General features: G+C 61.5%; 55 protein-coding genes (1 of these 55 running past the window's edge). 19 read left to right on the top strand and 36 right to left on the bottom strand.

The features are described 5' to 3' along the window. Window positions 1-91 precede the first annotated feature (91 nt). From ACODTY_RS03055 to trmFO, 3 genes are all read left to right on the top strand, one after another. On the top strand, window positions 92-232 hold the full coding sequence (locus tag ACODTY_RS03055; RefSeq protein ID WP_082549671.1) for a DUF1127 domain-containing protein: 141 nt from the start codon (window positions 92-94) through the stop codon (window positions 230-232). Window positions 233-279: 47 nt separating this feature from the next. Further along, the gene (locus ACODTY_RS03050; RefSeq protein ID WP_082549667.1) at window positions 280-420 is read left to right on the top strand and encodes a DUF1127 domain-containing protein; all 141 of its coding nucleotides are present in this window, start codon (window positions 280-282) and stop codon (window positions 418-420) included. A gap of 200 nt (window positions 421-620) precedes the next feature. Beyond that, complete coding sequence (gene trmFO, locus ACODTY_RS03045; protein WP_488992811.1) at window positions 621-2030, top strand: methylenetetrahydrofolate--tRNA-(uracil(54)-C(5))-methyltransferase (FADH(2)-oxidizing) TrmFO; 1410 nt, start codon at window positions 621-623, stop codon at window positions 2028-2030. 12 nt (window positions 2031-2042) lie between these two features. Here the strand turns inward: trmFO and ACODTY_RS03040 are convergent, their stop codons facing one another. The 4 genes from ACODTY_RS03040 to yajC are packed head-to-tail and all read right to left on the bottom strand — an operon-like array spanning window position 2043 to window position 6272. Beyond that, the gene (locus ACODTY_RS03040; protein ID WP_488992810.1) at window positions 2043-2885 is read right to left on the bottom strand and encodes a phytoene/squalene synthase family protein; all 843 of its coding nucleotides are present in this window, start codon (window positions 2883-2885) and stop codon (window positions 2043-2045) included. A 6-nt stretch (window positions 2886-2891) separates the two neighbouring features. Further along, entirely contained in the window at window positions 2892-3281 is a 390-nt protein-coding gene (locus tag ACODTY_RS03035; RefSeq protein ID WP_488992809.1) for an Mth938-like domain-containing protein, read from the bottom strand. Between the two features lie 42 nt (window positions 3282-3323). Then, complete coding sequence (gene secDF / locus ACODTY_RS03030) at window positions 3324-5888, bottom strand: protein translocase subunit SecDF (protein WP_488992808.1); 2565 nt, start codon at window positions 5886-5888, stop codon at window positions 3324-3326. Between the two features lie 48 nt (window positions 5889-5936). Then, entirely contained in the window at window positions 5937-6272 is a 336-nt protein-coding gene (yajC, locus tag ACODTY_RS03025; protein WP_488992807.1) for a preprotein translocase subunit YajC, read from the bottom strand. A 333-nt stretch (window positions 6273-6605) separates the two neighbouring features. On the opposite strand from yajC, the gene ACODTY_RS03020 reads away from it, so the two are divergent. Next, on the top strand, window positions 6606-7478 hold the full coding sequence (locus ACODTY_RS03020; RefSeq protein WP_488992806.1) for an ATP-binding protein: 873 nt from the start codon (window positions 6606-6608) through the stop codon (window positions 7476-7478). Between the two features lie 205 nt (window positions 7479-7683). On the opposite strand, the gene ACODTY_RS03015 is transcribed toward ACODTY_RS03020, so the two are convergent. From ACODTY_RS03015 to serS, 4 genes are all read right to left on the bottom strand, one after another. Beyond that, window positions 7684-8991, bottom strand: coding sequence for a peptidoglycan DD-metalloendopeptidase family protein (locus tag ACODTY_RS03015; protein WP_488992805.1), 1308 nt, complete (start codon window positions 8989-8991; stop codon window positions 7684-7686). 109 nt (window positions 8992-9100) lie between these two features. Then, on the bottom strand, window positions 9101-9748 hold the full coding sequence (locus ACODTY_RS03010) for a protein-L-isoaspartate(D-aspartate) O-methyltransferase (RefSeq protein WP_488992804.1): 648 nt from the start codon (window positions 9746-9748) through the stop codon (window positions 9101-9103). Then, window positions 9745-10503, bottom strand: a complete 759-nt coding sequence (gene surE, locus ACODTY_RS03005; RefSeq protein WP_488992803.1) for a 5'/3'-nucleotidase SurE — start codon at window positions 10501-10503, stop codon at window positions 9745-9747. Before surE ends, ACODTY_RS03010 begins: the two co-directional genes overlap by 4 nt. Window positions 10504-10514: 11 nt before the next feature. Further along, window positions 10515-11819 (bottom strand): serine--tRNA ligase, encoded by a 1305-nt coding sequence (serS, locus tag ACODTY_RS03000; RefSeq protein ID WP_488992802.1) that lies wholly within the window; start codon window positions 11817-11819, stop codon window positions 10515-10517. A gap of 192 nt (window positions 11820-12011) precedes the next feature. On the opposite strand from serS, the gene maiA reads away from it, so the two are divergent. Then, a complete protein-coding gene (gene maiA / locus ACODTY_RS02995) occupies window positions 12012-12662 on the top strand; it encodes a maleylacetoacetate isomerase (protein WP_488992801.1) in 651 nt (216 codons plus the stop codon). Window positions 12663-12669: 7 nt separating this feature from the next. Here maiA and ACODTY_RS02990 read toward each other — a convergent pair whose 3' ends face one another. The 3 genes from ACODTY_RS02990 to ACODTY_RS02980 form a co-directional block, all read right to left on the bottom strand. After that, a complete protein-coding gene (locus ACODTY_RS02990) occupies window positions 12670-13155 on the bottom strand; it encodes a MaoC family dehydratase (protein WP_488992800.1) in 486 nt (161 codons plus the stop codon). Between the two features lie 90 nt (window positions 13156-13245). Further along, entirely contained in the window at window positions 13246-13677 is a 432-nt protein-coding gene (locus tag ACODTY_RS02985) for a phasin family protein (RefSeq protein WP_488992799.1), read from the bottom strand. 68 nt (window positions 13678-13745) lie between these two features. Continuing rightward, entirely contained in the window at window positions 13746-15044 is a 1299-nt protein-coding gene (locus ACODTY_RS02980) for a DUF445 domain-containing protein (RefSeq protein WP_488992798.1), read from the bottom strand. A gap of 138 nt (window positions 15045-15182) precedes the next feature. Here ACODTY_RS02980 and speB point away from each other — a divergent pair, with 138 nt between their 5' ends. From speB to ACODTY_RS02965, 3 genes are read left to right on the top strand one after another with little or no spacing between them, the layout of a single operon-like run. After that, window positions 15183-16172, top strand: coding sequence for an agmatinase (gene speB, locus ACODTY_RS02975; RefSeq protein ID WP_488992797.1), 990 nt, complete (start codon window positions 15183-15185; stop codon window positions 16170-16172). Window positions 16173-16205: 33 nt separating this feature from the next. Further along, window positions 16206-17138: an N-acetyl-gamma-glutamyl-phosphate reductase gene (gene argC / locus ACODTY_RS02970; protein WP_488992796.1), complete on the top strand. Its 933-nt coding sequence runs from the start codon at window positions 16206-16208 to the stop codon at window positions 17136-17138. Then, entirely contained in the window at window positions 17135-17977 is an 843-nt protein-coding gene (locus ACODTY_RS02965; protein ID WP_488992795.1) for an aminoglycoside phosphotransferase family protein, read from the top strand. The genes argC and ACODTY_RS02965 overlap by 4 nt, the downstream gene beginning before the upstream one ends. On the opposite strand, the gene ACODTY_RS02960 is transcribed toward ACODTY_RS02965, so the two are convergent. After that, complete coding sequence (locus ACODTY_RS02960; protein ID WP_488992794.1) at window positions 17974-19062, bottom strand: COX15/CtaA family protein; 1089 nt, start codon at window positions 19060-19062, stop codon at window positions 17974-17976. The two genes, ACODTY_RS02965 and ACODTY_RS02960, sit on opposite strands and share 4 nt — an antisense overlap. A gap of 150 nt (window positions 19063-19212) precedes the next feature. Here ACODTY_RS02960 and ACODTY_RS02955 point away from each other — a divergent pair, with 150 nt between their 5' ends. Both ACODTY_RS02955 and ACODTY_RS02950 read left to right on the top strand, forming a co-directional pair. Continuing rightward, complete coding sequence (locus tag ACODTY_RS02955) at window positions 19213-19428, top strand: DUF2842 domain-containing protein (RefSeq protein ID WP_488992793.1); 216 nt, start codon at window positions 19213-19215, stop codon at window positions 19426-19428. A gap of 127 nt (window positions 19429-19555) precedes the next feature. Beyond that, window positions 19556-20791 (top strand): GNAT family N-acetyltransferase, encoded by a 1236-nt coding sequence (locus ACODTY_RS02950; protein ID WP_488992792.1) that lies wholly within the window; start codon window positions 19556-19558, stop codon window positions 20789-20791. On the opposite strand, the gene ACODTY_RS02945 is transcribed toward ACODTY_RS02950, so the two are convergent. Then, a complete protein-coding gene (locus tag ACODTY_RS02945) occupies window positions 20788-21096 on the bottom strand; it encodes a Dabb family protein (protein WP_488992925.1) in 309 nt (102 codons plus the stop codon). The two genes, ACODTY_RS02950 and ACODTY_RS02945, sit on opposite strands and share 4 nt — an antisense overlap. Before the next feature lie 449 nt (window positions 21097-21545). Between ACODTY_RS02945 and ACODTY_RS02940 the strand changes: the two genes are divergently transcribed. Then, complete coding sequence (locus ACODTY_RS02940) at window positions 21546-22142, top strand: 5-formyltetrahydrofolate cyclo-ligase (RefSeq protein WP_488992791.1); 597 nt, start codon at window positions 21546-21548, stop codon at window positions 22140-22142. Between the two features lie 9 nt (window positions 22143-22151). On the opposite strand, the gene ACODTY_RS02935 is transcribed toward ACODTY_RS02940, so the two are convergent. Further along, window positions 22152-22625, bottom strand: coding sequence for an Lrp/AsnC family transcriptional regulator (locus tag ACODTY_RS02935; RefSeq protein WP_488992790.1), 474 nt, complete (start codon window positions 22623-22625; stop codon window positions 22152-22154). 153 nt (window positions 22626-22778) lie between these two features. On the opposite strand from ACODTY_RS02935, the gene ald reads away from it, so the two are divergent. Both ald and ACODTY_RS02925 read left to right on the top strand, forming a co-directional pair. Continuing rightward, window positions 22779-23894: an alanine dehydrogenase gene (gene ald, locus ACODTY_RS02930; protein ID WP_488992789.1), complete on the top strand. Its 1116-nt coding sequence runs from the start codon at window positions 22779-22781 to the stop codon at window positions 23892-23894. A gap of 201 nt (window positions 23895-24095) precedes the next feature. Continuing rightward, window positions 24096-25436, top strand: coding sequence for an outer membrane protein (locus ACODTY_RS02925; protein ID WP_488992788.1), 1341 nt, complete (start codon window positions 24096-24098; stop codon window positions 25434-25436). A 161-nt stretch (window positions 25437-25597) separates the two neighbouring features. Here the strand turns inward: ACODTY_RS02925 and ntrX are convergent, their stop codons facing one another. The 5 genes from ntrX to dusB all read right to left on the bottom strand — a co-directional run bounded on the left by ntrX (window position 25598) and on the right by dusB (window position 33008). Next, window positions 25598-26959: a nitrogen assimilation response regulator NtrX gene (gene ntrX / locus ACODTY_RS02920; RefSeq protein WP_056242534.1), complete on the bottom strand. Its 1362-nt coding sequence runs from the start codon at window positions 26957-26959 to the stop codon at window positions 25598-25600. Next, the gene (locus ACODTY_RS02915) at window positions 26949-29273 is read right to left on the bottom strand and encodes a sensor histidine kinase NtrY-like (RefSeq protein WP_488992787.1); all 2325 of its coding nucleotides are present in this window, start codon (window positions 29271-29273) and stop codon (window positions 26949-26951) included. Before ACODTY_RS02915 ends, ntrX begins: the two co-directional genes overlap by 11 nt. A 122-nt stretch (window positions 29274-29395) precedes the next feature. After that, a complete protein-coding gene (gene ntrC, locus ACODTY_RS02910; RefSeq protein ID WP_488992786.1) occupies window positions 29396-30850 on the bottom strand; it encodes a nitrogen regulation protein NR(I) in 1455 nt (484 codons plus the stop codon). Next, complete coding sequence (locus tag ACODTY_RS02905; protein WP_488992785.1) at window positions 30847-31989, bottom strand: two-component system sensor histidine kinase NtrB; 1143 nt, start codon at window positions 31987-31989, stop codon at window positions 30847-30849. Before ACODTY_RS02905 ends, ntrC begins: the two co-directional genes overlap by 4 nt. Beyond that, window positions 31986-33008: a tRNA dihydrouridine synthase DusB gene (gene dusB / locus ACODTY_RS02900; RefSeq protein WP_488992784.1), complete on the bottom strand. Its 1023-nt coding sequence runs from the start codon at window positions 33006-33008 to the stop codon at window positions 31986-31988. Before dusB ends, ACODTY_RS02905 begins: the two co-directional genes overlap by 4 nt. Before the next feature lie 138 nt (window positions 33009-33146). Between dusB and ACODTY_RS02895 the strand changes: the two genes are divergently transcribed. Continuing rightward, complete coding sequence (locus ACODTY_RS02895) at window positions 33147-34376, top strand: bifunctional 2-C-methyl-D-erythritol 4-phosphate cytidylyltransferase/2-C-methyl-D-erythritol 2,4-cyclodiphosphate synthase (RefSeq protein WP_488992783.1); 1230 nt, start codon at window positions 33147-33149, stop codon at window positions 34374-34376. Next, window positions 34373-34891, top strand: coding sequence for a CinA family protein (locus ACODTY_RS02890; protein WP_488992782.1), 519 nt, complete (start codon window positions 34373-34375; stop codon window positions 34889-34891). The genes ACODTY_RS02895 and ACODTY_RS02890 overlap by 4 nt, the downstream gene beginning before the upstream one ends. A gap of 6 nt (window positions 34892-34897) precedes the next feature. Here the strand turns inward: ACODTY_RS02890 and ACODTY_RS02885 are convergent, their stop codons facing one another. The 12 genes from ACODTY_RS02885 to ACODTY_RS02830 all read right to left on the bottom strand — a co-directional run bounded on the left by ACODTY_RS02885 (window position 34898) and on the right by ACODTY_RS02830 (window position 47345). Then, window positions 34898-35377, bottom strand: a complete 480-nt coding sequence (locus tag ACODTY_RS02885; protein WP_056242545.1) for a type II toxin-antitoxin system RatA family toxin — start codon at window positions 35375-35377, stop codon at window positions 34898-34900. A 12-nt stretch (window positions 35378-35389) separates the two neighbouring features. Then, complete coding sequence (gene lipA / locus ACODTY_RS02880; protein ID WP_488992781.1) at window positions 35390-36355, bottom strand: lipoyl synthase; 966 nt, start codon at window positions 36353-36355, stop codon at window positions 35390-35392. A gap of 95 nt (window positions 36356-36450) precedes the next feature. Then, entirely contained in the window at window positions 36451-37896 is a 1446-nt protein-coding gene (lpdA, locus tag ACODTY_RS02875) for a dihydrolipoyl dehydrogenase (RefSeq protein ID WP_488992780.1), read from the bottom strand. An 83-nt stretch (window positions 37897-37979) separates the two neighbouring features. Further along, window positions 37980-39335, bottom strand: coding sequence for a pyruvate dehydrogenase complex dihydrolipoamide acetyltransferase (locus tag ACODTY_RS02870; RefSeq protein WP_488992779.1), 1356 nt, complete (start codon window positions 39333-39335; stop codon window positions 37980-37982). An 18-nt stretch (window positions 39336-39353) separates the two neighbouring features. Then, entirely contained in the window at window positions 39354-40733 is a 1380-nt protein-coding gene (locus ACODTY_RS02865; protein ID WP_488992778.1) for a pyruvate dehydrogenase complex E1 component subunit beta, read from the bottom strand. 12 nt (window positions 40734-40745) lie between these two features. Further along, complete coding sequence (pdhA, locus tag ACODTY_RS02860) at window positions 40746-41786, bottom strand: pyruvate dehydrogenase (acetyl-transferring) E1 component subunit alpha (RefSeq protein WP_488992777.1); 1041 nt, start codon at window positions 41784-41786, stop codon at window positions 40746-40748. 170 nt (window positions 41787-41956) lie between these two features. Beyond that, the gene (locus ACODTY_RS02855; RefSeq protein WP_056238972.1) at window positions 41957-42280 is read right to left on the bottom strand and encodes an FtsB family cell division protein; all 324 of its coding nucleotides are present in this window, start codon (window positions 42278-42280) and stop codon (window positions 41957-41959) included. Between the two features lie 132 nt (window positions 42281-42412). After that, entirely contained in the window at window positions 42413-43687 is a 1275-nt protein-coding gene (eno, locus tag ACODTY_RS02850; protein WP_488992776.1) for a phosphopyruvate hydratase, read from the bottom strand. Between the two features lie 453 nt (window positions 43688-44140). Next, window positions 44141-44344 (bottom strand): dodecin family protein, encoded by a 204-nt coding sequence (locus tag ACODTY_RS02845; protein WP_488992775.1) that lies wholly within the window; start codon window positions 44342-44344, stop codon window positions 44141-44143. Window positions 44345-44417: 73 nt separating this feature from the next. After that, complete coding sequence (gene kdsA, locus ACODTY_RS02840; protein ID WP_488992774.1) at window positions 44418-45251, bottom strand: 3-deoxy-8-phosphooctulonate synthase; 834 nt, start codon at window positions 45249-45251, stop codon at window positions 44418-44420. Further along, on the bottom strand, window positions 45248-46120 hold the full coding sequence (locus tag ACODTY_RS02835) for a VOC family protein (protein ID WP_488992773.1): 873 nt from the start codon (window positions 46118-46120) through the stop codon (window positions 45248-45250). The genes kdsA and ACODTY_RS02835 overlap by 4 nt, the downstream gene beginning before the upstream one ends. 1045 nt (window positions 46121-47165) lie before the next feature. Further along, complete coding sequence (locus tag ACODTY_RS02830) at window positions 47166-47345, bottom strand: hypothetical protein (RefSeq protein ID WP_056238961.1); 180 nt, start codon at window positions 47343-47345, stop codon at window positions 47166-47168. 325 nt (window positions 47346-47670) lie between these two features. On the opposite strand from ACODTY_RS02830, the gene ACODTY_RS02825 reads away from it, so the two are divergent. Next, window positions 47671-48042, top strand: a complete 372-nt coding sequence (locus ACODTY_RS02825) for a hypothetical protein (RefSeq protein WP_488992924.1) — start codon at window positions 47671-47673, stop codon at window positions 48040-48042. A gap of 51 nt (window positions 48043-48093) precedes the next feature. On the opposite strand, the gene ACODTY_RS02820 is transcribed toward ACODTY_RS02825, so the two are convergent. The 3 genes from ACODTY_RS02820 to ACODTY_RS02810 form a co-directional block, all read right to left on the bottom strand. Further along, window positions 48094-49665 carry a GMC family oxidoreductase gene (locus ACODTY_RS02820; RefSeq protein ID WP_488992772.1) on the bottom strand — a complete coding sequence of 524 codons (1572 nt, stop codon included), beginning with the start codon at window positions 49663-49665 and terminating at the stop codon, window positions 48094-48096. Window positions 49666-49710: 45 nt separating this feature from the next. Then, a complete protein-coding gene (locus ACODTY_RS02815) occupies window positions 49711-50241 on the bottom strand; it encodes a gluconate 2-dehydrogenase subunit 3 family protein (RefSeq protein ID WP_488992771.1) in 531 nt (176 codons plus the stop codon). 75 nt (window positions 50242-50316) lie between these two features. Further along, window positions 50317-50712, bottom strand: a complete 396-nt coding sequence (locus tag ACODTY_RS02810) for a VOC family protein (RefSeq protein ID WP_488992770.1) — start codon at window positions 50710-50712, stop codon at window positions 50317-50319. A 241-nt stretch (window positions 50713-50953) separates the two neighbouring features. Here ACODTY_RS02810 and ACODTY_RS02805 point away from each other — a divergent pair, with 241 nt between their 5' ends. Then, window positions 50954-51259, top strand: coding sequence for a ribbon-helix-helix domain-containing protein (locus ACODTY_RS02805; protein WP_488992769.1), 306 nt, complete (start codon window positions 50954-50956; stop codon window positions 51257-51259). 27 nt (window positions 51260-51286) lie between these two features. Here the strand turns inward: ACODTY_RS02805 and cckA are convergent, their stop codons facing one another. Next, window positions 51287-53893, bottom strand: coding sequence for a cell cycle histidine kinase CckA (gene cckA, locus ACODTY_RS02800; RefSeq protein WP_488992768.1), 2607 nt, complete (start codon window positions 53891-53893; stop codon window positions 51287-51289). A gap of 233 nt (window positions 53894-54126) precedes the next feature. Here cckA and ACODTY_RS02795 point away from each other — a divergent pair, with 233 nt between their 5' ends. Beyond that, window positions 54127-54831, top strand: coding sequence for a hypothetical protein (locus tag ACODTY_RS02795; RefSeq protein ID WP_488992767.1), 705 nt, complete (start codon window positions 54127-54129; stop codon window positions 54829-54831). A 61-nt stretch (window positions 54832-54892) separates the two neighbouring features. On the opposite strand, the gene dksA is transcribed toward ACODTY_RS02795, so the two are convergent. Further along, the gene (gene dksA / locus ACODTY_RS02790; protein ID WP_056238940.1) at window positions 54893-55309 is read right to left on the bottom strand and encodes an RNA polymerase-binding protein DksA; all 417 of its coding nucleotides are present in this window, start codon (window positions 55307-55309) and stop codon (window positions 54893-54895) included. A gap of 239 nt (window positions 55310-55548) precedes the next feature. Between dksA and ACODTY_RS02785 the strand changes: the two genes are divergently transcribed. Then, window positions 55549-55716, top strand: partial view of a SixA phosphatase family protein gene (locus ACODTY_RS02785; RefSeq protein WP_488992766.1) — the start only. Its footprint extends 336 nt past the window's final position; the window shows 168 of its 504 coding nt (coding positions 1-168); the start codon lies at window positions 55549-55551; the stop codon falls past the right edge of the window.

The raw sequence follows: 55716 nt of genomic DNA, 5'->3' as shown, positions 1-55716 counted from the left end.
GCGTCTCTTTTAAATCGATATGGGTCGGCCTATTTATGCCTCGTACAGAACGACGGAAATGATCCGCAACAAAGACGAAACGAGCAATACCATGAACCTGATCCGCAACTACCGCAACTGGCGCCGCTACCGGGAAACCGTTTCCGAGCTGAACCGCCTGACCAACCGTGAACTGAACGACCTCGGCATCAGCCGCAGCGACATCCACTTCGTCGCGCGCAAGTCGGTCTGATCTAATCGGGCCTCATCCGGCCCGAACGAATTTCTGGAAGTATGACAATGAACCTGATCCGCAACTACCGTAACTGGCGCGCTTACCGCGACACGGTCAATGAACTGGGTCGCTTGTCGAACCGCCAGCTTGCAGATCTCGGCATCGTGCGTGACGAGATCAAGACCATCGCCCGCAAGGCGCTCTAACCAAGGAATTTTGCCGGGATCGACCTCCTCCCCGACCTGGCAAATAAGGTCAGCCGCTCCTCCTCCCAAGGCTGACCCCCAAAACGACACCCGCCGGATCCTCCCCCGGCGGGTGTTGTCGTTTCAGGCGTCAGTTCCCGGAAATGCGGGACAGGCCGTGTTGATTGCATTCGGCAAGGCAAAGGACTATTGCGACGCGCATGAGCATGAAGCCCGTTCACATCATCGGCGGCGGTTTGGCCGGATCGGAAGCAGCCTGGCAGGTCGCGCAGGCGGGCGTGCCGGTGGTGCTGCACGAGATGCGGCCCGTTCGCGGCACCGACGCCCACAAGACCGAGGGCCTTGCGGAGCTTGTCTGTTCCAACTCATTCCGCTCCGACGATGCCGAGACCAACGCGGTTGGCCTGCTTCACGCCGAAATGCGGCTGGCGGGCTCGCTGATCATTTCCTCCGGCGACGCGCACCAGGTGCCGGCAGGCGGTGCGCTGGCCGTGGACCGCGATGGCTTCTCGCAAGCCGTGACGGCGAAGCTCGAGGCGCATCCACTGGTGACGATCGTGCGCGAGGAAGTCGCTGGCCTGCCACCTGAAGAATGGGATCAGGCCATTGTCGCCACCGGCCCATTGACCGCGCCGGACCTGGCGAAGTCCATTGCCGAGGCAACGGGCGCGGATGCGCTGGCGTTTTTCGATGCGATCGCGCCGATCATCCATTTCGACACGGTTGATATGGACGTGGCATGGTTCCAGTCCCGCTACGACAAGGTCGGACCGGGCGGCACTGGCAAGGACTATATCAATTGCCCGATGGACAAGGCGCAGTATGACGCCTTCGTGCAGGCCTTGCTCGACGGCGGCAAGACCGAGTTCAAGCAGTGGGAAGGCACGCCCTATTTCGACGGCTGCCTGCCGATCGAGGTGATGTCGGAACGCGGCCCGGAAACGCTGCGTCACGGCCCGATGAAGCCGATGGGCCTGACCAACGCCCACAACCCGACGGTGAAGGCTTATGCCGTCGTGCAGTTGCGGCAGGACAATGCGCTGGGCACGCTCTACAACATGGTCGGTTTCCAGACCAAGCTGAAGCATGCCGAGCAGGTTCGCATCTTCCGCACCATTCCCGGACTTGAGAACGCCGAATTCGCGCGACTGGGCGGGCTGCACCGCAACACCTACATCAATTCGCCGACGCTGCTTGACGGCTCGCTTCAATTGAAGAGCCGCAAGGGCTTGCGCTTTGCCGGCCAGATCACCGGCTGCGAGGGCTATGTCGAAAGCGCGGCTGTCGGCCTGCTGGCAGGGCGCTTCGCGGCAGCGGAGCGGCTGGGACAGCCGATCTCGGTTCCGCCGGTAACGACCGCGTTCGGCGCACTGCTCAACCACATCACCGGCGGCCACATCGTCTCGGAAGACGAACCGGGCAAGCGCTCGTTCCAGCCGATGAACGTCAATTTCGGCCTGTTTCCACCGATGGAAGCGCCGAAGGTCGACGGCAAGCGGCTACGCGGCAAGGAAAAGACCGTTGCCAAGAAGCGCGCCATGACTGCGCGCGCATTAGCCGACTGCCGCCAGTGGCTCGGCCTTGCGGCAACTGCCGAAGCGGCAGAGTAGCTTTCTTACCGTCTACCAGCCATGCATCGCCCGACGCCAAAGCAGCCAATGGCGGCGAGCAAGAGAAAGCTTGATGCCGCCCGTCATCAGCGCGCGCTGATTGCCCGACATCCTTGAAAGAAACGCTCCCGTCAGCGCAAGCGGCAGGAAAGCGGGGCGCAGCGAGGCAGGCAGGTTAGCGGCGCCACTCTCGAACGCCGCCAGATGCTCGCGCGCCAGCGCGATCATGGCGTCGATGGCATGAAGCGCGCCCTGCCCGCCATCGCCGGAAAGAAGCTCCTGCGGCGAGGAACCAACCGCAGCCAGGATTTCGGCTGGAACATAGCACTGGCCCCGCGCGCGATGGATCGGCAGCAGCAGGAGAAGGCCAACTATCGCCTGTGCGCAGCCTGCCCTGCCCGCCAGCTCCGCAAAGCGCGGCGCTTCCGCCGGATCGAGAACCATGGCGGCAAGCTGGATCAGAGCCGAGGCGGTCTCGCCGCAATAGCCTTCCAGATCCGTGCGCGACGGCATCGGATCGTTGTAGAGATCGAAGATGCGCGCTTCCAGATAGTTGTCGAAGGCGGACAGCGGCAGGGAATATTGGCTGATCGCCGGCTTCAGCGCATCGGCTATCGGCTGGCCCGTCTCGGTCTCGCCACCCGGCGCGCCAAGCGTGTCGCGCCACCACTGCAAGCGGACCTCACCCGGCAGGGCTTCGCGTATGCGGTCGCGCACCGTAGCGATTTCGGCATTGAAGGCATAAAGGGCAAACAGCGCGTCCCGCTTATCCTGCGGCGCATAGAGGACGGAGAGGTGACGGTCATGATCGGCGCGGCGCACCGTATCCATGATGAACTGTGAGGTCCCGCCCATAACAGGTCAGTCTACCGCAATGAGCGCGGCAGCCACGGCGCGATCCTCGGCGAGCAGAACGTTATAGGTTCGCACGGCGGCGCCGGTGGACATAGGATCGGACGAAATGCCCGCCTGCTTCAGCGATGCCCGCAACTGCGCGGGCAAAGGACGCAAATCAGCACCCATGCCGACGAGCAGTATCTCGATATTCCCCGCCTCGGCAAAGAGCTTGCCGAAATCCTCGCTGGTCAGTGCCTGCCGGTCAGCGGGCTCCCAGCCATAGATTCCCGACGGCAGGCAAAGGATCGAGCCACGGTGGGACATATCGGCGAAGCGGAAGCCCCCATTGCCGTACGCCTCAATCGGCGCACGGCCCGGGAAGTGTGCTTCGCGAATGACAATGCCCCGTGCCATTTCGATCGACGCTCAATGCGACCCCGGTCCGGACAAAGCCGGTCAGGCCTTCGACGCCGGAGCAGGAGCAGAGAGCTTGTTCTTCTTTGACCCTGTCTCCTCGCCGAACGTCTCAGGCCGAAGCTTGAATAGGATCAGCATCGGTCCGGCGATAAACACCGACGAGTAAGTGCCGACAAAAACGCCGATGATGATGGCGAAGACGAAGGACGAGATGACCTCGCCGCCGTAGAAATACAGCGCAAACAGGGCCAGCAAGACCGTCAAGCCAGTCAAGATCGTGCGCGACATCGTATGGTTCAACGCGATGTTGATGATGTCTTCGATCGGCATTTTCTTGTACTTGCGCAGCATTTCTCGGATGCGGTCGTAGATGACGACGGTATCGTTGATCGAATAACCGATAACGGTAAGGATCGCGGCAACGCTGGACAGATTGAATTCAAGCCCCAGCGCCACATAGACGCCGACGATCATGATGACGTCGTGCGCCGTGGAAACAATCGCGCCGACGCCGAATTGCCACTCGAAGCGGAACCAGACGTAGATCAGCAGCGCGACCATGGACAACACGACACCGATCAACCCCGTGGTTGCAAGCTCGCTGGATACAGTTGGGCCGACGATTTCGACGCGCCGGAAGTCGTAGTCGTTTTGAAACTCCGACCTGACCTTGTCGACGGTCGATTGCTCGGCGTTGTCACCCGCTTCCTGCGCCCCGACACGGACCATGAGGTCGCCCTCATTGCCGAATTCCTGGACCTGAACGTCACCGACATTGAGCTCCTCCAATCGGGAGCGCACGTCAGCGGCATCGGCAACGCGGGACTTGGCCTGCATTTCGATCATGGAGCCGCCACGGAAGTCGACGCCATAGTTGAAGTCGGTGACAAACATCATGCCGATGACGGCGAGCGACAGAAGCCCCGACACCGCGAAGCCGATGTTGCGGTAGCGCATGAACGGGAAGGACGGTTCCAGCGGCAGATAGTGGACCAGACCCTTGGGGAACTCGGTTGGCTTGTTGCGCCTGACCCAGAAGGCGACCAGCCAACGCGTCAACGTAAAGGCCGTGAAGACGGTGGTGATGATGCCGATGCCGAGCGTGACGGCAAAGCCCTTGACCGGACCGGTTCCCATATAGAACAGGATGACCGCGACGATGAAGGTCGTCATGTTGGCGTCAACGACTGTCGCCAAGGCCTGTTTGAAGCCTTGATCGAAGGACTGGACGATCGAGCGCCCTTGCGCTCGCTCCTCACGTACGCGTTCGAAAATGATGACGTTCGAATCGACCGCCATGCCCATTGTCAGCACGATGCCGGCAATGCCGGGCAGCGTCAGCGTCGCCCCGAGCATGGTCAAAACAGCCACGATAAGCCCGACGTTCGCCGCCAGAGCAATATTGGCGATCAAGCCGAGCTTGCCGTAGACGAGCAGCATGCAGCCGACCACGAGGACGGCGCCGATGGCCGAAGCCAACTTGCCGGCGCTGATGGAGTCAGCACCGAGGCTCGGGCCGACGGTACGCTCTTCGACGATGGTCAAGTTCGCCGGCAATGCACCTGCGCGCAGCAGGACGGCAAGGTCATTGGCGCTCTGCGGCGTGAAGCTGCCGGAAATCTGGCCCGAACCGCCAAGGATCGGCTCGTTGATACGCGGCGCCGATATGACCTGGTTGTCGAGAATGATGGCAAACAGCTTGCCGGTGTTCTGCTGGGTGGCCTGGCCGAAGCGTGCCGCACCCTTGGAATCGAAGCGGAACGAAACGACAGGCTCGTTGGTGCGGGAATCGAAGGTTGCCTGTGCATCGACGAGGTTTTCACCCGAGACGATCACGCGGTTTTCGATCAGATAGGGAACCGGCGGATCATCCTTGGAATACATCACCGTGGAGCCTGCCGGCGGACGACCTTCAATCGCCTCCTGGACCGGCACCGACTGGTCGACCATCTGGAAGGTCAGCTTGGCGGTCTGGCCGAGAATATCCTTGAGGCGCTGCGGATCCTGCAAGCCCGGCACCTGGACCAGAATGCGGTCATCGCCCTGGCGCTGGACGATCGGCTCGGTCGTGCCGAGCTCGTTGACGCGGCGGCCGACGACTTCGATCGACTGGCTGAGCGCCGTTGACGAACGGTAACGCACGCCCTCGTCCGTGATGGTGAAGCGGAGCAGGCCGGGTTCCGGCTCGTCCATGGCCATTTCGGTGACGCTGCCGCTGCCGAACATGCTGGACGACACGGGCTGCGTCAGTGTTTTCAGCGCTTCCTTGGCCGCATCGACCTGGCCTGTGTCGCGGATGCGGACCTGAACCACCCTGCCGCTGCCGGTCAGGCCGGTATAGCCGACCTTTGCGTCACGCAATTGATTCCGGATCTCGTCGCGCGCACTTTCAAGCTGGGCCTTGATAAGATCATTGGTGTCGATCTTGAGCAGGATGTGCGACCCGCCCTGAAGATCGAGGCCAAGCGTCATCTGCTTCTTCGGCAGCCAGTTGGGCATGGCTGACAACAGGCTCTGCGGATACATGTTGGGCAAAGAGAATAAAACGCCCAGCAGGACGACGGCCCAGATCGAAATCGTCTTCCAGCGCGAAAAATACAGCATATGTCGAGAACCTGTTGGCGAGCAGGCGGCATTCCGCCTGCAATACGGTTATTTCTTGGCGTTCTGGTTCGCCACCGGTTCGCCCTTGACACGCACCTCGGAAATGGTCGCGCGCAGTGCGGTGACTTTCATTCCACCGAGATCGACTTCCAGTTCGTTGTCGTCGATGACCTTGGTGACCTTGCCGACGAAGCCACCGCCGGTGACGACGGTATCGCCGCGGCGGATCGCGGTCAGCATCTCGGCGCGCTTCTTCATCTGCGTGCGCTGCGGGCGGATGATGAGGAAGTACATTACCACGAAAATCAGAACGAACGGCAGTATGCTGATAAACATGTCGGGAGAAGCGCCCACGCCTTGGGCGTATGCCGGGGTAACGAACATCAAAAGCTCCTGAGCCGCGAGGAAAGCCGTTATCCGGCCTGAAATTTGGCCGGAATATAGTCGGTAAAGCGGCCATTGCAACCGCACCCGATGCCGAATCCGGCGCTTTTCCAGTCCGTTGACGCATGTTAGAGCGTTTCAGGGCCAGCTGGAAACATTCTGCCGGTGAGGGTTTGGGACAAGGTCGAGGACTTCGGCGAAGAGCGCACTGGTGGTGCGGTCGAGACGAAGGCCGATGGATTTGGCCCAAACCGGCCCGGCAGAATGTTTCCAGCTGGCCCTGAAACGCTCTAAACGCTCGTGCGCCAGCAAAGCGAAAGATCAAGCAACGAAATGACCGACCCTATCGACGCCCTGAACACCAAACTCGATCTGTTGATCGCAGCGATCAACCAACTGGCGCCGGTGCGCCCCCCCAAGACCGACCTCGCCGCAGCCGACTGTTTCGTGTGGCAGGCAAATCCCGGCTTCCTCGAGCCCGTCCACAGCGTCAACCGGGTGGAGATCGACCTGATCCGCGGCGTTGACCGGGTGCGCGACATACTTGTGGAGAACACCGAACGCTTCGCCTCCGGTTTCCCGGCCAACAACGTGTTGCTGTGGGGCGCGCGCGGCATGGGCAAGTCCTCGCTGGTCAAGGCATCGCACGCCGCGATCAACGCATCCGGCAAGTTCGAGCGCCCGTTGAAGCTGATCGAAATCCACCGAGAGGACATCGACACGCTGCCGATGCTGCTGTCGATCCTCAAGGCTTCGGCCTATCGCTTCATCCTGTTTTGCGACGACCTGTCGTTCGACCACGACGACACCTCCTACAAATCGCTGAAGGCAGCGCTTGAAGGCGGCGTCGAAGGCCGGCCCCACAATGTCATCTTCTATGCGACGTCGAACCGCCGGCATCTTCTGCCGCGCGACATGATCGACAACGAGCGCTCCACCGCCATCAACCCGTCGGAAGCGGTGGAGGAAAAGGTCTCGCTGTCGGACCGTTTCGGCCTGTGGCTCGGCTTCCACAAGTGCTCGCAGGACGACTATCTCGACATGGTCAATGGCTATGCCTGCCACTACGGGCTGGATGTCGAGCCGGAAACGCTGCGCGCCGAGGCGCTCGAATGGGCGACAACGCGCGGCAGCCGTTCGGGCCGCGTGGCGTGGCAATTCACGCAGGACCTTGCAGGACGGCTGGGCAAATCGCTCAACGGCTAAAGCGTATCGCGATCTTTCAGATTCGCTTCACGCGCTTTAGCTCTTGGATTTCACGCATGTCCTTATCCCAAAACCGGTTCCCACTTTTAGGAGACATGCGCTGAAGCTGAAATGCCCGCCCCGTCACAGCCATTCATGGCCGGATGGAGCGGGCAAGCGACGGGGCAGACTGGAGGTCAGGCTGCCCGCAATCGTTTGTCGTGGCTTATTCGAGATAGGTCGAGGGATCGACCGGCGCGGAGTTCTTGCGGATCTCGAAGTGCAGCTTCGGCGATGTCGCGTTGCCGCTCATGCCCGAAAGCGCGATGTCGTCGCCGCGCTTGACCTTCTGGCCGCGGGTGACCGACAACTCGCTGGCGTTGCCGTAGACCGTGACGAGCCCGTTGTCGTGGCGCACCAGCACTGTGTTGCCGAATTCCTTCAAGCCGTTGCCGGCATAGATGACGACGCCGTTCTCGGCAGCCTTGATCGGCGTGCCCTTCGGCACGGAGATGTCGATGCCGTCGCCGCCCTGGCCGCCGCCGAAGCCTGAAATCACCCTGCCCCGGACCGGCCAGCGCATCTTGCCGATGCCGGTCGAATCAGGCGCTGCGGCGCCGTCGTCCTGCGCCTGCTGGATGACCTTGTCGGCCTTCTTGGGCGGCGTGTAGGTGGCAAGCGTCTGGGTTGCCGGCGCTGCAGGCGGGGTCGAAGCGGTCTTGACCGGATCGAGCGCAACCGGCTTTGCCGCGGCGACAGTGGTTGTTGCGGCGGGAGCGCCTGCACCGGAAAGCGAAAGCTTCTGGCCGACGCGGATCAGGCCGTCCTGCATGCCGTTGGCCTGCTTCAGAGCGGTTACGCTGACGCCGGTCTTGCGGGCGATGGACGACAGCGTGTCGCCCTGCTGCACGACGTAGGTGCCGGAAGCGGACGCGGCCGCCACCTTCTTCGTGTTGGGATCGTTGGCGGTCGACGCATCGACCGATGCGGGCGCCTTGCCGTCCTTGACCTTGGGCTGCTGCGGCAGGACTGCGACCGTCTGCGTTTGCTGCTTGGCAGGTGCCGGCGCTTTCTGGTCGGCGAGACGAGCATCGGGCTGCGCCGCCTTGAATGGCTTTTCGGCAACCTGCTTGACCGGCTTCACGGTGCCGGTCGTGGTCTGGTCGAGCCTCGGCGCCGGAGCTGACGCCGTCTGCATGGGAGCCGGAGCGGGTTGGGAAGGCTGAGCCTGGGCCACCGGCGGAAGCGGTTGCGCGGAAACCGGCTGAAGCGCGGTGCGGCCGACCGAGCCGGAGCTGTAGCCGCCGCTGGTCATCGGGGCTGGCTGGGCAACATTGTCGCCGGGATATTGCTGATCGTTCTGGCCACTAAAGACCGGGCGCTGGTCGGTCGTGGAGGCGGTGGTGATGCCATCCAGACCATCGGAGAAGCGCGCGACCTGCGAACTGCACCCGGACGCCGCTGCAGCGACCACGAGAACGGCGCAACCTCGCGCCAGATTGCGTCCATTAGCCTTCAAAACACTGAACTGCATCTTACTGACCCGCACAGACCCGGAACAAACTACGCAGAATTAAAGCGCGTTAATGTTACCGGTCAGTTAAGCCGTTAGATTCAGCCACAAATTTTCTTAAATATTTCGGTCAGATGACGGCAGCGACGCCGGGCAGTATCGGCTGGAGCCGCACAATGCCGATGTCTTCGCGCTCGAAGCGGCTGCCGACCTTGGTCAGTTTCGCCACTACCTGTTCGCCCTCTTCCGGCCCGATCGGCGCGATGACAACGCCGCCGCTCGACAACTGGTCGAGGAGGAAACGCGGCAGACTTTCGAAGGCGGCCCATACCACAATGCGGTCGAAGGGACCTTCGTTCGGCAGACCGTGCGATCCGTCGGCATGGCGGACGATGACGTTGGTGATGCCGAGCGCTTCGAAGCGCTGGCGGGCTTGCTCGGCAAGCGTCTTGTAGCGCTCGACGCTGACCACGCGCGCCGCAAGACGTGACAGGACGGCCGCCGTATAGCCTGAGCCGGTGCCGATCTCGAGCACGCGGTGGCCGGGCTCCACTGCCATTGCGGCGATGACGGCGGCCTGGATGTCGGCTCCTTCGATGGCCTCGCCGCATTCGATGGGCAACATGCGGTCGGTCCAGGCGATGTTGCCGAACTGCGCGGCCATGAAGCCCCGGCGCGGCGTCGCCTCGATGGCTGCGATCAACGCCTTGGGAACGGCCCCCTTGCCACGCAGGCGTAACAGGAATGCGGCAAATCCCTCGCGGTCGTCCCCGGTCATGCAAGCGCCTTGGTGAGTTGATCCCGAATTTCGTATGCCGTCAGGTCTAGCTGTAGAGGCGTCACCGAGACAAGCCGGTTGCGCATGGCGTGAATGTCGGTGCCGAGCTTGCCTTCCGCCGGCTCGCGCCCGAAGCGCAGCCAATAATAGGGCAGCCCTCGCCCGTCCCGGCGCTCATCGACCCAGAGGCTGTGCACCACCTTGCCTTGCGAGGTGACGACGGTGCCTTCGACATCATCGGGAGCGCAGTTCGGAAAATTGACGTTGAGCAGGACGCCGTTCGACAGCGGAACGGAAACGAGCTTCTTCAAAAGCGCGGGAGCCAGCGCCTCGGCGGTTGCGTAAGGAACGACGCGGTCTTCCCCGGCGTAGCTGTAGGCCTGGCTGATGGCGATGGAGCGGATGCCGAGCAACGCGCCTTCCATCGCCCCGGCAACCGTGCCTGAATAGGTCACGTCATCGGCAATGTTGGCGCCGGAATTGATGCCGGACAGGATGAGGTCTGGCAGATCAGGCAGGATCTTGCGGGCACCCATGATGACGCAATCGGTCGGCGTGCCGCGAACGGCGAAGTGCTTCTCGCCGATCTTGCGCAGGCGCAGCGGATCCGAAATCGACAGCGAATGCGCATAGCCCGACTGGTCGTTCTCTGGCGCGACCACCCAGACATCGTCGGACAGCGTGCGCGCAACGCGCTCAAGCGATCCAAGCCCTTCCGCGTGGATGCCGTCATCGTTGGTGAGCAGGATGCGCATCAGGCTTCGGCCTATTTCGTTTCGATCTTCGTGATGCCGCCCATATAAGGCCGCAGCGCATCCGGGACGGAGATGCTGCCATCCTCGTTCTGGTAATTCTCCATGACGGCGATGAGCGCGCGACCGACGGCGACGCCGGACCCGTTCAGCGTGTGGACGAAGAAATTGCCCCTGCCGTCCTTGTCCTTGTAGCGGGCGTTCATGCGGCGGGCCTGGAAATCGCCGCAGACGGAGCAGGACGAGATCTCGCGATAGGTGTTCTGGCCCGGCAGCCAAACCTCGATGTCATAGGTCTTGCGCGCGCCGAAACCCATGTCGCCGGTGCAAAGCGTGACCGTGCGGAACGGCAAGCCAAGGCGCTTCAGCACTTCCTCGGCGCAACCGGTCATGCGCTCATGCTCGGCAAGCGAGCTTTCCGCATCGGTAATGGACACCAGTTCGACCTTGTAGAACTGGTGCTGGCGCAGCATGCCGCGCGTATCGCGACCTGCAGAACCGGCTTCCGAGCGGAAGCAAGGCGTGAGCGCCGTGAGCCGAAGCGGCAGCTTGTCGTGCGCGGTGATCTCCTCGCGCACAAGATTTGTGAGCGGCACCTCGGCGGTAGGAACAAGGCCCAGCCTGCCATCGCCATGACGGACGAAGAACAGGTCTTCCTCGAACTTGGGCAACTGGTTGGTGCCGAACAGCACCTCGTCGCGCACCATCAGCGGCGGCTGCACTTCCGTATAGCCGTGCTCGGTCGTGTGCAGGTCGAGCATGAACTGGCCGAGCGCCCGTTCCAGCCGCGCCAAGTGCCCCTTGAGCACCGTGAAGCGCGCGCCGGACAGCCTGGCGGCATGTTCGAAATCCATCATGCCGAGGGATTCGCCGATCTCGAAATGCTCGCGCACCCAGTTCGGCCGCGCCCCGATCGTGCCGACTTTGTGCACTTCGACATTGTCATGCTCGTCCTTGCCGAGAGGAACGTCTTCAAGCGGCACGTTGGGGATGACGGCAAGCGCGTCGTTGAGTTCCCTGTCGAGGCGACGCTCTTCGGCTTCGCCGTTCTGGATCAAGGTCTTGATGTCACCGACTTCCGCTTTCAGCTTTTCGGCCAGGGCGGCGTCTTTCGCGGCCATTGCCTTGCCGATTTCCTTGGAGGCGGCATTGCGGCGCTCCTGCGCCTGCTGCAATTCAAGCAAATGGGCGCGGCGCGCCTCGTCCTTGGCAACAAGCGCGTCCGCCGTCGATTGCGCATCGGCATCGGACCACGAGCGCCGCTTTAGCGCATCGACAAGGGCCTTGGGGTTCTCGCGAATCCACTTGATGTCAAGCATGGTCGGGCAAATCCTCACTGATGCGCCAAGGGGGTAAACCGCAACCCGAAACGATGCAAGGCACGGCAAAGCGGTGCGTTGCATTTTTCAACGCATGCACGGAATCGGATCAGCACGGTTCTTGCCCAGACGCTGAAATAGGGCAAATGTGGCTTTGTCGGCAAGACAGAGAATGGAGGTCGGTTTAGCGCGATGAGCGAGATCATTCTTCACAACTACTACCGGTCATCGACCTCGTACCGGGTGCGCATCGCGCTTGAAATGAAGGGCATCCAATACCGCTACGTGCCGCACCACCTGCGCCATGGCGAACATCTTGAACCGTCCTATCTTTCGGTCAATCCGCAAGGGCTGGTGCCAGCCCTGATCTGGAGCGACGGAACGCTGCTGGTGCAGTCGCTTGCGATCATCGAATTCCTCGACGAGGTTTCACCCGATCCGCCGCTTTTGCCATCCGACGCGGCGGGGCGTGCGCGCGTGCGCATGCTGGCGCAGATGATTGCCTGCGATATCCATCCGGTGAACAACCTGCGTGTGCTGACCAGCCTGCGCACGGTGTTCAACGCCGGCGACCAGGACGTCATCAACTGGTTCCGCCATTGGGTGAACGAGGGTTTCCAGCCGCTTGAAAAGATTCTCTATTCATCGCCGGAAACCGGCAAGTTCTGTCACGGAGACACGCCGGGCCTTGCCGACATCTGCCTGGTTGCGCAGGTGGTGAACAATGCCCGCTTCAAGGTGGACATGAGCCCCTACCCGACCATCGGCCGCATCCACGCCGCGTGCATGGAATTGCCCGCCTTCGTGCGGGCCGCACCGCAAAACCAGATCGACGCCGAGTAAGTCAGATCTAGGCTGCGGGTTTCTTGCGCCGTTCGTAAAACATGACCAGCGTCTCAGCGATGAGCGCCGGCGTTTCTTCTCCCTCGATTTCGACCGTATTCGAGAACTTCATCAGGTATTGGCCCGGAGCCTTGTCCTGCACCGACACCAATGTAGCGCGCATGCGCACCCGCGATCCAACCTTGACCGGGTTCAGGAACCGGACCTTGTCGAGGCCATAGTTAAAGGCGGCGCGGATGTTTTCGGGCATGAAGCCCAAATCCTGGCAAAGCGCGCCGATGATCGAAAGCGTGAGGTAGCCATGCGCAATCGTCACACGGAAAGGGCTTTCGCGCCGTGCACGCTCGGGATCGGTATGCAGCCATTGGTGGTCACCGGTGCAATCGGCGAATTGATCGATGCGGGACTGATCGACCAGCGTCCAACCGGAGACGCCCAGTTCCTGGCCGGTCATGGTCTTCATTTCATCAAAAGTGAGAGATTTTTCCGTCATGCCGACTTTCTACAAATTCCACGCACGCCCAGTGGCTTCAAAAGCCCGGACACCAAAACACCGACAAGTGTATGAAAGCTTTAAGCTGTCCTACTTGCCCTTTTCGTAACCCTCGCGGATTTCCTCCAACGCGTCCTTGATGCGACTGCGCAAGATATCGACCGATTCAGAGCCCGACTTCTTGACGAGATCGGCGACCTCGCTGGCATTCTTCACCGCGGTTTCAAAGGACTTGCGGGCAAACTCGGTTTGCTTCGCGACCATGTCCTGGGCATTTCCGGGCACTTTGTAGTTCTGCGCCATCTCGCTGATTTCATGGAGCGATTCCTCCAGCATCTCGCGCTGCCGCTTGAAAAGCGAGGAGGCCCCCGCCGCGGATGCCTTGGCCGACTTCTCGAGAGCCTCGAGGTTCTTGCGATGGTGGTCGAGAATGGCATCCACATCGACGTTCGGCATTTTCAAGTCGCGGCCAAACCTCGTGAACATGTCGATAAAGGAATCAGCGTTCGGTTGCTTGGCCATGAGCGTATCTCCATCCAATTGCGCAGCGCCGCGTCACTTCAAGGAACATAGGCCACATAGCCCCGTGGTCAATTGGCTGCGAACAGGTGTTCGAGGCCGAACAGCGCCAACCCGGCCAAGCCGCCGATGAGCATGCCGTTGAAGCGGATGTATTGCAGGTCCCTGCCGATATTGAGTTCGACCAGCCGCGTGAGCTGACCGAGGTCCCAACGCTTGACCTGATCGGCGATGAAGGTTGAAACGCCGCTCTTCTGGTTTTCGATGAAGGATGCGAGTGCGACGACGAAGCCGGCATTCATGTCGGCCCTGATCTGCGGGTCGCGGGCCAGATTGCTGCCAATCTCGACGAACATGTTGGCGAGATGCGAGCGGACGGCGCCATTGGCGCTCTTTGCATCCTGCTCCAGAAACGCCCGCAGGCTGCCCCACAGCGTTCCCGCGAGATCGCGCATTTCCGGCCGTTCGAGCAGGTCCTGCTTCAGCCTTTCCGCGCGTTTCGCATAGTCCTTCGAGGTCTTGAGTCGCTCGATCATGCGGCGCGCGAACTGGTCGAATTCCTCGCGCAAGGGGTGGTCCTGATCGGCCTTGACCTCGTCCAACAGCGCGCCGGCGGAGGCGACGATCTTCGTCAACAAATAGGCATCAGCACGGAAAAGGTTGAAGACGGTGGGCAGTTCATCGTGGATTTTCTGGCGCATGACTGAAAGCGCCCGTTCGTCGTTGAGGAATTTGGCGACCGCGCGGATGAACTCGTCGAACAGCTTCTGGTGGCCGCGATCGTCGGTGAATGCCGAAAGCAGGTCTGCCGCAAGCGGCGCGACCTGCACCTTTTCCAGTTCGTCCAGCATGCGCTTGCCGGCAAATTCGCGCAGGCCGGATTGCTCGATGGCCGAAAGCATCTGCGGCACCAGCTTGCTGACAAATCGGGAAAGCCCGGCTGCGCGCCGGCCATCGGCCAGCCAATCGGCAACAAGTGCCGCGAAATCCACTTCCTTCAGCTTTTCCCTGACCGGACCGGGAGCGAGGAAATTCGCCTCGATGAAGCGGCCGAGATTGTCGGCAATGCGGGTCTGGTTGGACGGGATGATCGCGGTGTGCGGAATGGGCAGGCCAAGCGGCCGCTTGAACAGCGCAACGACTGCATACCAGTCGGCAAGGCCGCCAATGGTGGCTGCTTCGGCAAAAGCGGCGACCAGCGCCATCGCCGGGTAGCGATTTTCCAAAGACTTGGCAGCGATGAAAACGACGATGCAAAGCACCAGCGCACCGGTTGCCAGAAGCTTTGTGCGCCGCAGCGCAGCAATCTTGGCCACGGCATCGGCTGTTGCATCGATACCGGCTATGGCAGCGCTGCCTGAACCCGACATTGACATCCCACCTTCGCGATTCTGCTGCACAAACCTAACACCTCTCGGCGCGAAACACCGAGCTTCTCAAACGACAAGGCTGGCAAGTTGCGCGCCGCTTCTATAGTTGTTGCACCGCCGAAAAGCTGAGGACACACGATGCCGAACAAGAACATCGACCACGCCTTCACCGCCCGCACCGCACTTGGTGCTGCATCGGAACCTACCTATGCCGGCGCTTTGTCTTTCATGCGACGCAGATACACCAAGGACGTCAGGGGCGCGGACGCGGTGGTGTGGGGCATTCCGTTCGACGCCGCCGTGACGAATCGCCCCGGCGCCCGCTTCGGGCCGCAGGCGATCCGCCGCGCTTCGGCCATTTTGGACAATGATCCGCAATATCCGTTTTCGCGCGACCTGTTCGAAAACCTGGCCGTGGTGGACTATGGCGACTGCCTGCTGGACAGCGGCAACCACCAGAAGACGCCGGCCACCATCGAACGGGAAGCCGCGAAAATCCTGAAATCCGGCGCGTTCCTGCTGACGCTGGGCGGCGACCATTTCGTTACCTGGCCGCTGCTCAAGGCACATGCCGCGATCCACGGACCGCTGGCGATGGTGCAGTTCGACGCGCATCAGGACACGTGGCCCGACGACGGCAAGCGCATCGACCACGGCTCGTTTGTCGGCCGCGCGGTGAAGGAAGGCATCATCGATCCCGACCGCTCGATCCAGATCGGCATCAGGACGCATGCGCCGGATACGTTCGGCATCAAGATCCTGCACGGATATGAACTCGAGGAAATGCGCGCGGCCGACATCGCCTATGCCATCGTCGAGCGCACCGGCGGGCGAAAGACATATCTGACCTTCGACATCGATTGCCTTGACCCCGCCTTTGCGCCGGGAACGGGAACGCCGGTGGCGGGCGGGCCATCGTCGGCGCGGATTCTTTCGACCCTGCGTCAACTCGGCCAGATCGATATCGTCGGCGCCGACGTCGTGGAGGTTGCACCGGCCTACGATCACGCCGATATAACGGCCATCGCCGGTTCCATGGTGGCGATGCACTATCTGGGCCTGCTTGCCGAACGCAAGGCGCGCGCGCAGGAAGGCCACAACAACCTCAATCATGGTCAAGGCATCTAGGCCCAAGCGGCAATTCAAGCGGAATAGCGGACAATGAAACCGAAAATCTTCATCGACGGCGAACACGGCACGACAGGGCTCCAGATCAGGACGCTACTGGCAGACCGCCGCGATCTCGATATCATTTCGGTGCCGACCGAACGCCGCAAGGAAAAGGCGGCGCGCGCGGAATATCTGAACGCCGCCGACATCGCCATCCTTTGCCTGCCCGACGATGCGGCGCGCGAGAGCGTATCGCTGATCGAAAACGACACGACGCGCGTGATCGATGCCTCGACCGCGCACCGCGTCGCCGAAGGCTGGGACTACGGCTTTGCCGAAATCGACAAGGGCCAGCCTGCGAAGATCGCGGCTGCGAAGCGCGTCGCCAATCCCGGCTGCTGGCCGCAGGGACCGATCGCGGTATTGCGGCCGCTGGTTGCCGCCGGCCTTCTGCCGGCGGATTACCCCGTGACCGTGAACGGCATCACCGGCTATTCGGGTGGCGGGCGGACCATGATCGAGGATTACGAAGCGAAGGGCGAGAGCGCTTCGGAGTTCCTGCCTTACGGGTTGACGCTGCAGCACAAGCACGTGCCCGAGATCAAGGCCTATGCCGGGCTCTCGCGCGATCCGATCATGCAGCCGGCCGTCGGCAATTTCGCGCAAGGCATGGTGACCGTGGTGCCGCTGCAACTGGGTGCGCTCGACTACGTGCCGACCGGTGCGCAGTTGCACGCGGCGATCGCCGATCACTTCGCGGCCATCGAAGGGGGCGTCGTCGAGGTGGCACCCTACGAGCAGCTCGAGCGCGTGCCGGACATCGACCCGGAGCACTATAACGGTACCAACCGCATGAAGGTGCACGTCTTCGCCAATGATGACCGCGCACAGGCGTTGCTGATCGCCGTCTACGACAATCTCGGCAAAGGCGCTTCCGGCGCTGCGGTGCAGAATCTCAACCTGATGCTCGGCGGCGGGCGTTGACCAAGCCGCCGGATTTTCCGGACGAATGGAAAATCCTCGGCGCCGAGTTCATCGACGAGACGTTCAGCAGCGTGATCTGGAAGGTCACGCAAGCTGACGGGACGGTTGCCGTCGTCAAAGACGTCAAGCAGTTCGACGACATGGAGGACGAGCTGCGCGGCGCGCATCTGCTGGCGTGGCGGCGTGGAAATGGATTGGTCCGCCTGCTTGGCCGACACGGCAATTCGATGCTGCTGGAATATGCCGGCGAGCGCCATCTTTCCGAAGGTCTGGACGAAGCGATGGACATGGCCGCGACTGAGGTTGCGGCGCAGGTGATGCAGAGCCTGCACAGCGCAAGCGACCACCCTGCCCCGGCAGAACTTCAACCATTGTCCGAGCGGTTCGCCGCCTTGTTTGCAAAGGTCGAACGGGACCGCGCGGCAGGCTTGTCGTCACCCTACGTTGAGGCTGCCCGGGTGGCGCAGCATCTGCTTGATGATGCCGAGGGCGTGCGCCCGCTCCACGGCGATCTCCACCACGACAACATCCTGTTCGGCGCGCGCGGCTGGCTGGCCATCGATCCAAAGGGCGTGCTGGGCGACCCCGGCTTCGATGCGGCGAACCTGTTCTACAATCCGCTGGACCGCGACGAGCTCTGCCTTGCGCCGGAGCGCATCGCCCGGATGGCGGATGTGTTTTCACATTCGATGAGGCAGGACCCGCGCCGCCTGCTCGACCATGCTTTCGCCTATGGCTGTCTCTCTGCAGCCTGGCACCACGACGACGGAAACAGCCGCGACGAAAATCGCGAACTGGCCGTGGCCTCGGCCTTGTGCGCGGTCAGGGCAAGCTTCTAGGCGCGTTGCCCAGGCAACGGATACGCGCCCTTGGTGCCGCGCCAGTGGGCGGCGGCGAAGCCGAGCACGACCAAGGCAAAACCCTGATGCGTCAGCGCCAGATGCAACGGCACCTGCATCACCAGCGTCGAAATGCCGATGACAGCCTGCAGCGTGATCAGCACGAACAATACGGCTGAGCGACGTGCATGGGTCGTTCCCGGCAAACGCCGATAGGTGGCAATTGCGTGCCACAAGGCCACGATGAACAAGGTGTAGGCGCCGAGCCGATGGATGAACTGCACGGTTTTCGGGCTTTCGAAGAAATTGCGCCACAACGGCTCAATAACGAAGAGATCGCCGGGGATGACCTTGCCATCCATCAAGGGCCATGTCGTGTAGCTCAAACCCGCATGGAGGCCGGCGACCAGCCCGCCAAGATAGATCTGGACCAGCGCCAGGAATACGAGAATGCCGGCAAGGCGTTGGGTGGATCGGTCGGCGGCAGGTTCCGAATGTGGCGCAAGGCCACGCGCAACAACCATGGTGGCGGTGAAAATCAGGGAAGCGAGCGTCAGGTGGATCGCAAGCCTGTACTGGCTGACGGAAACCCGCTCGACGAGGCCTGACGCCACCATCCACCAGCCGATGGCGCCTTGCAGCCCGCCAAGCGCCAGTATGCCGGCAAGCTTCGGCACCGTGCCGCGCTCGATGCGGCGGGTCAGCCAGAAGAAAACCAGCGGGATCGCGAACACGAAGCCAACCCCGCGCGCCAGGAGACGGTGCGCCCACTCCCACCAGAAAATCGACTTGAACTCATGGACCGTCATGTCCGAGTTGAGCTGGCTGAACTGCGGAATCTGCTGGTATTTGAGGAATTCCTCCTGCCACTCGACATCGTTGAGCGGCGGAATGACACCATGGATCGGCTTCCACTCGGTGATCGACAGGCCGGAACCCGTCATGCGGGTCGCGCCACCGACGAGCACGAGCGCAAACAGCACCAGCAAGATTGCATAGAGCCAAAAGCGCACCAGCGTGCGGTTGCGCAGCGCGCGATCCCTGCCCTCGGCAGACATTATGGGGTGGCCAGCGTCAACAACCATGCCGATCTCCAACGACTGAAGTCGCGGATTGGTGGACCAAGGCCTCCCCCGTGGCAAGGCCGGACGGCGCGGCACGCAGTCGCGCCGATCACGACAGGTTGCGTATTGCTCCGACAAATTCTAATCGAAACCGGCAACAGAGATATTCATATGCCCGTTCGGCTGAAGAAACTCATCGGTACGATCCTGCTCGTCGCGCTGGTCGTCATTTATGCGCTGGTGGCCACGATCGTCGCCGTGGCGCAACTGTCCGAGTCGGGTCCGGTCGTACATCTCCTGTTTTTCCTATTCAGCGGCCTGCTGTGGATTTTGCCGGCGATGGCGATCATCAAATGGATGATCGTGGAGCCGAAGCAGAAGAGCTGATCGCTTCCTGCCGGCGGGTTGCCTATAAGTTGCAAAGGCCCGTCATCCTTTCATTTATCTTTTGGCCCTAGGCTTCCGCCCAATGCCAATGTCCAAAAGAAGCGCTGGTGCGATGGCCAGTGGCTCCATGATGATTGATGCTGCCCCGTCAGTTGCGAGGCTCGACCAATCGAAGACCGACGCCATGAACGCCGCATCGTTTGAGGCGCGCATTACTGCGTCCGTAGTCGGCGGCGCGGACAACGCCACAACCGGATATGACGATTTATGCCGGCGAGCGGTGTTCGCCCCGTCGCAAAGCGCTTCATGGGTGTCCAACTGGATTGCCGAGTGCCGGCCGGATTTCCTGATTGCCACTTTGTATTCGGACGAGCAGCCGATCCTGGCGCTGTCCTTGGAAGTGGTGTCAGCGGGTCCTTTCCGCATTGCCCAGTTCATGGGCGGACGGCACGCCAACGGAAATTTCCCGGCCACTGACATCGAGCGGCTGCCCAGGGAAACGGAGCGGCCCCTGGCGCTGCTTTTGGAAGCGATTTCGAGACAACGCCCCGACATCGACGTGATCTCGCTCAACCGCCTGTTGCCTGAACTGGATGGCAGGCCCAACCCGTTCCTGGCTTTCCCAAGTTCGATCAGTCCAAACGTTTCTCTCGCGGTCGATCTGGCAGGAGGGTTCGAGGCCCTGCTTCAGCGTCCGAATGGAGTCCGCAAGCAAAAGAAGCATCGCTCGCAGGGGCGCAAGCTCGAAAGCTTCGGACCGTGCAGGCGGATCGAAGCGAAGACGTCGCAAGAAGTCGGCGTGCTGCTCGACGCATTCTTCGCCATGAAGGACGCGCGCTTCAGGAAAATGGGCATTGCCAACGTTTTCGCCGCTCCCGAGGTGCGCAGCTTTTTCGTGAAGCTGTTTGTCGATGCCTTGAGCGAAACCCGCCCGCCCTTCGTGCTTCATGGCCTCGAAGTCGGTGGAATCCTGCGGGCGGTCACCGGATCAAGCCGTTGCGGATCGCGCCTCATCTGCGAATTCGGTTCGATAACCGACGACGAGCTCGCCCATGCCAGCCCGGGCGGCTTCCTGTTCTTCGACAATATCCGCGAAGCCTGCGAGCAAGGCTTTGCAGTCTATGACTTTTCCGTCGGAGACGAGCCGTACAAGCGCAACTGGTGCGATCTGGAAATCCAGCACAGGGACGTTCTGCTGCCCCTGACGATGAAGGGCCGCGCCTTCGCCTTCGGCCTGCACCAGAACGCCAGGCTGACCGCCTATATCAAGAGCAACCCGGCGATCTGGCGCTTGATGAAAAGCGTGCGGCGCAAGGCAATCGGTCAAAGCGCGAACCAGCAGGAAAGCCGAGAAGAAGGTTAGGCGCTGACCGTCTCCGGGACCGTCGCCAGCACATCGGCTGAGAAGCGCAGTTCGCGCAACGGGCGAACCGCTCGCGTCGTTGCCTCGTAAAGAGGATGCGCCTTGAAGGCGTCCAATGCTGCATCGTCATCGAACTCGGCGTAGACGACGATGTCGATGTCGTTGGCGTAGAGATCGACCTTGCGATTGACGGTCACTTCGAAATGGCGGGAGTGCGGGATGTGCCCGAGCGCCATCAAGCCGGATCGCACCGTCTCGACATCGACGGCGGCTTTGACGGTGAAGAACACGATGTGCCGGATCAACTCGGCCTCCTGATGGAAATCTGACCTGCCGGACATGCCATCACAGGCAGTATTATTGAGCGGCGTTTTGGTTCAGACACGTCGCCGCGTCAATCGGCACGATGTCGCGCCACCTTGGCCGCGAGGCGAAAAACAGGTCAGCCAGTGACCATCCGCACGACATTCTTCACGCTTCGGACTGAAAAATCCAAGTATTGGCCATCGTTATAAAGGCCGTCCCAAATGACCAGAAGAGCCACACTAACGATGATGATGACGTAGCGCATGGCCTTGGTTAGCGCATATCAACGCCAACAGCTATAGCGGCTGTGCAACGGTCGACAAATCCCGCGCCACGCCTTGCCTGCGGCAAAAAGCTCAGCGCCAGCGGCCGATAAAATATCGTCAAGCGACACACATTGCGTCACTATACTTTTCAAAGAAGACAAATGATCGGGCGGAGGAAGACTATGGCTGACGGCGACAATCCGACACCCATGACGGATTGGGCAGACATCCGCCAATGGCGCAAGGCGGAACGGGAACGCCTGATCGCCGCACGACTTGCCGTTTCCGCCGATATACGCGCTGCGATGTCGGCGCGCATTGCCGAAGGCCTCGATCGCGTGATCGGCGATCCTTCGGGGCGCATGGTGAGTCTCTATTGGCCGTTTCGAGGCGAGCCGGACCTACGCCCCTGGATGGAGAGCATCAACGCGCGCGGCGGGAAAACGGCGTTGCCGCTGGTGATAGACAAGGGCCAGCCGCTCGTTTTCAAGGCCTACAAATCCGGTGACCGCCTTGAAAAGGGCGTCTGGAACATCCCGATCCCTGCCGAGGGCGATCCGGTTTATCCCGATGTCGTTATCTCGCCGATCGTGGGCGTTGACCCCGGCAATTATCGACTGGGCTACGGCGGCGGCTTCTTTGACCGCACACTCGCAGCGATGCCGTTCAAGCCACTCGTCATCGGCATAGGTTACGAACTGCAGCGCATTGCGACCATCTACCCGCAGAAGCACGACATTCCGATGGACAAGATCGTGACCGAGGCATCCGCCGGCTGAGCCTTCGCCTCAGATAAGTTCCGGCTTCAGGCCAAGGGTCGTGCGGTCGATGATCTCGCGAAGGGCGAAGGACGAATTGATCTTCGTCACATGCGGCATAGCCGACAGCCACTCCTTGTGGATGCGCTCGTAGTCTGCGAGGTCCTTGGCGGCGATACGCAGGACATAGTCGTACTCACCCGACATCAGGTGACAGGAAAGCACGTTGGGGCAGCGTTTGATGGCGGCCTCGAAGTCGGACAGGGTCTTCTCGAACTGGCCCGAAAGCGATATGTGGACGATCACCGTGGTCTGGTGGCCAAGCGCGGCATTGGAAAGCTGGGCATGATAGCCCCTGATCGTGCCGGACCGCTCGAGGTTGTCCAGCCGCCTCGAACAGGCGGATTGGGACAGGCCGACTTTCTCAGCCAGCGCCGCATTGGGCATGCGTCCATCCTTCTGAAGCGTGTCAAGAATAGCGATATCGATCCTATCCAGCGCCATTTTTCGTGAATCCTGCGACAAGTGAGCAATTTGGCGCAAGCAATAGCGAAGATGCCTCATCCCGGCAAGCTCCTTCGCAAACACATGCGAGGCGATTCATGAAAGACTGCTGATATTGCAGGTCGTTATGGGATGGCCTGGAGGAGACAAGAAATGCGCGTTGGATGCCCCAAGGAAATCAAGAATCATGAGTATCGCGTCGGACTGACGCCCGGATCGGTTCGTGAATACGTCGCACATGGCCACGAAGTGCTGGTTGAGACCGGTGCGGGCGGCGGCATCGGTGCCGATGACAACGCCTACCGCGCCGCCGGCGCGGCGATCGCGGCCACGGCCGCCGACGTGTTCGCCAAGTCCGACATGATCGTCAAGGTAAAGGAACCGCAGCCCAATGAGTGGGCGCAGTTGCGCGAAGGCCAGATCCTCTACACCTATCTCCATCTCGCTCCCGATCCCGAACAGACCAAGGGGCTCATCGGCTCCGGCGTGACCGCAGTCGCCTATGAGACTGTCACCGACGACCGTGGCGGCTTGCCTTTGCTGGCGCCGATGTCGGAGGTTGCGGGCCGCCTGTCGATACAGGCCGGCGCAACCGCCTTGCAGAAGGCCAATGGCGGACGCGGCGTGCTTTTGGGCGGCGTGCCCGGCGTTCCGCCCGGCAAGGTCACGGTCTTGGGCGGCGGCGTCGTCGGTCTGCACGCGGCCAGGATGGCGGCTGGCCTCGGGGCTGACGTCACCATCATCGACCGATCGATCCCGCGCCTGCGCCAGCTCGACGACCTGTTCGGTGGACGCGTCCACACACGCTATTCGACGGTCGAGGCGCTGGAGGAGGAATGCTTTTCCGCCGATATCATTGTCGGTGCGGTGTTGATCCCCGGTGCGGCGGCTCCCAAGCTTGTGACGCGCGAAATGCTGTCCGGCATGAAAAAGGGCGCTGTTCTGGTGGACGTGGCAATCGACCAGGGCGGCTGCTTCGAAACCTCGCATGCAACCACGCATGCCGACCCCACTTATGAGATCGACGGCGTCATCCACTATTGCGTGGCCAACATGCCGGGCGCCGTGCCGGTGACATCGGCGCATGCGCTCAACAATGCGACCCTGCACTATGGCTTGCAGCTTGCCGACAAGGGCCTGAAGGCGCTGGTTGACGATCAGCATCTGCGCAACGGATTGAACATTCACAAGGGCAGGATCACCAACAGGGCAGTGGCCGAAGCGCTCGGCTACGAGATGTCCGAGCCGAAATCCGTCTTGGCCGCCTGAAGCCGTCTACACATAAATTTGATGCCCGCGAGCCCTTCTCGCGGGCATTTTTGTGCCGACAGGCGGGTTTTCCTAGCTTTTCCTACGCCATTTGGCCGATTCCGGCTAATCGATTTGATTAGAATAGTTGCATACGGGTTACACCCAAAACGTCTGACTTATGATACATACAACTTATAGGTTTTATTTTGGGGACTTGAAATGCTGCGGGTATCTAACTCGAAAACGCTTCTACTGTGCACGTCCGCTCTGCTGGCTCTGGGGACTGCTGCTTACGCTGCCGACCCGCAGCTGCCGGCCGAAGCGCCTTCCGGCTTCAACTGGAGCGGTGCATATGTCGGCGCAGGCGTAGGGGTTGGTGCGGTTGTGCATCGCTTCGAGATCACTGATGGCGTCAACTCGGCAAGCATCAATGGGCTCGGCGGCGAAGGCGTCTTCGGCGAAGTGACTGCCGGCTACGATCACATGTTGTCGGACCGCGTCCTTCTCGGCGGTTTCATCGACGCGCATTTCGGCAACATCGGCCCGACGATCGAAGCAAGCAGTGGTGGCGTCTCTGTCGCGGACATTGAACTGACCAACAGCTATGGTTTCGACGCCGGCGCGAGGCTCGGCTACGTGGTCGCTCCCTCCACCCTCGCCTACGTGCTTGGCGGCTATGGCTGGCAGCACTTCAAGCTCGATGGCAGCATTCCCGGCGGTCCGGCGATATCGTTCAGCGAGGACCGCAGCGGCTACATCCTGGGCGTCGGCATGGAAACGGCCGTTTCCGGCAACTGGACTTTGAAGACGGAGTACCGCTATTCCGACTACGGCAACGACGTGATTGCCGACCTCGGCGGCGGTACGGTCCTCAAGATTCAACCTTCGACGCACACATTCCACGTCGGTGCGAATTACCGCTTCGGCGCGCAAAATGGCGGGGGCGCCTCCTTTGCAGCACCTTCCTACGACTGGACGGGCTTCTATGCAGGCGGAGCGCTGGGTGCCGGGTCGGTTGTGCATGACCTGTCCATCAATCCCGGCGGCGGCATCATCGATGCGAACGGCATTGGCGGTGAAGGCGTATTCGGCGAAGCCAGCGTCGGCTACGACCATGATTTCGGCACCTGGGTCGCAGGCGTCATGCTCGACGCGCGCTACTCCGGCATTTCGACCGACATCGATGGCGCGGCTCTCGGGATCGACGGGAAGATCGAGGCAGACTACGGCTTCGACGTCCTTGCCCGTGCCGGCATGAAGGTCAATGAATCGACCTTGGCCTATGTTCTCGGCGGCTATAGCTGGCAGCATTTCGACGTCAACGCGGCAATCGGCGGTGCGCCGTCGACTTCGCTGTTCGATTGGGACTCAAGCGGCTTCTCGCTGGGTGGCGGTCTCGAAACGGCGGTGACCGACAATGTGACCGTCGGTCTTGAATATCGCTACTCGCAATTCTCCAACGAGGACTTCTCGGATCTGCTCGGCGCACCTGCCGGCACGGTGGGAGTTGAGCCGTCGTTCCACACCGCCCGCCTCGGCCTGAAGTACAAGTTCAACTAAGACCCGGCGGACAAGCATTTAAGGGCTCGCTTTCGCGAGCCCTTTTTTTGCGCTCAGAGAAGATCAAAAGCACGGGCGTGAGACGCGCAGGCAGATACAGGCTTCAGATAGCCTGATCGACTTCAGGCTTTACCGAGAGGCGTCAGCAGCCTGATTGGACGTTAGACACCGAGGGATTTGAGCTTCCGGTGCAGGGCCGAACGTTCCATGCCGATGAACTCGGCGGTTCGCGAGATATTGCCGCCGAAGCGGTTGATCTGGGCGATCAGGTAATCCTTTTCGAACTGCTCGCGCGCTTCGCGAAGCGGCAGCGCCATGATGTGCTGGTCCGACTGGTTGGGCGTACGCGGCATGACATCGCCAATTTCGGACGGCAGCAAGTCCGCCGTGATTGGCGATTCAACATCATCGCCCCGCGCCAGGATCATCAGGCGTTCGACATTGTTGCGTAGCTGGCGGACGTTTCCCGGCCAGTTGTGTGCCTGAAGAACCGCCATGGCATCATCGCCGATGCGCCGCGATTTCATGCCCGCCTGGCGCGCGATCTGCTTCATGAAATGATCGACCAGATAGGGGATGTCCTCGCGCCGCTCGGCAAGGCCCGGAACATTCACCGGAACCACGGCGAGGCGATGGTATAGGTCTTCCCGGAAGCGGCCATCCGCGATCATTGCCTCCAGGTTCTGGGAAGTAGAGGTGATGATGCGAACATCGACCTTGACACGCTTGGTGCCGCCTACCCGCTCGAATTGCTGCTCGACAAGAACACGCAGGATCTTGTTTTGCGTCTCGCGCGGCATGTCGGCAACCTCATCGATATAGAGAATGCCACGGTGTGCCTCTTCGAGCGCACCGACCTTGCGTTCGGTGCCGTTCGATTCGGTGCCGAACAGCTCGATTTCCATGCGCTCGGGCGTGATGGTCGCCGCGCTTAGCGTCACGAACGGGCCGCTCTTGCGGGCTGACAGGGCGTGGATCGCGCGCGCCGCCAGTTCCTTGCCGGAACCCGAAGGGCCTATGATCATGACGCGGCTGTTGGTCGGCGCGATACGTTCGATCGTCTGGCGCAACTGGCTCATGGCCGACGACATGCCAATGAGGTCGAAGGTCTCGCCGCTGCGCTGCTTGAGGTCTGAAACCTCGCGCTTGAGCTTCGACGTCTCGATGGCGCGTTCGGCAACGAGGATGAGCCGGTCGGCCTTGAACGGCTTTTCGATGAAATCATAAGCACCTCGGCGAATGGCCGAGACGGCGGTCTCGATGTTGCCGTGACCCGAGATCATCACCACCGGCAGATTGGGGTGCATCGTCTTGATCTCGTCCAGCAAGGCTAGGCCGTCCAGCCGCGAGCCTTGCAGCCAGATGTCGAGGAAGATGAGACGCGGTGCACGGTCGGCGATGGACGCAAGCGCACTATCGGCGTCGTGCGCGGTGCGCGTCTCGTGGCCTTCGTCGCTGAGGATGCCCGCGACCAGTTCCCGGATGTCTTCTTCGTCATCAACGATGAGAATGTCAGACGCCATTGTCGACCTTTTCAGTTTCTTTTGAGGATGGTGCGCTGCTTTCGATTGGTGTTGCCGACGAAGCCGGCAAAATCATGCTGATCATGGCCCCGCGCCCGCCATAAAAATCGGCTGGCGCATCATGAAGTTCCAGATGACCGCCGTGGTCTTCCACGATCTTCTTGACGATAGCGAGGCCGAGGCCGGTGCCCTTGTCACGCGTGGTCATATAGGGCTCAAGAAGGCGCTGGCGATGCTCGCGCGGCAAACCTTTGCCGTTATCCATCACATCGACCCTGATAGAATCACCTTGCCGCTCGGCTCGGATGCGGATGGCATTGGCGGTCCCGTCGCTACGCTCGACGCCTTCCATCGCTTCCGAAGCATTCTTGATGACGTTGCCGAATGCCTGGGCGAGCAACCGGCTGTCGAACGTGCCCTTGAGCGGTTTGTCGCCAAACGAACGCTCGAAGGTGATGTCGGGCCGGCTCACCTCGACGAGGAACGACGCCTCGCGCAAGGCTTCACGTAGATCGAGCTCTTTCATTTCCGGTTTTGGCATACGCGCGAAGGACGAGAACTCGTCGACCATGCGGCCGATGTCGCCAACCTGCCGGATTATCGTGTCGGTGCACTGGTCAAAGACCTCGCGGTCCTCGGTGATCACCTTGCCGTAGCGGCGCTTGATGCGCTCGGCCGACAACTGGATTGGCGTCAGCGGATTCTTGATTTCGTGCGCGATGCGGCGCGCCACATCTGCCCAGGCTGAAGTGCGCTGCGCCTGGACAAGATCGGTGATGTCATCGACCGTGACAACGTAGGATTTGGCGGCAGTATCGTTGTCCTCCTCCTCCATGGTCACCTGGATATTGTAGGTTCGCTCGGCGCCAAGCCGGGAGAAGGTCACCTGCTCACGATATGCGGACTTGTCAGACATGCGCCCGATTTCAAACGCGCGTCCGACCAAAGGCAGGAGAACCGAAAGGTTTTGCCCAATGGCCGTTTCGGCCGGAATGCCCAGCATGGTTTCAGCGGATCGATTGACGATGGTGACGATGCCCTCGGCATCCACGCCGATAACACCCGCCGTCACGCCCTCAAGCACGGCTTCGGAAAACCGGCGGCGCTCGTCGATCAGGTCTTTCGCGGACAACAGTTCGTTGCGCTGCGACTTGAGCTCCAGAAGCATGTTGTTGAACGTGTCGCCGAGTGAGGCGACGTCGCCATCCGACGGACGCACGGGAACCGACACGTCGAGATTGCCAGTAGCCACCTCGTCGGCGGCGCCGATCAACTGGCGGATTGGGCGAACCAGCCGATCCGCAACGGCAATGCCCGTCCAGATCGATGACAGGATGATAATCAGCGTCAGCGACAGATAGGGCAGCGCGAAAGCGAGCTGCGAGGGACGCCGGTTGGCTTCCAGGCCACGATATTCGTCTGTGTTCGCTCGAACGATCTGCCGGGCCTTGATGACTTCGGGATCGACCAGCTTGATGGTGTAGAGATAAAGTCCCTCGATCTCCCTGAGCTTGACGATTGCGCCCATGATGTTGCGCGTGCGCGGTTCGATGAGCACAGGCTTGCCGTCGGTTGCCGTTTCGACCGCGCCGCTTGGCGGCTCAGGCATGGCAAAATCCACCTGGGTGTCGGCGCTCATCACGAATGAACCATCGGGCTTGACCAGCGCCGCATGCGCCAATCCACGTCCGACGGCTTCCTTGTTCATAAGATCGAGAAAACCGGTGCGATCCAGGCCGTAGAGCGTGCGGGCATTGTCGAGGTCATAGGCCATCGAAAGGGTCGTGCCCTGCAGGTTGCGGGCATTTTCCTGCACATAGGCGTCGGCGATGGAGAGCGACGAATTGATGATGGTCTTTGTGCGGATCTCGAACCAGCGGTCGAGGCCGATGTTGAGCGTGACCGACGCAACGATAGCCACCATGATGGCCGGGATTGCAGCGACCAGGACGAACATCGTCACGATGCGCACATGCAGGCGGGACGCCGCTTTTCCGGTGCGCCGCGCCATGGCGATGCGATGCACTTCGCGCACGATCAGCACGATCAGGGCCAGGATGAAGGCAGCGTTCAGACCGATGAGGACAAGCGTGGTGTTGGAATCAGGCGCAATCGGCGTGATGCCGACAAGAATTGCGAACGACACGGCAGCCGCGAGCAGCGCTCCCACAATGGCGAGAATGCCAGGCAAAGCCAGCAACCGCCGGGCTTCCTGGAAGCCGCTTTTGCGAAAGCGTAGCCCGCTCAATGAGGGTACCTGAGTTGCCATCTCGCCGACTGAAACCATGGATTGAGTCACATGTATGCAACGCATTGTGGCGATTATGCAACAAAGACTCGGCCTGAATGTGATTTTCAACGGCTTTTCATGTGCCGCAACGTCAGGTGCAAATGCAGCACCTACCAAACAGGTTCGGATCGGCTAGCGGCCGCCTTTCAGCGAGCGGACTTGTAGACGTTGATGCCGAGGTCGCGGATTTTCTTGCGCAGCGTGTTGCGGTTGAGGCCAAGCAGATCGGCCGCCTTGATCTGGTTGCCGCGTGTTGCGGTCATCGCGGCCAGCACCAGCGGATACTCCACTTCCTCCAAAATCCTTTGATAAAGGCCGGGCGGTGGCAGTTCGCCGCCGAAGGAAGCGAAATGGCGCTGCAGGTAGTGCTCCATCGCCTGCCCGATCGACAGCGTCTCGGGAATGAGTGTCGCCGCGACAGCTTCTCCGGGCGTTTCGCCAACGCTCAGTTCCGCCTCGATGATTTCGGCAGAAATCTCGTCTTGGGTATAGAGGGCGGCGAGCCGGCGGATCAGGTTCTCAAGCTCGCGCACATTGCCCGGCCACGCATAGCGCTTCATCAACTCGATGCCGGCGGGCGAAATCTGCTTCGCTTGCAAGCCTTGGCTTGAGCCGGCCTTGAAGAAATGCCGGACAAGATCGGGAATGTCCTCGGAGCGTTCGCGCAAGGGCGGAAGCCGCAGCGGCACGACGTTCAGGCGGTAGAACAGGTCCTCGCGGAAAAGCCCCTGATTGATCAGGGCGCGCAGGTCCTTGTTGGTTGCCGCAACGATGCGCACATCGGTCTTGATCGGCGTGCGGCCACCGACGGTGGTGTATTCGCCCTGCTGGAGCACGCGCAGCAGGCGGGTCTGCGCCTCCATCGGCATGTCGCCGATCTCGTCGAGGAAAAGCGTGCCGCCCTCGGCCTGCTCGAAGCGCCCGGTGGAGCGGTTCTGTGCGCCGGTGAAAGCGCCTTTCTCGTGCCCGAAGAGCTCGGATTCGATCAGATCGCGCGGGATTGCGGCCATGTTGATGGCGACGAAGGGACCGCCACGGCGACGGCCATATTCATGCAGCGCACGCGCCACCAGTTCCTTGCCGGTGCCGGATTCACCGCTGATCATGACGGTCAGGTCCGTCTGCATCATGCGGGCAAGCATCCGGTAAATGTCCTGCATCGCGCCGGATCGTCCGACCAGCGGCATGTTCTCCGGTTGGTCGTCCAGCCGCGGCTCGATCTTCGGGCGGCGCGGTTCAGACAGAGCGCGGTTGACGATGGCGAGCAGTTCGGTGAGGTCGAAGGGTTTTGGCAGGTATTCGTAGGCCCCGGCCTCGGAGGCGCGGATGGCGGTCATGAAGGTGTTTTGCGCGCTCATCACGACGACCGGCAATTCGGGGCGCGCCTTCTTGATGCGCGGCAGCATGTCGAACGCGTTTTCATCAGGCATCACCACATCGGTGATGACGAGATCGCCCTCGCCGGCGGCGATCCAGCGCCACAGGGTTGCGGCGTTCGAGGTAACGCGCACCTCATGGCCAACGCGCGACAGCGCCTGGTTGAGCACTGTGCGGATGGCGGCGTCGTCGTCGGCAACGAGGATGTGGCCTGGCGTGGTCATGGGCGGCTACCCTCGCTATCGGCATCGAGGCCGGTCGGCAGTTCTTTCCAGGCCGGCATCAGCACGCGGAAGGTAGTTCCGCGCGGCGTGGTTTCGCACTCGACAATGCCGCCATGTTCGCCAACGATTTTTGCCACCAGCGCGAGGCCAAGGCCGGAGCCGTTCGGCTTGGTGGTGATGAAGGGGTCGAACAGGATCGGCAAAATGTCCTCCGAAACGCCCGGCCCGTTGTCGTGAACGCAGAATTCCAACGGCAGCGAGACACGCTCCTGCGTGCCGGGGACAGACATGCGGATGCCTGGCCGGAATGCCGTCGAAAGAACGATTTCGCCCAAGGGATCGCTGCCGACCGCTTCCGCAGCGTTCTTCACAAGGTTCAGGAACACCTGGATCAGCTGGTCACGGTTTGCATAGACCGGAGGCAATGATGGATCATAGTCTTCGAAGATCTTGATCTTGTTTGCGAATCCATTTCTGGCAATCGCCTTTACGTGATCCAGGACCACGTGAATGTTGACCGGGTATCTGTCGATGGGCCGCTCGTCGGAAAAGACTTCCATGCGGTCGACTAGCGCCACGATGCGGTCTGTCTCATCAGTGATGAGCCGCGTCAGCGCGCGGTCTTCGTCGGAGGCGGATTGTTCGAGCAATTGCGCGGCACCGCGAATGCCCGACAGCGGGTTCTTGATCTCGTGCGCCAGCATTGCCGCCAGACCGGTGACGGAACGGGCGGCGCCGCGATGCGTCATCTGGCGGTCGATCTTGTCGGCCATCGAGCGTTCCTGGAACATGACCACCACGGAGCCTGGAAACTCCGGCACGGGCGCAACGTAGAGATCGACCATCTTCTCGATGCCGAGGCGTGGCGAGGAGACATCGACCCGGTACTCGTTGACCGGAGCGCGGCGTTCGCGAACCTGATCGACAAGCGTCAGCAGCGGGCTGCCGAACGGGATCAGCTTCGACAAGGTGTTGCGGGCAAGCGTTGCAGCGCTCGAGCGGAAGAAGTCTTCCGCATCCGCATTGGCAAACGAGATGAAGCCGTCCGGATCGACCATGATGACCGGCCGCCTGATGGTGTTGAGCAAGACCTGCGCGGCATCCGCAGCGCCGGAATCTTGAGCCTGCGCGATGGTCATGCGGCGATTCCCAGGGGGGCAGCGTTTGACGATAGCGTGTCGCGCAGCAGGGAGATGACGGTAGCCGGTTCGCTGCAGGTGAGGATCGCCTTGCGACGTTCCAGCGAAACAGCGGGACCGTGGCGGTCGAGATACCAGCCAAGATGCTTGCGCGCCTGCCTCAGCCCGCTTTCCACGCCATAAAGGGTGAGCATGTCTTCGTAGTGTGAAACGATATAGTCGATGAGGTCAGAAACCTGTTCGGGTCGGGCCGGAGTTTCCGTTCCCAGAGCCGCAGCAGCGACACTGCCCGCCGTCCACGGAGCGCCATAATGCGCGCGCCCGACCATCACGGCATCGGCTCCCGATTGCTGCAGGATGCCGGCGGCATCCTCGGCAGAAGTGACATCGCCATTGGCGACGACGGGAATGGAGACGGCGGCCTTGATGCGGGCGATAGCGCGCCAGTCCGCCTTGCCGTTGTAGAACTGGCAGCGCGTGCGGCCATGCACCATCACCATCTTCACACCGGCCTGTTCGGCGCGGCGCGCGAGCATTGGCGCGTTGAGCGCATTCTCGTCCCAGCCGAGACGCATTTTCACGGTGACCGGAACTTCGACCGCGCCGGTGACTGCCTCGATCAGCGAAAGCGCGTGGTCGAGGTCAAGCATCAAAGCCGACCCGGCATAGCCGCCCGTGACCTTCTTGGCGGGGCAGCCCATGTTGATGTCGATGATGTCGGCACCCTCGCCCACGGCGATGCGCGCGGCTTCGGCCATGTGAATTGCTTCCCGCCCGGCAAGCTGCACCATGTGAACCGGCAGACCGGAATGGCGGATGCGGACGTTGAAGCCGGCCCTGCCCTTGGCCAATTCGCCGCTGGCGACCATCTCGGACACGACCAGCCCTGCGCCATGCTGATAGGCGCGCTTGCGGAACGGGTCGTCGGTAATGCCAGACATCGGCGCCAGGAACACGCGATTGCGTATTTCGACGCCGCCTATCTCAAGCGGTCTGGCCAGAACGGTCACATCACTCATGCACAAAAACCAAGCAGATTTCCTTGTTGCATAATTACTAGACAAGTTGGGATCGGCGCGCAACGCGCCATGACGCCACATTGAGGCTAATTTTGGAAAATGCTGGTTTTCTACGAAGGTCCCGACTAAGCACCAGCCATGGCGGACCCGACCAACATTTCCCCGGCAGGACGTGCGAACCGGATCGCGGCGGTCATCGTTGCCGCCGGGCGGGGCGAGCGCGCGGGACAAGCTGATGGACCCAAGCAATACCGCATCATCGGCGGTCGCGCCGTCATTGCGCATACGCTTGAAATATTCCTGTCGCACCCGATGGTCGACATTGTGGTCGTTGCGATCCATGCTGACGACAGGGAACTTTTCGATCACGCCGCGGGAATTGACTGCGAACGGGTCATCAAAGTCATCGGTGGGCCGACCCGACAGGAGTCCGTGCGGCTTGGACTTCTAGCGCTGCGGGATCATGCACCCGCCAAGGTGCTGATCCACGACGCGGTGCGGCCCTTTGCCGATGGCGAACTGCTCAGCCGGACCATCGAGACGATTGGGGACAGCCAAGGTGCGCTGCCGACGCTGCCAGTGGCCGATACACTAAAGCGCGAGGCGTTCGGCGGTATGGTGGGCGAGACCGTGCCACGCGCCGGCTTGCACAGTGCGCAGACACCGCAAGGCTTTCCCTTCGCTCCGATCCTCGAAGCACATGAGAAGGCGCACCTGATCGGCCGCCACGACTTCACCGACGATGCCGCGATTGCCGAATGGGCGCGCATTCCGGTCAAGCTGGTGCCCGGCTCGCCGGACAATGTGAAACTGACCTGGGCAAGGGATATTGCGATGGCCGACCAGAGGCTGAAGACGACGGCTCCGAGCTTTCCCGATGTGCGCACCGGCAATGGCTACGACGTGCATTCGTTCGAGGTGGGGGACCATGTAACGCTTTGCGGCGTCGCCATCCCGCATTCGAAGAAGCTTTCCGGCCATTCCGATGCCGATGTCGGCTTGCACGCCCTGACCGACGCGCTGCTGGCGACTTGCGGTGCTGGCGATATCGGCACGCATTTCCCGCCATCAGAGCCGCAATGGAAAGGTGCCGCGTCGCGGATATTCGTCGAGCATGCCGTCAAGTTGGTGCGGGAACGCGGCGGGCGCATCGCCAATGCCGACGTGACACTCATATGCGAGGCACCGAAGGTCGGACCGCATCGCGAGGCGATGGTTGCGGCCTTGTCGACGATGCTCGGCATTTCGGGTGAGCGGATCTCGATCAAGGCGACGACGAACGAGAAACTGGGCTTTGTCGGCCGCGAGGAAGGCATTGCGGCCATCGCGACGGCAAGCGTGATCTATCCCGGCGAGGTACCGGAATGACCGAGGCTGGCACGGGTGAAGTAAAGCAGGCCGATATCGGCGATCTGGCCGACCGCTTTCTGAAAGCCTGCCACAGGCACGGCATCCTAGTGGCAACGGCCGAAAGCTGCACCGGCGGCCTTATCATCGCAGCGATGACCGACATACCGGGGTCGTCGTCGATGGTGGACCGCGGTTTCGTCACCTACTCCAACGAAGCCAAGATGGACATGCTGGGCGTTTCCGCCACGACCTTGGACGCACACGGCGCGGTGTCATCCGAAACCGCATACGAAATGGCCAAGGGAGCGCTCGAGCGATCAAGAGCGGGCATCGCGCTCGCTGTTACAGGCATTGCCGGCCCCGATGGCGGCAGCGCCGAGAAGCCGGTCGGCCTGGTCTGGTTCGGACTGGCGCTGACGGGCAAGCCTGTGATGACGGAAAAGCGGATTTTTGAAAATCGCGGCCGCGACTTCATCCGCCGCGAGACGGTTCGCCACGCGCTGACGATGGGCCTAGACGCGCTGGCGAAGTGAGATCGGTCAGGCCACGTCCGGCGCAGGCTTTTCGGATACGCCGGTGCCATAGATGACGTCGGCTCGCTTTTCGAACGCTTCCGAGAACATGCGAAAAGCGCGGTCGAACATCGTACCCATGACAGCGCCGAGCAGCCGGCTCTTGAACTCATAGTCGATGAAGAAGCGCACGAAACATCCGTCGCTCGCCGGCTCAAACCCCCATACATTGCTGAGGTACTTGAAGGGACCATCGATGTATTTGACGTCGATGACCTTCTCGTCGGGCTTCAGCAGGACCTGCGTGGTGAAGCTTTCGCGGATCGCCTTATAGCCGACGCTCATGCTGGCGACGAGCAAAGTGCGGCCATCGCGTTCGCGGCGGGACTGCACAGTCAGCGCCTCGCACAACGGCAGAAATTCAGGGTAGCGCTCCACGTCTGCGACCAGCGCAAACATTTCGTCCGGCGAATGGGCGACACGGCGGGTGGCTTCGAATTGCGGCATGAAACCGGGAAGCTACGCTGACTTGGCCAAGACTGCCTCGCGCGCGGCCCTCAGCCGCGCAAAATCCTCGCCGGCATGGTGCGAGGAGCGCGTGAGCGGGCTCGACGCAACGAGCAGGAAGCCCTTGGTCTTGCCGATCGTCTCGAACGACTTGAACTCATCCGGCGTGACGAAGCGGATCACCGGATGGTGCTTCTTCGACGGCTGCAGATACTGGCCGATGGTCATGAAGTCGACATTGGCCGAGCGCAGGTCGTCCATCAATTGCAGCACTTCGTGCCGCTCTTCGCCGAGCCCGACCATGATGCCCGATTTAGTGAAGATCGACGGATCGAGTTCCTTCACCCGCTGCAGCAGGCGAATGGAGTGGAAGTAGCGCGCGCCGGGTCGCACGGTCAGGTAGTTCGACGGTACGGTTTCCAGATTGTGGTTGAAGACGTCCGGCTTGGCAGCCACGACGACTTCCAGGGCACCGTCCTTGCGCAGGAAATCAGGCGTCAGGATTTCGATGGTGGTCTTCGGCGTCGCCGCACGGATGGCATGGATGACATCGGCGAAATGCTGGGCACCGCCGTCAGGCAGATCGTCGCGGTCAACCGAAGTGATGACGACGTGGGTAAGGCCCATGGTCTTCACGGCGGTCGCGACACGTTCCGGTTCGCCGGCATCGAGCGCCGTCGGGATGCCGGTGGCGACGTTGCAGAAGGCGCAGGCGCGGGTGCAGATCTCGCCCATGATCATGAAGGTGGCGTGCTTCTTGTCCCAGCATTCGCCGATATTGGGGCAGCCCGCCTCCTCGCAAACCGTTACCAGCTTGTTCGACTTCACAATCTCGCGTGTTTCGGCATATCCCTTCGACACGGGAGCCTTTACGCGAATCCAGTCGGGCTTGCGCAGAACTTCCTGATCCGGCCGATGCGCCTTTTCGGGGTGCCTGACGCGAGGTGGGTTGGCGATGTTGTCGAGGACGGTGACCATCTTCAATCCGTTCTATACCGGGCGCTTCATAGCGCCCCGAAAGCCAGCTTCATCTAAGGCGTTTTGCCGCAAAGAAAAAGGCCGCCACTCCAAGCTTATGCGTTCAGGGCGCGACCATAGGCGTCGAGCACGCTTTCCTTCATCATTTCCGACAGGGTCGGGTGCGGGAACACCGTGTGCATCAATTCTTCCTCGGTCGTCTCGAGGTTCATCGCCACGACGAAGCCCTGGATCAGTTCGGTCACTTCCGCGCCGACCATATGCGCGCCGAGCAACTGTCCGGTCTTCTTGTCGAAAATCGTCTTGATGAAACCCTGATCTTCGCCCAAGGCAATGGCCTTGCCGTTGGCCGCGAACTGGAAGCGGCCGACGCGGATATCCTTGCCCTCTGCCTTGGCCTTGGCTTCAGTCAGGCCGACCGACGCCACTTGCGGGTTGCAATAGGTGCAGCCCGGGATCTTGGACTTGTCGAGGCCGTGCACGCCCGGGACGTTGGCGATCTTTTCGATGCAGATCACGCCTTCATGCTCGGCCTTGTGGGCGAGCATCGGCGGGCCGGCAACGTCGCCGATGGCATAGACGCCCGGTACGTTGGTGCGGCCGTAGCCATCCACGACCACGCAGCCGCGATCCGTCTTGATGCCGAGGGCTTCCAGCCCGAGGTTTTCGATATTGCCCTGCACGCCGACGGCGGAGATCATGCGTTCGGCGGTGATCTTCTCGACCTTGCCGTCCTTCATCTCGACATGGGCGGTAACCGAATTGGCACCCTTCTCGATCTTGGTGACCTTGGCTTCGAGAATGATCTTCATGCCCTGCTTCTCGAACTGCTTCTGCGCGAACTTCGAGACTTCGGCATCCTCGACCGGCATAACGGCCGGCATCAGTTCGACCACCGTGACCTCGGCACCCATTGTGCGGTAGAACGAGGCGAACTCGATGCCGATGGCGCCGGAGCCCATGACCAGCAGCGACTTGGGCATTTCCTTCGGCACCATCGCCTCGAAATAGGTCCAGATCAGCTTGCCGTCCGGCTCGATGCCCGGCAGCGCCCGCGGCCGTGCGCCGGTGGCGACGATGATGTGCTTGGCGGTATAGGTGCCCTCGCCCTTGGTGCCCTTGGGCGCCGGATGCTGCGGTTCCATCGGCTTCTTGGACGTCTTGGAAACGACGATCTCGCCCGGCTTGGTGAGCTTGGCCTCGCCCCAGATAACATCGACCTTGTTCTTCTTCATCAGGAAGCCGACGCCGCCGTTGAGGCGCGCCGATACGCCGCGCGAGCGCTCGACAACCGCCTTGACGTCCGCTGTCACCTTGCCGTCGATCTTGAGGCCATAGGCCTCTGGATGCTCTGCATAGTGCTTGATCTCCGCCGACCGGAGCAATGCCTTGGTAGGGATGCAGCCCCAGTTGAGGCAGATGCCGCCGAGGTGTTCGCGCTCGACGATTGCGGTCTTGAAGCCGAGCTGGGCGGAGCGCACGGCGGTGACGTAACCGCCGGGGCCGGAACCGATGATGATGACGTCGTAATTCTCAGCCACGGAAATCTCCTAGTTCAAGGTGGCGGGACGGGAGTTGCGGCGGGCACCGTCTGGCGCCAAACCGCTCCATTCCGCGCTTATGTTCACACCAGCATGGCCATCGGGTTTTCGATGAGGCGCTTGAAGGCGCCGATGAGTTCGGCACCGAGCGCGCCGTCCACAGCCCGGTGGTCGGTCGAGAGCGTCACTGACATGACGGTCGCGATCTTGATCTCGCCGTTCTTCACCACTGGCCGTTCCTCGCCGGCTCCGACCGCAAGGATCGTCGCATGCGGCGGGTTGATCACCGCGGCGAAGTCCTTGATGCCGAACATGCCGAGGTTCGAGACGGCAGTCGTGCCGCCCTGGTATTCCTCCGGCTTCAGCTTGCGGGTGCGGGCGCGCCCGGCCAGATCCTTCATCTCGTTGGAGATCGCAGACAGGCTCTTTTCTTCCGCCCGGCGCACGATCGGCGTGATCAGCCCGCCCGGGATCGAGACAGCCACGCCGACATCGGCGTGCTTGTGCTTGATCATGGCGCTTTCGGTCCATGACGCATTGGCGTCCGGCACTTCCACCAGCGCCATCGCCATCGCCTTGATGATCATGTCGTTGACGGAGAGCTTGTAGGCCGGCACCTCGCCCTTCTCGGTCTTCCTGACCGGGGCGGCGTCGTTGAGCTGCTTTCTCAGCGCCAGAAGCGCGTCGAGTTCGCAATCGATGGTGAGGTAGAAATGCGGAATGGTCGATTTTGCCTCGACCAGCCGTCTCGCAATCGTCTTGCGCATGTTGTCGTGCGGGACAAGCTCGTAGGAGCCTTCCTCGAACAGCTTCAGCACGGCATCGTCAGACATCGGCTTGACCGCAGGCGCAACCGAGCCGGCCGAAGAAGCGGCGGCAGCAGGCGCGGCAGCCTTTGCACCACCACCGGCAATCGCAGCTTCGACATCCGCCTTCACCACCCGCCCATGCGGACCGCTGCCGGAAACGGAGGCGAGATCGACACCGGCATCCTTGGCAATGCGGCGGGCGAGCGGAGATGCGAACGTCCTCGCGTCTGTGGAGGGCCCGACACCGTTTGCAGCCGCAGGCTTCGCAGCCGGAGCAGGCGCAGCCTGACTGGCGGGAGCCGGAGCTTCGGCCTTTGCCTCTGCTTTCGGAGCCTCTGCCTTGGGCGCGGCACCACCGTCACCCTTGGCGGCAGCGGAAGCATCTTCGCCGTCAGCCGCCAATACGGCGATCAGCGCGTTGACCTTGACGCCTTCCGTACCGGCCGGCACGACGATCTTGGCAACCGTGCCTTCATCGACGGCTTCGACTTCCATCGTCGCCTTGTCGGTCTCGATTTCGGCGATTACATCGCCGGGAGAGACTTTGTCGCCTTCCTTGACCAGCCACTTGGCGAGATTGCCCTCTTCCATCGTGGGGGAAAGGGCGGGCATCGTGATGTTGATTGGCATATCGTCCTCCCGCCCGGCCTATCGATAAGTGACGGCTTTGACCGCCTCGACCACTTCCCCGACATTCGGCAAAGCCAGCTTTTCGAGATTGGCCGCGTAAGGCATCGGCACATCCTTGCCGGCAATGGTGATGACCGGCGCATCAAGGAAGTCGAAGGCCCGCTGCGACACCTGGTTGGCGATATGATCGCCGACCGAAGACTGCGGGAAGCCTTCCTCGACCACGACAAGCCGGTTGGTCTTCTTGACCGACGCGATGATGGTGTCCAAATCGAGCGGACGGATGGTCCTGAGATCGATGATCTCGGCGTCGATGCCCATCTTGGCCAATTCCGCCTCGGCCTTGACGGCATAGGTCATGCCGATGCCGAACGACACGATGGTGACGTCCTTGCCGACCTTGTGGATGCGCGCCTTGCCGATGGGCAGGACGAAATCATCCAGCTTCGGCACGTCGAATGACTGGCCGTAGAGGATTTCGTTCTCAAGGAAGATGACCGGATTGGGATCGCGGATCGCAGCCTTGAGCAGTCCCTTGGCGTCGGCTGCCGTATAAGGCATCACAACCTTGAGGCCGGGGATGTGGCTGTACCATGCTGCGTAGCACTGCGAGTGCTGGGCAGCGACGCGGGCAGCAGCCCCGTTCGGGCCACGGAAGACGATCGGCGCACCCATCTGGCCGCCAGACATATAAAGCGTCTTGGCCGCCGAATTGACGATCTGGTCAATGGCCTGCATGGCGAAGTTGAAGGTCATGAATTCGACGATCGGCTTCAGGCCGGACATTGCAGCGCCGACGCCGACGCCGGCAAAGCCATGTTCGGTGATCGGGGTGTCGACGACGCGACGGTCACCGAACTCCTGCAACAGACCTTGCGTGATCTTATAAGCGCCCTGGTATTCGGCGACTTCCTCGCCCATGACGAAGACGTCGGCATCGCGCCGCATTTCCTCGGCCATCGCATCGCGCAGCGCTTCGCGCACGGTGGTGGAAACCATCTCGGTCCCGGCGGGAATATCGGGATCGGCGGCGATCTCGGCCTTCGGAGCAGCCGCCACGGGTTCCGCCGCCGGCTTGGCCGGCGCAGCTTCAGTCGCGGCAGGCGCCTCGGCCTTGGCCGGAGCGGATGGCTTGGCGGCATCGGCAGCGCTTTCACCGTCTGCCAGCAGAACCGCGATCGGCGTATTCACCTTGACGCCTTCGGTGCCGGCCGCGATCAGAATCTTGCCAAGCGTGCCTTCATCGACTGCTTCGACTTCCATCGTCGCCTTGTCGGTCTCGATTTCGGCGATGACATCACCGGCGACGATCTTGTCGCCCTCGTTCTTCAACCATTTCGACAGGTTGCCCTCTTCCATCGTCGGCGAGAGCGCAGGCATGAGAATTTCGATCGGCATTTGCCCTCTCCCTTAAAGTACGATGTCGGTCCAGAGTTCGGACGCATCCGGCTCCGGATCGGTCTGGGCGAAATCTGCGGCGTCGGCGACGATGTCGCGGACATCCTTGTCCACCGCCTTCAGTTCATCCTCGGTGGCCCATTTCTTGGACATCAGCCGCGCCTTGACCTGCTCGATCGGATCGTGTTCGGAGCGCATCTTCTGCACCTCCTCCTTCGAGCGATACTTGGCGGGATCGGACATGGAGTGGCCGCGATAGCGGTAGGTCTGCATTTCAAGAATGATCGGGCCGTTGCCGCTGCGGCACCATTCGGTGGCCATGTCCGCGGCAGACTTCACAGCCCGCACGTCCATGCCGTCAACCTGCATGCCCGGGATCTTGAAGGAAGCGCCGCGATGCGAGAAGTCCGTCTCGGCAGACGAACGCGTCACCGAAGTGCCCATGGCGTAGCGGTTGTTTTCGATGATGAAGATGACCGGCAGCTTCCACAGCGAGGCCATGTTGAAGCTTTCATAGACCTGGCCCTGGTTGGAGGCGCCGTCGCCGAAATAGGTCAGCGATACATTCTTGTTGCCGCGATAGCGGTTGGCGAAGCCAAGGCCGGTGCCCAGGGACACCTGCGCGCCAACGATGCCGTGACCGCCGTAGAATTGCTTTTCCTTGGAGAACATGTGCATGGAGCCGCCCTTGCCCTTGGAGTAGCCTCCACGGCGACCGGTCAGTTCGGCCATCACGCCGCGCGGCGACATGTCCATGGCCAGCATGTGGCCGTGATCGCGGTAGGCGGTGATCATCTGATCGCCTTCGATCAGCGCCATCTTCATGCCGGTCACCACGGCTTCCTGGCCGATATAGAGATGGCAGAAGCCGCCGATGAACCCCATGCCGTAAAGCTGGCCCGCCTTTTCCTCGAAACGGCGGATGAGCAGCATGTGGCGGTAGGCGGAAAGCTCGTCGTCCTTGTTGAACTCGGCAGGCTTCGGAGCGGTCAGTATGGACGATTTGGAATCGGAACGTGATTTGGCGGGCGCTTTTTTGGCGGCGGTGGCCATGCATGTCTCCCTAGTGGTGTCTCTTGCGGACAGGAAGGGAGTTTTTCCTCCCCCAACTGTCGAAAAAGCTAGCACGCAAAGGGGCATTTCGCCATGCGGAAAAATGCATGGCTGACATGCATCTAAACGGTTATATTCATTGAAATTTCTCTTGATTAACTGACTTTCAGTTAATCAGCCTTCCGCGGCAACATGACGATAATCTCGTCAGGCTGTGACAGGTTGAGGGCCTTCCGGGCCAGCTCATCCAGCATGTCCTTTTCAAGAGAACCATCGTGCAGCAGGCGCACGCGCTTTTCAAGCTCGCCGCGCTCCAACTGAAGGGAGGCAAGCTGCGCCTGCAGTTGCTCCTTGTGCTCCTGCAGCTTGTACTTGGAGTTGATGCCGAATTCGCCGTGATAGGCATGAAAGCCGAAATAGGCGACGAAGGCCGTGCACAACACCGGAATGATCAGGCGACCTTTGTTTGTCTGCTTGTGCTGGCGCGTCCACATGGATCGAAATCCCCTTCGACCCCTTGTCGCCCGATTGTGCTTAATGGACGGTTACGGCGCGCCGGTTGGAAACCCCGCAGCAACGAAAAAGGGCGGGTCGCCCCGCCCTTTCCGAAATACGATGTAGCAGGATCAGCCCTTGAGGATGGACTTGCCGGCGTAGCGCGCTTGCCTGCCCAGTTCTTCCTCGATGCGGATGAGCTGGTTGTACTTGGCGGTACGGTCGGAGCGGGCAAGCGAGCCTGTCTTGATCTGGCCGCAGTTGGTGGCGACCGCGAGGTCGGCAATGGTGGAATCTTCCGTCTCGCCGGAGCGGTGGGACATCACGGCCGTATAGGCAGCCTTGTGCGCCGTCTCGACCGCGTCGAGCGTCTCCGACAGCGAGCCGATCTGGTTGACCTTGACGAGGATAGAGTTGGCAACGCCCATGCGGATGCCATCGCGCAAGCGGGCCGAGTTGGTGACGAACAGGTCGTCGCCAACGAGCTGGACCTTCTTGCCGACGAGCTCGGTCAGGTACTTCCAGCCTTCCCAATCGTCCTCGGCCATGCCGTCCTCGATCGAGATGATCGGATAGTCGGCTGCCAGCTTGGCAAGGTACTTGGCCTGCGTCTTGGGATCGCGGGTCTTCTTCTCGCCGCCATAGACGTAATTGCCGTCCTTGAAGAACTCGGTCGAGGCGCAGTCGAGACCGAGCGCGATTTCCTCGCCCGGCTTGAAGCCTGCCTTTTCGATGGAGCCCATGACGAAATCGAGAGCAGCCTGCGCGCTCTTGAGGTTCGGGGCGAAACCACCCTCATCGCCGACATTGGTGTTGTGACCGGCTTCCTTGAGACCCTTCTTGAGGGTGTGGAACACTTCCGAGCCCCAACGCACCGCCTCGCGGATCGAGGAAGCGCCAACCGGCAGGATCATGAATTCCTGGAAATCGATCGGGTTGTCGGCATGGACGCCGCCATTGATGATGTTCATCATCGGCACCGGCAGGATGTGCGAATGCGCACCGCCGACATAGCGATAGAGCGGCAGGTCGGCAGCCTCGGCAGCAGCCTTGGCGACGGCCAGCGACACGCCGAGGATGGCGTTTGCGCCAAGGCGGCTCTTGTTGGGCGTACCGTCCAGGTCGATCATGGTCTGGTCGATGTGGATCTGGTCTTCGGCCTCAAGCCCGCCGATTGCCTCGAACAGCTCGCCATTGACCGCTTCGACGGCCCGCTCGACGCCCTTGCCGAGATAGCGGGAGCCGCCATCGCGAAGCTCGACGGCTTCATGCGCGCCGGTGGAAGCACCTGAGGGAACGGCGGCGCGGCCCATGGAGCCGTCTTCCAGCACGACATCGACCTCGACGGTCGGATTGCCTCGGCTATCCAGGATTTCACGGCCCACGATGTCGATAATGGCGGTCATTGGAAATCCCCGTTCTAATCGTTGAAAACGTTGGGGCACGTCTTAGACAAAGTGGGGCAAAACGCAATCGGTTCCTGCTGCAAAAATCGCAACTGCGACGATTCACATTGCGAAAGATTTGGTCACCATAAGTCATCGGGTGACGGGAAGCCGCGGGCGGAAATCTAGTCTAAATTCCGATTCGCGCGGGGCGAAACATAAGGGAGTTTCGCCATGTCCGAGTTAAGCGGTATCGTGAGTTTGTTCCTGATTGCGGCTGCATTCCTGACTTCATGTACGGGCCAGCAGCCTTCGCAAGATACTCCCCCGCATGTCATCTTGCAGACAGCCCAATGACGATGGAAAGGCCCTCGCCACGAGGGCCTTTCCATGTCCGTAAGGCCCTTCCGAAAGGAAGCCGGCACCAGCAACTGATGTGATTGTAGCTCCGCCGGGGAGCAGGTGGACAGATCCTCAATCGGTGAGGATGAAGGTCACCTTCATGTTGACGCGGTAAGCAACGATGGCGCCGTCCTCGACAACGACTTTCTGCTCCTGGATCCACGCGCCTTCAACGTTCTTCAACGTCTTGGCCGCTCGGGCGATGCCCTTTTCGATAGCGTCCTGAAAGCCTTTTTTGGATGACGACGAAATTTCGGTTACACGGGCAACGGACATGTTGAACTCCCAGTCAAAGAGATCATTTGCCCGCGAAACCTACAACCGCCGCTTGTCATGAACAAGCCACAGATCAGGCCTTGGCAACCCTGTCGAGTGCGATCAGACGCTCGAGCAGTTCCGGCATATCCTTCAAGGGCACCATGTTGGGGCCGTCGGATGAGGTCGAGTTGTCGGGGTCCTCATGCGTTTCGATGAAGACGCCGGCGACACCGACCGCAACGGCGGCGCGCGCCAGCGTTGCCACGAAGCGGCGCTCGCCGCCCGAAGTCTCGCCCTGCCCGCCCGGCTGCTGCACCGAATGCGTGGCGTCGAAGATGACCGGCGCGCCCATATCCGCCATGATCGGCAGCGCGCGCATATCGGAGACAAGCGTGTTGTAGCCGAAGGACGCGCCACGCTCTGTGACCAGCACATTGGCGTTGCCGGAACCGGTGACCTTGCCGATGACATTCTGCATGTCCCAAGGCGCCAGGAACTGGCCTTTCTTCACATTGATGATCTTGCCGGTGCGGGAAGCGGCGACCAGAAGATCGGTCTGGCGGCTGAGGAAGGCCGGGATCTGCAGCACATCGACATGTGGGGCAACGATTGCGCACTGCTCTTCGGTATGAACGTCGGTGAGGATCGGAAGGCCGAATTCCTTGCGCAGATCATCGAAGGCCGGCATCGCGGCATCGAGGCCGGCACCGCGCGTGGAGGTCAAAGACGTGCGGTTGGCCTTGTCGTAGCTGGACTTGTAGACGAGGCCGATACCAAGCTTGCCGGTCAACTCCTTGAGCGCGCCAGCCATGTCGAATGCGTGCTGGCGCGATTCGAACTGGCACGGACCAGCGATGAGAGCGAGCGGCGCGCGATTGTCGAAGGTGACATTGCCGACTTTTACCGACGCATTGGGCTTGCTCATGCCTGCTCCTCGAAAATGAAAGCCGCGCCCTGCCCCGGTGCCGGAGCGACGACGACGCGATTGCCGCCTATGTCGTGACCGATGCCACGTTGCGCAAGAACCGCGCGCAGCTTTTCGACGCTCGCGACGGAAAAGACGACGGCTGCGAAACGCAGTTCCGTTGCCTTGCCGGCCGGCAAGCCGAAACGGCGTTCGTAGTCTTGCGGCGTGACAATGCTTAGCTGGGCATTAGGAAGGGTTAACTCGCGGGCCTGCGATGTTGGGGCGGGTTCTACGTCAGCAGCGGCGGCCACGATGGGAAGCTGTGCTGAAGGATTTGCGCTGATCGCGATGACCTCGGCGATTGCAACCGCACCATTTTCATGACGCTGGAGAGCCGACCGATCGACCTTCGGCGCGTTGACCCGCTCGCAGGCGAACAGGAAGGTATCGGAAACCTCCGGGACCGAGGCAAAGGCAAGGCGAAACGATGCCGTGTCGGTTTTGCCGGCGGCGTCGACGAAGGGGCGGGAAAAGTCCAGCCGCGCCCCGGCGGAGATGCCGGCTTCGGTGTAACGGCGATGATCGGCGTCTGCATCGGAGGTGCCGAACACGATTGCCGAAAAGCCTTCCTGGCCGAGAGCCGCGCGGTACTTACGGTCACGCGCCACAAAGACGTTGCCGGCGGCAATAGCCGTGTCGGCTGCCTTTGCATCGGCAACGGCAAGCGGTTCCATGAAGGTGCCGTCGGCGAAATAGACGCAGCAGTTTTCCGTGCCGAAGGGATGGACGCCGCGCGGCGCAATCGTAAAGCCCAAGGCCGTCAGCCGGGCGCGCGCAACGTCGAGATCGGCGGTTGGCAGGACAAGATGGTCAAGCGGATGGGTCATTCAGCGCGGTGTGCCCCATTCCCCGGTTTCGTTCAAGGGTGAGCGTGAAGGCCTTCTGCATCGTTGTCACACTGCTGCGATGTCACGGAATGGATCCTAGGGTCTCCGCAACGGCCTTCGGCCTGCTCCGCCCTAGGATGACGAAGAGATGGATATGCTTATTCATCGCCACGCCCGGCTAAAGCCGTCTGGCCATTGTCAAAGAACTGACCTCATCTGAGAGGTCGGGAGGACGGGCGGCCGTTCGGTCGCTCGTTTAGTAGTTTAGTGCGGCCTTGCGACCGCCCGTCCGGTGGCTTCCCTCAACCGATACACCGGCCATGCCGCAGCTCCAGCCTTAAAGGCCGACAACTGCGGGCAACACTGCGCCCGGTTCGAGGGCCGAACTTAGGGGTTCATCACCCAGCCGCCTACCGCAGACGACCAGCCCGGCACCGTCGCCCTCTCCTGATACCCGGTGCGCACCAGGTCTCCCGCAAGGGCGATGGGACGGATTATGCGGGAAGGTGTGGAGTAGGTGGATAAGTGGAACGGAAGATTTTTGAGGAATTGAGCGGAATCAATGGGTTGGGCGGAGTTTGGATCGGGAAGTGGGCGGATTGATCCACATCCAGATAGCGTGACGCTGCCCCTCACCTGCCTGCCGGCATCCTCTCCCCGTGAACGGGGAGAGGAGCGCAGCTTCCACGCCCGCGCTAGACACTCCTCATCCGACCTCACATTCGCTCCGCTCGGTTCGGCCACCTTCTCCCACAAGGGGCGAAGGTAGGTCGGCATCCGCGTTCCGGCCAACGTTCAACATGGGTACCTGGCGGTGAGGTCGATGCAGGCGTCCCCTTCGCCCCTTGTGGGAGAAGGTGCCTGAACGAAGTGAAGGCGGATGAGGGGTATTGGCAAAAGGTCCGAAGCGTTTGGCGCACTGCCGCGATGTCACGGAATGGATCCCGGATATTCCTTCCTCGCTCGGCTCGAAAGCGAATTCCGGGATGACGAAGCAGAGAAGATGCGCTGCAGCGGGTCTGCAAAAACGAAGGTTGAGCAACGTCTACGCCGCTGCCTGAACGACCTCGTTGTAGGCATCGAGATCGACATAGAAGACCCGGATGATCTCCTTGATGAGGTCGTCGTCGTCATAGCCTTGCGACTTCAGGATATTGATGGCGGTCATGATATCGAAGCGGTCGATCAGCCGCCGCTTCTGATAATCCTCCACGAAACGCTCCATCGGTTGCCCCCTGCCCGATTGCCCAACTCATTGAACAACACCCAGACTATTGGATCGATGCTAGGAACACTTGCTTGCGCGGAACTTGCTGATGCCAAAGAGCACCTGCTTTCCTGCCGATCTGCCCCACTCAAACCGAACTCGAAAGCGGCCGACTCACCAAGGCCAGCTCAAGGATAACATGCAACCGGAAACGCGCCACGGTTGCGCAGGCAATGGTAGGAAAGTGTTGGGCACGAGAAAGTGGCTGGCATCCAGCGGTCACGCTGCTATCAGTGAAGGCAGGATGATGAAGCGCCTGAAATTGCTTGCTGCCGGCCTTGCGATGACATTCGCCCTCCCGAACGGTGCGCATGCCGGCATCGCGGACGGCAAGCTGCCGGACGGCGCCTACCACTGCGAGGTCTACCTGCTCGGCCTGTTTATCAACCTTGGCGACATCACCATCAAGGGCAATGTCTATAGCGGGCCTTCCTATGGCTGGCAGCAGCAGGGCTACAATTACGAAATGAATTCCAACGGCGAGATCGCATGGCTCGGACCGCTAGGCGGATTCACGGCAGGCGGCAACAGCGTATCTCTGACGCAGGCGACGGCAGACGATCCCGAAAACGCTTCGTTCGACATCGTCATGCGCCAGCCGGACGGCGCATTCACGGCTTCGACCTGCACGATAACGACCAAGCAGGGCGAATAAAAAACGCGGGGCAAACATTGCCCCGCGCAGAGACCAAGTCCGGGAGGACTATCAGATCGTCTTTGCCGCCATCTCCTTGGCGATGTAGTCGGCCTGCCGAATGGCGAGCGTGACGATGGTGAGGGTCGGGTTTTCCGCCCCGCCGGTGGTGAACTGGCTGCCGTCGGACACGAACAGGTTCTTGATGTCGTGGGTCTGGCCATGCTTGTTGACCACGCCGTCGGACGCCTTTTCGCTCATGCGGTTGGTGCCGAGATTGTGGGTCGAGGGGTAAGGCGGCGTCGGGAAGGTCCGCGTTGCGCCGACCGCGTCATAGATGGCCATGCCCTGCTTGAAGGCGTGGTTGCGCATGGCGTCGTCGTTTGCATGGTCGGTGAACCAGACATCGGGCGCGGGCATGCCGTATTTGTCCTTGAGCGTCGCGTGCAGCTTCACGCCATTTTGCTCCTGCGGCATGTCTTCGCCGACGATCCACATGCCGGCCATGTGGTCGTAGTGGTCGAGCGCGGTGGTAAAGCCCCGGCCCCAGCCGCCCGGATTGAGGAAGGCGGCCATGAACGGGATGCCAAGCGCCAGCGTTTCAAGCTCGTAGCCGCCGACGAAGCCGCGCGACGGATCGTGTTTGGCCTCGTCGCGGACGATGCCGGCCATGGTGGTGCCGCGATAGAAGTGAACCGGCTTGTCGAAGATGGCGTAGACCGAACCGGTGGTGTGGCGCATGTAGTTCTTGCCAACCTGGCCGGACGAGTTGGCCAGCCCGTCCGGGTACTTGGACGATGCCGAGTTGAGCAACAGGCGCGGGCTTTCGATGGAGTTGCCGGCTACGCAGACGATGCGGGCCTTCTGCTCCTGCAGCTTGCCATCCTTGTCGGCATAGACGACGCCGGTGACCTTGCCGCTGTCGTCATGCTCGATCTTGACGACATGGCTGTTGGGCCGGACTTCCAGCTTGCCGGTTGCTTCGCCCTTGGGGATTTCGGTGTAGAGCGTGGACCACTTCGCGCCCCATTTGCAGCCCTGGAAGCAGAAGCCGGTCTGCTGGCAGCCCATGCGGCCGTCGCGGTCGGCGGAATTGATCGCCATGTTGCCGGTGTGGCATTCCTTGTAGCCGAGCTTGTCGGCCCCGGCCTTCAGGATTTTGAAGTTGTTGTTGCCGGGTAGCCCCTCGATGCCGTGGGTGCGGGTGACGCCCATCTTGTCTTCGGCCTTGTCGTAGTAGGGCTCGAGTTCCGCCAGCGTGATCGGCCAGTCGAGAAGGTTTGCGCCTTCAACCTTGCCATAGTGGGTGAGCGTCTTGAACTCGTGCTCCTGGAAACGCAGCGATGCGCCGGCCCAGTGCGTGGTGGTGCCGCCGACCGCCTTGACGATCCAGGCCGGCAGGCCCGGAAAGTCCTTGGCGACGCGCCAGTCGCCGGAAGCGGTGCGCGGATCGCCCCAGGAAAGCTGGGCGAAGCTGTCCCACTCGTCGTTGATGAAGTCTTCGTATTCTATGCGGCTGCCCGCTTCGAGGATGACGACGTCGATGCCCTTCTGGGCGAGTTCGTTGCCGAGCGTGCCGCCGCCGGCGCCCGAACCGATGATGACGACAACGCTGTCGTCCTTGAGATCATAAGGTGCTGCCATGGTGTCCTCCCATGAAATCCGGTGTGAAACTGTCGGGGGATGTGGCTAGAGCCACTCGATGTCGTCGAAGCCGCGGGCGATGTAGCCGCCCTTGGAGTACGACTCGCCCTCATAGCCGAAGATCGGCCACACCTCTTTCTGGTTGTAGAGGCCGACGACCAGCCCGCCGCGGATGGCCTGGAAGAACGGCGTCTCCTCGACCTGCTTGAGGACGGCGACGCGCTCTTCTTCCCAGCCGAGGCCGCGATAGCCGCCGCTGCCGGCCTTGGCGTCGAGGTCGGCTATGCCTTTCTCGATGAGGTCCTTGTGGGCGGCGTCCTTGCCGGCCAGTTCGTCATGGCTCTTGACGGCAATGGCGTAATATTTGTCCGGGACCTGGTCGTGGGGATAGATGTCTCGGGCCATCTGGATCAGCGTGGCCATCGTTTCCGGCTTGAGCGCGGCTGTTTCGAGGCCCCAGGCATGTTCAGGACTGATGACGGCGCTGCCGGAAATCACGAGCAGCGCGCCGACGCCGCCGCGCTTGAGAAGCTCGCGCCGCGAAAGCCCCGGCGCCTTTTCGTAGACGGTTACCATGTATTCCTCCCTTGCTTGCTATCGGCGCTCGATGAGCGCTGTTGCTGGCGCCGCACGGCAATGCGGCGAAACCTCCTATTTGAACCGGCCACCCCGCTGCAGGACCTCGATCTTGTAGCCGTCGGGATCCTCGATGAAGAAGAACCGGGCGATGCGAACGCCGTCGCGGTCGAACTCGACGATCTTCTTCGGGTTGAGGCCGAGCGCGCCGATGCGGTCATGCTCGCTGTCGAGGTCGGCGACCGAGACGGCGATGTGGCCATAGCCGTCGCCAAGGACGTAGGGCTCCTCCCGTCCTTTGTTGACGGTCAGCTCGACCTCGAAGTCGGACTCGGCATTGCTGAGGTAGATGAGTGTGAAGGTTTCGAAGTCGAGGCGCTGTGCAACGCCAAGACCGAAAGCCTTGCCGTAGAAATCGACCGACCGGGCCTCGTCAAGCACCCGGATCATGCTGTGAATTGCCTTGGCCAATCTTCAAACCTCTTCAATGCCGCTTTTCATCAATGAATCCGATTATGAGACGACGCGCGCAAACGTGGTGGCAGCGGGTTACCACCAATCACGAATGTGAAAGTGCAATTGCCGTTTTGGGATTTTCGACCCACAATGCGCAGCGAGGGAGTGAGATTTGACCTGATGCGCAAATTGGGCCGCCCGGATTTGCCGCTGAGGCGGTGATACGGCGGGACAGGAAATAAAGGGAGGTCATTCAATGTGCAGGGTTTTTGCCGAACAGGACCCGGAAGGCTATCGCCAGATCAACCGGTCCATCCGCATCGGCGGCCACTCGACCAGCATCCAGCTCGAATCTACGTTCTGGACGCTGCTCGACGAGATTGCCGACAGCCAGGGCCTGACGACGCCGAAATTCATTTCCAAGCTTTATGACGAAGCGATCGAACACCGGGGCGAGATACCGAATTTTGCCTCCATGCTGCGGACGACCTGCGCGCTCTATCTGCGCGGCAGCAGGCCGTTGATGGAGGAAGTGGCGGCGCTCAAGCAGGAAGCCGCCTGAACGCGGCTTGCCTGATCGAATTGCCCGTCAGCTTTCGAGGACTTCCTTGACGACGGTCGCCAACTGTTTGAGCGAGAACGGCTTGGGCAGGAAGCCGAACTGGGCTTCGGCCGGCAGGTTCTTGGCGAAGGCATCCTCGGCATAACCGGACACGAAGATGAACTTGATGTCCGGCTGGCGCTTGCGCAGTTCGCCAAGCAAGGTCGGACCATCCATTTCCGGCATCACCACGTCGGAGACGACCAGATCGATCTTGCCTTCGAGCGAATCGAATATTTCCAGCGCTTCGACACCGGATGTCGCTTCATGCACGGTATAGCCGCGTGAAGTGAGCGCACGCATGCCACCCATGCGCACCGCGTCCTCGTCCTCGACCAACAGCACGGTGGCCGAGCCGGACAGGTCATTGGTGCTGTCCGAAACCTTGGCGACGGCGGCCGGTGGTTCCGGCGTATCCGGCTTGGCGGCTGTGTCGCCTGCCGCCGGCTGTGGCGCGGCAACTGCCTCGGCAATGTAGCGCGGCAGGAAGATGAGGAAGGTGGTGCCCTTGCCCACTTCCGACTCGCAGAAAATGAAGCCGCCGGTCTGCTTGATGATGCCGTAGACCATCGAGAGGCCGAGGCCGGTGCCCTTGCCGACTTCCTTGGTGGTGAAGAACGGCTCGAAGATCTTCTTCAGCACATCGGGCGCGATGCCGCTGCCCGAATCCTCGACTTCCACCAGCACGTAGTCGGCGGGGACAAGTTCGCGGAACGGATAAGTCTTCGACACGTCCGCAGGCACGTTGCGCGTGCGCACCGTGATATCGCCGCCCGTAGGCATGGCATCGCGCGCGTTGACGGCGAGGTTGACCACGACCTGCTCGAACTGGCCGATATCGACCTTCACCGGCCACAGGTCGCGGCCGTGATCGATCTTGAGCTTGATGTCGTTGCCGACAAGACGGGCGAGCAGCATCCTCAGATCGGCCAGCACGTCGGTCAGCGTCAAAACTTCCGGACGCAGCGTCTGCTTGCGCGAGAACGCCAGCAACTGCCGCACAAGCGAGGCGGCGCGGTTGGCGTTCTGCTTGATGTTCATGATGTCCGGGAAGGACGGGTCGGACGGACGGTGGTTGGTCAGCAACAGGTCCGAGGCCATGATGATGGCGGTGAGCACGTTGTTGAAGTCGTGCGCGATGCCGCCGGCGAGTTGGCCGACCGCCTGCATCTTCTGGCTCTGCGCCATCTGGCCTTCAAGCGCCTTCTGCTCGGTCGTATCGACCGCATAGACGATTGCAGACTCCTCCGCGCCGTCGCCAGCGGTGCCGTCAGCGACGGCGTTGACGTAGAAGCGGATGTGCCGTTCTTCGTTGTTCGGCAGGACGGTGTCGATCGGTTCGATATCGGCCTGCCGCTGGCGCGCCCGCTCAAGCGCGGCGGCGAAGGCCGGGCGATCGCGTTCATGGATGACGGTATCCAGCCGCACCCGACGGTCGAGCGCATCGCGGTCGACGACGGACGAGAAAAGCGACAGGAACGGCGCATTGGTGCGCAGGATGCGGCCGGTCTGGTCCACTCCGGCGATTGCCATCGGCGTCGAGTTGAAAAACCGGGTGAACCGGACTTCCGAAGCCCTGAGATCCGCAGACGAATCCTCGCCGTGCGTGCGGTTGAGAACGATGGTGCGGGTCGGCCCCGGATGGCCATCACGGCTGGCCGAAACACGATGCATGAAGCGCACGGGCAGCGCCTCGCCGGTCATCGTCGTCAAATCAAGGTCGATGACGGCATTGCGCGTGGTGCCCGGATCGGGCCGGACCGAGCGGACCAGCGCCATGCCGTCGCCGGCAACAATGTCCGGCAGCGCGAGCGCGCCCGGCGCAAAGCTGGTAAGATCAATGCCGAGCCATTCGGCCAGCGTGGCATTGATATAGGTGATGCGGCCATCCTGATCGGCGGAAAAGAAGCCGGCCGGCGCGTGGTCGAGATGGTCGATGGCCTTCTGCAGATCGAGGAAGAAGCGCTCCTGTTCGGCCCGTTCCTTCGAAATGTCGGCCAGTTGCCAGGCGTGCATGGGCTGGCGCTGCCCCGGTACGCTGAACGAGCGCGCACTGGCGCGGTACCAATGCGCGCCGGGATCGGCACCGGGGCGGATGGCCTGCCCGAGGCGAAATTCGCCGTCGCCGCGCTGCCCGTCCCGCAGGCCCGAAGCCAGGCGGAAAATGACCGAGGACGCCTCCGGCACGTCGGAGAGAAGCCCTTCGACTGTCCTGATATCGGCCGCCGCGCCAGCGCCCGTCATTTCGGCATAGGCGCGGTTGGCGTAGATGATGCGCTTCTTGGCGTCGGTTACGATCAGGCCCTGCCCCATCGAATCGACAAAGGACTTGGAAAGATCGTCGCCCGTGGAACGCGGGGCGATCTGGATGAAGCCGATGGCGGTCGCGAACAGGAAGCCGACGCCGATCATGGCCAGCACGCCGAGCATGCCAAGCAGGAACGGGTCGCCGAAGCGCTCGCGGAACAGGCCGAACACAATGGCCGCGCCGATCAAGACAACGATGAAGATGATCAGCCGCGTCACCGTGCCGGGGCGCGTGTTCTGGTCCACGATTGGCACCGGATAGAAATCTCCGCGCGCGTCCTTGGCCATTTGCCCCCTGCTTGTGATTCCCAGCCCGACCCGACCCGGACCGGTTGAATCACATTCTCCCTGCCCGGAAAAGGCCTTGCGGCCACTTGTCAGCGAAAAATGGCGCAGTTTCGCGGCATGACGCCTGCTTCGCCGGCTCTGGGCCGTTTACCACGTGCGAATGGTAACTTGCAGGCGCGCGTTGAAACGCTTTAGTGTCGCGGCGTTTCCAATAGCCGTGCATGGGGGTGCCGATGCTGGACTTTCTCGATGGCGTTGCGGGGCCCGGTTATGGCGCGGCAATCCTGTGGACGCTCGCGGCGTTGGTCGTGCTGGTAATCGTGCTGCTCATCGTCAAGATGATTCGCAGCCTGACGTTCGGAACGTTCGTGGCCGGTGGACGCAACCGCAAGACGCGTCTGGCCGTCATGGACGCGACTGCCGTGGACAGCCACAGGCGCCTCGTACTTGTACGCCGCGACGATATTGAGCACCTGCTCTTGATCGGCGGACCAACCGATGTGGTCGTCGAGCGCGACATCCGGCTGGCGGCTTCCCGTCGCGCGAACCTGACCCCAGAGGCGGGAGCGGCGCACGCAAGTACCGCAGCCAGCAGCAGCGCAACCGGCGCGCCTGCCGCCCCTCAGTCGGTTTCGCAAACGCCAAGGCAAACCGTTGCAAACGCGCAGCCGGCCACACGGGCACCCGCGCCAACAACAGCGGCAGCGAGGCCAGCAGCGCCGGCAAACCCTGCACCGGCGCCAAGACCCGCCGCGCCAAGGCATGAAGATGTGCACAAATTGCCCGCAGCAGGGACCGAAGCGCTGGATCATGCGCGGGCCGCCGAGCCCGCCACAGCACATGGCGAAACGCGTTCCGCCCCGCAGGCAAGCGGGCGGGCGTCTCTCGATGACGAGATGACCAGACTGCTCGGCGAGCTTTCGAACCTTAAGCGGTAAACACAAAAAGAAGCGGCCGCAAACGCGGCCACTTCCAATGTTTTTAGCTTATCAAAAGCAATCAGTCGTCGCGATAGACTTTCTCGCGGCGCTCATGCCTTTCCTGGGCTTCGATCGACAAGGTCGCGATCGGACGGGCGTCGAGGCGCTTGAGCGCAATTGGCTCACCGGTCTCTTCGCAATAGCCGTAAGTTCCTTCATCGATGCGCTGAAGTGCTGAATCGATCTTGGAGATCAGCTTGCGCTGCCGGTCGCGGGCACGAAGTTCGATGGCGCGATCGGTTTCGGAAGACGCCCGATCGGCAAGATCGGGATGATTGGCATTTTCTTGTTGTAGTATTTCCAGTGTTTCACGCGCTTCGCGCAGGATGTCGTTTTTCCAAGTGACAAGCTTGTGCCGGAAGTATGATTTCTGCCGTTCGTTCATGAACGGCTCGTCTTCCGATGGTACGTAGTCGGCAGTAACGATTTGGTTCATTCGACTCACCCGACAGCCCCAAATTTGGGGCCTATATATTCGCCGTTCCGAGGCCGCACAAGTGCCTACCCGGAGCCGCTCACACAATCGTCAGTGGTAAGAGGCATCAACAGTTCAAGGCCCGCCATAAGGCACTTGTGCTCAATCAGGCTTTGGTCGTAGGCGGCAATGGCCGGATTCCATTGCTAAAACGCCTATCGATGGATAATCCTTTCACGTCGAGGCTAGCAGGAGCGCCGGTGGCCAAACTGTATCTTCTAAGACACGCAAAAGCCGGCTGGGCGCTTCCCGGCGTCCGCGATTTCGACCGTCCCCTTGAAGCTTCCGGAGTGGAAGATGCAGCCGCAACCGGCACAGCGATGCGCGCCTGCGGTTTCGTTCCCGACGTCACGCTCTGTTCCAATGCG

The sequence above is a fragment of the Mesorhizobium sp. FG116 genome, assembly GCF_057809835.1.
The sequence above is the reverse complement of the archived record's forward strand: the minus strand, read 5'-3'. Positions and strand labels throughout refer to the sequence as shown.

Bases quoted from the DNA above. Each gene is read 5' to 3' on its own strand.
- ACODTY_RS03055 (WP_082549671.1), top strand. From the start codon at position 92: ATGAACCTGATCCGCAACTACCGCAACTGGCGCCGCTACCGGGAAACC.
- ACODTY_RS03050 (WP_082549667.1), top strand. From the start codon at position 280: ATGAACCTGATCCGCAACTACCGTAACTGGCGCGCTTACCGCGACACG.
- trmFO (WP_488992811.1), top strand. From the start codon at position 621: ATGAGCATGAAGCCCGTTCACATCATCGGCGGCGGTTTGGCCGGATCG.
- ACODTY_RS03040 (WP_488992810.1), bottom strand. From the start codon at position 2,885: ATGGGCGGGACCTCACAGTTCATCATGGATACGGTGCGCCGCGCCGAT.
- ACODTY_RS03035 (WP_488992809.1), bottom strand. From the start codon at position 3,281: ATGGCACGGGGCATTGTCATTCGCGAAGCACACTTCCCGGGCCGTGCG.
- secDF (WP_488992808.1), bottom strand. From the start codon at position 5,888: ATGCTGTATTTTTCGCGCTGGAAGACGATTTCGATCTGGGCCGTCGTC.
- yajC (WP_488992807.1), bottom strand. From the start codon at position 6,272: ATGTTCGTTACCCCGGCATACGCCCAAGGCGTGGGCGCTTCTCCCGAC.
- ACODTY_RS03020 (WP_488992806.1), top strand. From the start codon at position 6,606: ATGACCGACCCTATCGACGCCCTGAACACCAAACTCGATCTGTTGATC.
- ACODTY_RS03015 (WP_488992805.1), bottom strand. From the start codon at position 8,991: ATGCAGTTCAGTGTTTTGAAGGCTAATGGACGCAATCTGGCGCGAGGT.
- ACODTY_RS03010 (WP_488992804.1), bottom strand. From the start codon at position 9,748: ATGACCGGGGACGACCGCGAGGGATTTGCCGCATTCCTGTTACGCCTG.
- surE (WP_488992803.1), bottom strand. From the start codon at position 10,503: ATGCGCATCCTGCTCACCAACGATGACGGCATCCACGCGGAAGGGCTT.
- serS (WP_488992802.1), bottom strand. From the start codon at position 11,819: ATGCTTGACATCAAGTGGATTCGCGAGAACCCCAAGGCCCTTGTCGAT.
- maiA (WP_488992801.1), top strand. From the start codon at position 12,012: ATGAGCGAGATCATTCTTCACAACTACTACCGGTCATCGACCTCGTAC.
- ACODTY_RS02990 (WP_488992800.1), bottom strand. From the start codon at position 13,155: ATGACGGAAAAATCTCTCACTTTTGATGAAATGAAGACCATGACCGGC.
- ACODTY_RS02985 (WP_488992799.1), bottom strand. From the start codon at position 13,677: ATGGCCAAGCAACCGAACGCTGATTCCTTTATCGACATGTTCACGAGG.
- ACODTY_RS02980 (WP_488992798.1), bottom strand. From the start codon at position 15,044: ATGTCGGGTTCAGGCAGCGCTGCCATAGCCGGTATCGATGCAACAGCC.
- speB (WP_488992797.1), top strand. From the start codon at position 15,183: ATGCCGAACAAGAACATCGACCACGCCTTCACCGCCCGCACCGCACTT.
- argC (WP_488992796.1), top strand. From the start codon at position 16,206: ATGAAACCGAAAATCTTCATCGACGGCGAACACGGCACGACAGGGCTC.
- ACODTY_RS02960 (WP_488992794.1), bottom strand. From the start codon at position 19,062: ATGGTTGTTGACGCTGGCCACCCCATAATGTCTGCCGAGGGCAGGGAT.
- ACODTY_RS02955 (WP_488992793.1), top strand. From the start codon at position 19,213: ATGCCCGTTCGGCTGAAGAAACTCATCGGTACGATCCTGCTCGTCGCG.
- ACODTY_RS02950 (WP_488992792.1), top strand. From the start codon at position 19,556: ATGATGATTGATGCTGCCCCGTCAGTTGCGAGGCTCGACCAATCGAAG.
- ACODTY_RS02940 (WP_488992791.1), top strand. From the start codon at position 21,546: ATGGCTGACGGCGACAATCCGACACCCATGACGGATTGGGCAGACATC.
- ACODTY_RS02935 (WP_488992790.1), bottom strand. From the start codon at position 22,625: ATGGCGCTGGATAGGATCGATATCGCTATTCTTGACACGCTTCAGAAG.
- ald (WP_488992789.1), top strand. From the start codon at position 22,779: ATGCGCGTTGGATGCCCCAAGGAAATCAAGAATCATGAGTATCGCGTC.
- ACODTY_RS02925 (WP_488992788.1), top strand. From the start codon at position 24,096: ATGCTGCGGGTATCTAACTCGAAAACGCTTCTACTGTGCACGTCCGCT.
- ntrX (WP_056242534.1), bottom strand. From the start codon at position 26,959: ATGGCGTCTGACATTCTCATCGTTGATGACGAAGAAGACATCCGGGAA.
- ACODTY_RS02915 (WP_488992787.1), bottom strand. From the start codon at position 29,273: ATGCGTTGCATACATGTGACTCAATCCATGGTTTCAGTCGGCGAGATG.
- ntrC (WP_488992786.1), bottom strand. From the start codon at position 30,850: ATGACCACGCCAGGCCACATCCTCGTTGCCGACGACGACGCCGCCATC.
- ACODTY_RS02905 (WP_488992785.1), bottom strand. From the start codon at position 31,989: ATGACCATCGCGCAGGCTCAAGATTCCGGCGCTGCGGATGCCGCGCAG.
- dusB (WP_488992784.1), bottom strand. From the start codon at position 33,008: ATGAGTGATGTGACCGTTCTGGCCAGACCGCTTGAGATAGGCGGCGTC.
- ACODTY_RS02895 (WP_488992783.1), top strand. From the start codon at position 33,147: ATGGCGGACCCGACCAACATTTCCCCGGCAGGACGTGCGAACCGGATC.
- ACODTY_RS02890 (WP_488992782.1), top strand. From the start codon at position 34,373: ATGACCGAGGCTGGCACGGGTGAAGTAAAGCAGGCCGATATCGGCGAT.
- ACODTY_RS02885 (WP_056242545.1), bottom strand. From the start codon at position 35,377: ATGCCGCAATTCGAAGCCACCCGCCGTGTCGCCCATTCGCCGGACGAA.
- lipA (WP_488992781.1), bottom strand. From the start codon at position 36,355: ATGGTCACCGTCCTCGACAACATCGCCAACCCACCTCGCGTCAGGCAC.
- ACODTY_RS02870 (WP_488992779.1), bottom strand. From the start codon at position 39,335: ATGCCAATCAACATCACGATGCCCGCCCTTTCCCCCACGATGGAAGAG.
- ACODTY_RS02865 (WP_488992778.1), bottom strand. From the start codon at position 40,733: ATGCCGATCGAAATTCTCATGCCTGCGCTCTCGCCGACGATGGAAGAG.
- pdhA (WP_488992777.1), bottom strand. From the start codon at position 41,786: ATGGCCACCGCCGCCAAAAAAGCGCCCGCCAAATCACGTTCCGATTCC.
- ACODTY_RS02855 (WP_056238972.1), bottom strand. From the start codon at position 42,280: ATGTGGACGCGCCAGCACAAGCAGACAAACAAAGGTCGCCTGATCATT.
- eno (WP_488992776.1), bottom strand. From the start codon at position 43,687: ATGACCGCCATTATCGACATCGTGGGCCGTGAAATCCTGGATAGCCGA.
- ACODTY_RS02845 (WP_488992775.1), bottom strand. From the start codon at position 44,344: ATGTCCGTTGCCCGTGTAACCGAAATTTCGTCGTCATCCAAAAAAGGC.
- kdsA (WP_488992774.1), bottom strand. From the start codon at position 45,251: ATGAGCAAGCCCAATGCGTCGGTAAAAGTCGGCAATGTCACCTTCGAC.
- ACODTY_RS02835 (WP_488992773.1), bottom strand. From the start codon at position 46,120: ATGACCCATCCGCTTGACCATCTTGTCCTGCCAACCGCCGATCTCGAC.
- ACODTY_RS02830 (WP_056238961.1), bottom strand. From the start codon at position 47,345: ATGGAGCGTTTCGTGGAGGATTATCAGAAGCGGCGGCTGATCGACCGC.
- ACODTY_RS02825 (WP_488992924.1), top strand. From the start codon at position 47,671: ATGACATTCGCCCTCCCGAACGGTGCGCATGCCGGCATCGCGGACGGC.
- ACODTY_RS02820 (WP_488992772.1), bottom strand. From the start codon at position 49,665: ATGGCAGCACCTTATGATCTCAAGGACGACAGCGTTGTCGTCATCATC.
- ACODTY_RS02815 (WP_488992771.1), bottom strand. From the start codon at position 50,241: ATGGTAACCGTCTACGAAAAGGCGCCGGGGCTTTCGCGGCGCGAGCTT.
- ACODTY_RS02805 (WP_488992769.1), top strand. From the start codon at position 50,954: ATGTGCAGGGTTTTTGCCGAACAGGACCCGGAAGGCTATCGCCAGATC.
- cckA (WP_488992768.1), bottom strand. From the start codon at position 53,893: ATGGCCAAGGACGCGCGCGGAGATTTCTATCCGGTGCCAATCGTGGAC.
- ACODTY_RS02795 (WP_488992767.1), top strand. From the start codon at position 54,127: ATGCTGGACTTTCTCGATGGCGTTGCGGGGCCCGGTTATGGCGCGGCA.
- dksA (WP_056238940.1), bottom strand. From the start codon at position 55,309: ATGAACCAAATCGTTACTGCCGACTACGTACCATCGGAAGACGAGCCG.